The organism is Pseudomonas sp. S32 (genome assembly GCF_016648095.1).
Classification (GTDB): Bacteria; Pseudomonadota; Gammaproteobacteria; order Pseudomonadales; family Pseudomonadaceae; genus Aquipseudomonas; species Aquipseudomonas parafulva.
Genome location: NZ_JACVVF010000018.1, coordinates 1 through 55,565 on the forward strand (window position 1 = coordinate 1; position 55,565 = coordinate 55,565).

At 63.1% G+C, this 55,565-nt stretch carries 54 protein-coding genes (1 of these 54 running past the window's edge); 31 read left to right on the forward strand and 23 right to left on the reverse strand.

Annotated features, from left to right (window positions below; genetic code table 11):
* Window positions 1–265 precede the first annotated feature (265 nt).
* Window positions 266–1,162 carry a formate/nitrite transporter family protein gene (locus IAE38_RS12080; RefSeq protein ID WP_201217726.1) on the forward strand — a complete coding sequence of 299 codons (897 nt, stop codon included), beginning with the start codon at window positions 266–268 and terminating at the stop codon, window positions 1,160–1,162.
* Window positions 1,163–1,401: 239 nt separating this feature from the next.
* Window positions 1,402–2,499 carry a diguanylate cyclase gene (locus tag IAE38_RS12085; RefSeq protein ID WP_201217728.1) on the forward strand — a complete coding sequence of 366 codons (1,098 nt, stop codon included), beginning with the start codon at window positions 1,402–1,404 and terminating at the stop codon, window positions 2,497–2,499.
* On the opposite strand, the gene IAE38_RS12090 is transcribed toward IAE38_RS12085, so the two are convergent.
* The 5 genes from IAE38_RS12090 to IAE38_RS12105 form a co-directional block, all read right to left on the reverse strand.
* Window positions 2,480–2,830, reverse strand: a complete 351-nt coding sequence (locus IAE38_RS12090; protein WP_028633196.1) for a DUF2025 family protein — start codon at window positions 2,828–2,830, stop codon at window positions 2,480–2,482. The two genes, IAE38_RS12085 and IAE38_RS12090, sit on opposite strands and share 20 nt — an antisense overlap.
* A gap of 143 nt (window positions 2,831–2,973) precedes the next feature.
* On the reverse strand, window positions 2,974–3,090 hold the full coding sequence (gene ccoM, locus IAE38_RS24160; RefSeq protein WP_028633197.1) for a cytochrome c oxidase subunit CcoM: 117 nt from the start codon (window positions 3,088–3,090) through the stop codon (window positions 2,974–2,976).
* A 143-nt stretch (window positions 3,091–3,233) separates the two neighbouring features.
* Complete coding sequence (locus IAE38_RS12095) at window positions 3,234–3,392, reverse strand: hypothetical protein (RefSeq protein ID WP_169338811.1); 159 nt, start codon at window positions 3,390–3,392, stop codon at window positions 3,234–3,236.
* 66 nt (window positions 3,393–3,458) lie between these two features.
* A complete protein-coding gene (locus IAE38_RS12100; RefSeq protein WP_028633198.1) occupies window positions 3,459–3,788 on the reverse strand; it encodes a hypothetical protein in 330 nt (109 codons plus the stop codon).
* Between the two features lie 62 nt (window positions 3,789–3,850).
* The gene (locus tag IAE38_RS12105) at window positions 3,851–4,543 is read right to left on the reverse strand and encodes a M949_RS01915 family surface polysaccharide biosynthesis protein (protein ID WP_201217794.1); all 693 of its coding nucleotides are present in this window, start codon (window positions 4,541–4,543) and stop codon (window positions 3,851–3,853) included.
* 161 nt (window positions 4,544–4,704) lie between these two features.
* Here IAE38_RS12105 and rapA point away from each other — a divergent pair, with 161 nt between their 5' ends.
* Window positions 4,705–7,551 (forward strand): RNA polymerase-associated protein RapA, encoded by a 2,847-nt coding sequence (gene rapA / locus IAE38_RS12110; protein ID WP_201164407.1) that lies wholly within the window; start codon window positions 4,705–4,707, stop codon window positions 7,549–7,551.
* Window positions 7,552–7,753: 202 nt separating this feature from the next.
* A complete protein-coding gene (locus tag IAE38_RS12115) occupies window positions 7,754–10,018 on the forward strand; it encodes a putative bifunctional diguanylate cyclase/phosphodiesterase (RefSeq protein ID WP_201217729.1) in 2,265 nt (754 codons plus the stop codon).
* Here IAE38_RS12115 and IAE38_RS12120 read toward each other — a convergent pair.
* Together IAE38_RS12120 and IAE38_RS12125 are read right to left on the reverse strand one after the other, a co-directional pair.
* Window positions 9,918–10,805: an NAD(P)-dependent oxidoreductase gene (locus tag IAE38_RS12120; protein WP_201217731.1), complete on the reverse strand. Its 888-nt coding sequence runs from the start codon at window positions 10,803–10,805 to the stop codon at window positions 9,918–9,920. The genes IAE38_RS12115 and IAE38_RS12120 overlap by 101 nt on opposite strands.
* Window positions 10,806–10,993: 188 nt before the next feature.
* Window positions 10,994–11,305, reverse strand: coding sequence for a DUF2288 domain-containing protein (locus IAE38_RS12125; protein WP_201217733.1), 312 nt, complete (start codon window positions 11,303–11,305; stop codon window positions 10,994–10,996).
* Between the two features lie 357 nt (window positions 11,306–11,662).
* Here IAE38_RS12125 and IAE38_RS12130 point away from each other — a divergent pair, with 357 nt between their 5' ends.
* The 7 genes from IAE38_RS12130 to IAE38_RS12160 all read left to right on the forward strand — a co-directional run bounded on the left by IAE38_RS12130 (window position 11,663) and on the right by IAE38_RS12160 (window position 19,116).
* Entirely contained in the window at window positions 11,663–12,778 is a 1,116-nt protein-coding gene (locus IAE38_RS12130) for a branched-chain amino acid ABC transporter substrate-binding protein (protein ID WP_028633203.1), read from the forward strand.
* A 186-nt stretch (window positions 12,779–12,964) separates the two neighbouring features.
* Entirely contained in the window at window positions 12,965–13,888 is a 924-nt protein-coding gene (gene livH / locus IAE38_RS12135) for a high-affinity branched-chain amino acid ABC transporter permease LivH (RefSeq protein WP_028633204.1), read from the forward strand.
* Window positions 13,885–15,141: a high-affinity branched-chain amino acid ABC transporter permease LivM gene (locus IAE38_RS12140; RefSeq protein WP_201217737.1), complete on the forward strand. Its 1,257-nt coding sequence runs from the start codon at window positions 13,885–13,887 to the stop codon at window positions 15,139–15,141. Before livH ends, IAE38_RS12140 begins: the two co-directional genes overlap by 4 nt.
* Entirely contained in the window at window positions 15,138–15,905 is a 768-nt protein-coding gene (gene livG / locus IAE38_RS12145; protein ID WP_201217739.1) for a high-affinity branched-chain amino acid ABC transporter ATP-binding protein LivG, read from the forward strand. The genes IAE38_RS12140 and livG overlap by 4 nt, the downstream gene beginning before the upstream one ends.
* Window positions 15,906–16,607 (forward strand): ABC transporter ATP-binding protein, encoded by a 702-nt coding sequence (locus IAE38_RS12150; protein ID WP_028633207.1) that lies wholly within the window; start codon window positions 15,906–15,908, stop codon window positions 16,605–16,607. It begins immediately after the preceding gene.
* A gap of 122 nt (window positions 16,608–16,729) precedes the next feature.
* Window positions 16,730–17,404, forward strand: coding sequence for a COG3650 family protein (locus IAE38_RS12155; RefSeq protein WP_201217741.1), 675 nt, complete (start codon window positions 16,730–16,732; stop codon window positions 17,402–17,404).
* 104 nt (window positions 17,405–17,508) lie between these two features.
* Entirely contained in the window at window positions 17,509–19,116 is a 1,608-nt protein-coding gene (locus IAE38_RS12160) for an NAD(P)/FAD-dependent oxidoreductase (protein ID WP_028633209.1), read from the forward strand.
* Window positions 19,117–19,206: 90 nt separating this feature from the next.
* Here the strand turns inward: IAE38_RS12160 and IAE38_RS12165 are convergent, their stop codons facing one another.
* A complete protein-coding gene (locus IAE38_RS12165) occupies window positions 19,207–19,671 on the reverse strand; it encodes a glycine zipper 2TM domain-containing protein (RefSeq protein WP_028633210.1) in 465 nt (154 codons plus the stop codon).
* Window positions 19,672–19,815: 144 nt separating this feature from the next.
* Here IAE38_RS12165 and IAE38_RS12170 point away from each other — a divergent pair, with 144 nt between their 5' ends.
* Window positions 19,816–20,049, forward strand: a complete 234-nt coding sequence (locus IAE38_RS12170) for a hypothetical protein (protein WP_028633211.1) — start codon at window positions 19,816–19,818, stop codon at window positions 20,047–20,049.
* Between the two features lie 32 nt (window positions 20,050–20,081).
* Here IAE38_RS12170 and pdxH read toward each other — a convergent pair whose 3' ends face one another.
* The 5 genes from pdxH to dinG form a co-directional block, all read right to left on the reverse strand.
* Window positions 20,082–20,729: a pyridoxamine 5'-phosphate oxidase gene (pdxH, locus tag IAE38_RS12175; protein WP_201217742.1), complete on the reverse strand. Its 648-nt coding sequence runs from the start codon at window positions 20,727–20,729 to the stop codon at window positions 20,082–20,084.
* A gap of 18 nt (window positions 20,730–20,747) precedes the next feature.
* The gene (locus IAE38_RS12180; RefSeq protein ID WP_201217743.1) at window positions 20,748–21,737 is read right to left on the reverse strand and encodes an OmpA family protein; all 990 of its coding nucleotides are present in this window, start codon (window positions 21,735–21,737) and stop codon (window positions 20,748–20,750) included.
* Window positions 21,738–21,836: 99 nt separating this feature from the next.
* Window positions 21,837–22,982 (reverse strand): serine hydrolase domain-containing protein, encoded by a 1,146-nt coding sequence (locus tag IAE38_RS12185; protein WP_201217745.1) that lies wholly within the window; start codon window positions 22,980–22,982, stop codon window positions 21,837–21,839.
* A gap of 72 nt (window positions 22,983–23,054) precedes the next feature.
* Window positions 23,055–25,292 carry a beta-galactosidase gene (locus tag IAE38_RS12190; RefSeq protein WP_201217747.1) on the reverse strand — a complete coding sequence of 746 codons (2,238 nt, stop codon included), beginning with the start codon at window positions 25,290–25,292 and terminating at the stop codon, window positions 23,055–23,057.
* Window positions 25,293–25,372: 80 nt separating this feature from the next.
* On the reverse strand, window positions 25,373–27,517 hold the full coding sequence (gene dinG, locus IAE38_RS12195) for an ATP-dependent DNA helicase DinG (RefSeq protein ID WP_201164417.1): 2,145 nt from the start codon (window positions 27,515–27,517) through the stop codon (window positions 25,373–25,375).
* A 98-nt stretch (window positions 27,518–27,615) separates the two neighbouring features.
* Here dinG and IAE38_RS12200 point away from each other — a divergent pair, with 98 nt between their 5' ends.
* On the forward strand, window positions 27,616–28,080 hold the full coding sequence (locus IAE38_RS12200; RefSeq protein ID WP_201217749.1) for a CopD family protein: 465 nt from the start codon (window positions 27,616–27,618) through the stop codon (window positions 28,078–28,080).
* Between the two features lie 12 nt (window positions 28,081–28,092).
* Here the strand turns inward: IAE38_RS12200 and IAE38_RS12205 are convergent, their stop codons facing one another.
* The 3 genes from IAE38_RS12205 to IAE38_RS12215 all read right to left on the reverse strand — a co-directional run bounded on the left by IAE38_RS12205 (window position 28,093) and on the right by IAE38_RS12215 (window position 29,968).
* A complete protein-coding gene (locus IAE38_RS12205; protein ID WP_201164419.1) occupies window positions 28,093–28,851 on the reverse strand; it encodes a collagen-like protein in 759 nt (252 codons plus the stop codon).
* Window positions 28,844–29,119 (reverse strand): DUF1145 domain-containing protein, encoded by a 276-nt coding sequence (locus tag IAE38_RS12210; RefSeq protein WP_028633219.1) that lies wholly within the window; start codon window positions 29,117–29,119, stop codon window positions 28,844–28,846. Before IAE38_RS12210 ends, IAE38_RS12205 begins: the two co-directional genes overlap by 8 nt.
* A 144-nt stretch (window positions 29,120–29,263) precedes the next feature.
* Window positions 29,264–29,968: an OmpA family protein gene (locus IAE38_RS12215; RefSeq protein ID WP_028633220.1), complete on the reverse strand. Its 705-nt coding sequence runs from the start codon at window positions 29,966–29,968 to the stop codon at window positions 29,264–29,266.
* A 160-nt stretch (window positions 29,969–30,128) separates the two neighbouring features.
* On the opposite strand from IAE38_RS12215, the gene IAE38_RS12220 reads away from it, so the two are divergent.
* From IAE38_RS12220 to IAE38_RS12235, 4 genes are read left to right on the forward strand one after another with little or no spacing between them, the layout of a single operon-like run.
* Entirely contained in the window at window positions 30,129–30,623 is a 495-nt protein-coding gene (locus IAE38_RS12220) for a DUF6231 family protein (RefSeq protein WP_201217750.1), read from the forward strand.
* Window positions 30,624–30,625: 2 nt separating this feature from the next.
* Window positions 30,626–31,102, forward strand: coding sequence for a YchJ family protein (locus tag IAE38_RS12225; RefSeq protein WP_028633222.1), 477 nt, complete (start codon window positions 30,626–30,628; stop codon window positions 31,100–31,102).
* 2 nt (window positions 31,103–31,104) lie between these two features.
* On the forward strand, window positions 31,105–31,581 hold the full coding sequence (locus tag IAE38_RS12230; RefSeq protein WP_028633223.1) for an LEA type 2 family protein: 477 nt from the start codon (window positions 31,105–31,107) through the stop codon (window positions 31,579–31,581).
* A gap of 7 nt (window positions 31,582–31,588) precedes the next feature.
* Window positions 31,589–31,786 (forward strand): SEC-C metal-binding domain-containing protein, encoded by a 198-nt coding sequence (locus IAE38_RS12235; protein WP_009684590.1) that lies wholly within the window; start codon window positions 31,589–31,591, stop codon window positions 31,784–31,786.
* Window positions 31,787–31,810: 24 nt separating this feature from the next.
* Here the strand turns inward: IAE38_RS12235 and IAE38_RS12240 are convergent, their stop codons facing one another.
* A complete protein-coding gene (locus IAE38_RS12240; protein ID WP_201217752.1) occupies window positions 31,811–33,004 on the reverse strand; it encodes an MFS transporter in 1,194 nt (397 codons plus the stop codon).
* A gap of 129 nt (window positions 33,005–33,133) precedes the next feature.
* Here IAE38_RS12240 and IAE38_RS12245 point away from each other — a divergent pair, with 129 nt between their 5' ends.
* The 7 genes from IAE38_RS12245 (at window position 33,134) to pdeM (ending at window position 44,277) form a co-directional block, all read left to right on the forward strand.
* Complete coding sequence (locus tag IAE38_RS12245; protein ID WP_201217754.1) at window positions 33,134–34,474, forward strand: aminotransferase-like domain-containing protein; 1,341 nt, start codon at window positions 33,134–33,136, stop codon at window positions 34,472–34,474.
* Between the two features lie 104 nt (window positions 34,475–34,578).
* Window positions 34,579–37,020, forward strand: a complete 2,442-nt coding sequence (locus IAE38_RS12250; protein WP_201217756.1) for a penicillin acylase family protein — start codon at window positions 34,579–34,581, stop codon at window positions 37,018–37,020.
* Between the two features lie 109 nt (window positions 37,021–37,129).
* On the forward strand, window positions 37,130–38,146 hold the full coding sequence (locus IAE38_RS12255) for a ligase-associated DNA damage response exonuclease (RefSeq protein WP_028633227.1): 1,017 nt from the start codon (window positions 37,130–37,132) through the stop codon (window positions 38,144–38,146).
* Window positions 38,143–39,801, forward strand: a complete 1,659-nt coding sequence (locus IAE38_RS12260) for an ATP-dependent DNA ligase (RefSeq protein WP_201217757.1) — start codon at window positions 38,143–38,145, stop codon at window positions 39,799–39,801. Before IAE38_RS12255 ends, IAE38_RS12260 begins: the two co-directional genes overlap by 4 nt.
* Before the next feature lie 118 nt (window positions 39,802–39,919).
* Window positions 39,920–41,035, forward strand: a complete 1,116-nt coding sequence (locus IAE38_RS12265; RefSeq protein WP_201217759.1) for a succinylglutamate desuccinylase/aspartoacylase family protein — start codon at window positions 39,920–39,922, stop codon at window positions 41,033–41,035.
* Window positions 41,036–41,102: 67 nt separating this feature from the next.
* Entirely contained in the window at window positions 41,103–43,547 is a 2,445-nt protein-coding gene (locus IAE38_RS12270; protein WP_201217760.1) for a ligase-associated DNA damage response DEXH box helicase, read from the forward strand.
* A 76-nt stretch (window positions 43,548–43,623) separates the two neighbouring features.
* A complete protein-coding gene (gene pdeM, locus IAE38_RS12275) occupies window positions 43,624–44,277 on the forward strand; it encodes a ligase-associated DNA damage response endonuclease PdeM (protein WP_201217762.1) in 654 nt (217 codons plus the stop codon).
* Between the two features lie 6 nt (window positions 44,278–44,283).
* Here pdeM and IAE38_RS12280 read toward each other — a convergent pair whose 3' ends face one another.
* Window positions 44,284–44,511 carry a hypothetical protein gene (locus IAE38_RS12280; RefSeq protein ID WP_028633232.1) on the reverse strand — a complete coding sequence of 76 codons (228 nt, stop codon included), beginning with the start codon at window positions 44,509–44,511 and terminating at the stop codon, window positions 44,284–44,286.
* 96 nt (window positions 44,512–44,607) lie between these two features.
* The gene (gene dcd / locus IAE38_RS12285; protein ID WP_028633233.1) at window positions 44,608–45,174 is read right to left on the reverse strand and encodes a dCTP deaminase; all 567 of its coding nucleotides are present in this window, start codon (window positions 45,172–45,174) and stop codon (window positions 44,608–44,610) included.
* Window positions 45,175–45,513: 339 nt separating this feature from the next.
* Here dcd and IAE38_RS12290 point away from each other — a divergent pair, with 339 nt between their 5' ends.
* Window positions 45,514–45,723 carry a cold-shock protein gene (locus IAE38_RS12290; protein ID WP_003254922.1) on the forward strand — a complete coding sequence of 70 codons (210 nt, stop codon included), beginning with the start codon at window positions 45,514–45,516 and terminating at the stop codon, window positions 45,721–45,723.
* 100 nt (window positions 45,724–45,823) lie between these two features.
* Here the strand turns inward: IAE38_RS12290 and apbC are convergent, their stop codons facing one another.
* Window positions 45,824–46,918 (reverse strand): iron-sulfur cluster carrier protein ApbC, encoded by a 1,095-nt coding sequence (apbC, locus tag IAE38_RS12295; RefSeq protein ID WP_201217764.1) that lies wholly within the window; start codon window positions 46,916–46,918, stop codon window positions 45,824–45,826.
* A gap of 158 nt (window positions 46,919–47,076) precedes the next feature.
* On the opposite strand from apbC, the gene metG reads away from it, so the two are divergent.
* From metG to IAE38_RS12310, 3 genes are all read left to right on the forward strand, one after another.
* Window positions 47,077–49,116 carry a methionine--tRNA ligase gene (gene metG / locus IAE38_RS12300; protein ID WP_201213498.1) on the forward strand — a complete coding sequence of 680 codons (2,040 nt, stop codon included), beginning with the start codon at window positions 47,077–47,079 and terminating at the stop codon, window positions 49,114–49,116.
* A gap of 137 nt (window positions 49,117–49,253) precedes the next feature.
* Window positions 49,254–49,892, forward strand: a complete 639-nt coding sequence (gene nth / locus IAE38_RS12305) for an endonuclease III (protein ID WP_201217765.1) — start codon at window positions 49,254–49,256, stop codon at window positions 49,890–49,892.
* Between the two features lie 104 nt (window positions 49,893–49,996).
* A complete protein-coding gene (locus tag IAE38_RS12310) occupies window positions 49,997–50,173 on the forward strand; it encodes a PA3496 family putative envelope integrity protein (protein ID WP_028633237.1) in 177 nt (58 codons plus the stop codon).
* A gap of 41 nt (window positions 50,174–50,214) precedes the next feature.
* Here IAE38_RS12310 and IAE38_RS12315 read toward each other — a convergent pair whose 3' ends face one another.
* Window positions 50,215–50,838, reverse strand: a complete 624-nt coding sequence (locus IAE38_RS12315) for a response regulator transcription factor (protein WP_060482769.1) — start codon at window positions 50,836–50,838, stop codon at window positions 50,215–50,217.
* 367 nt (window positions 50,839–51,205) lie between these two features.
* On the opposite strand from IAE38_RS12315, the gene IAE38_RS12320 reads away from it, so the two are divergent.
* The gene (locus tag IAE38_RS12320) at window positions 51,206–51,685 is read left to right on the forward strand and encodes a hypothetical protein (RefSeq protein ID WP_201217766.1); all 480 of its coding nucleotides are present in this window, start codon (window positions 51,206–51,208) and stop codon (window positions 51,683–51,685) included.
* A 63-nt stretch (window positions 51,686–51,748) separates the two neighbouring features.
* Here IAE38_RS12320 and IAE38_RS12325 read toward each other — a convergent pair whose 3' ends face one another.
* Together IAE38_RS12325 and IAE38_RS12330 are read right to left on the reverse strand one after the other, a co-directional pair.
* Window positions 51,749–52,966 carry an argininosuccinate synthase gene (locus IAE38_RS12325; RefSeq protein ID WP_028633240.1) on the reverse strand — a complete coding sequence of 406 codons (1,218 nt, stop codon included), beginning with the start codon at window positions 52,964–52,966 and terminating at the stop codon, window positions 51,749–51,751.
* A 129-nt stretch (window positions 52,967–53,095) separates the two neighbouring features.
* Window positions 53,096–54,064 carry a flagellar protein MotY gene (locus tag IAE38_RS12330; protein WP_201217767.1) on the reverse strand — a complete coding sequence of 323 codons (969 nt, stop codon included), beginning with the start codon at window positions 54,062–54,064 and terminating at the stop codon, window positions 53,096–53,098.
* Between the two features lie 130 nt (window positions 54,065–54,194).
* Between IAE38_RS12330 and pyrC the strand changes: the two genes are divergently transcribed.
* A complete protein-coding gene (gene pyrC, locus IAE38_RS12335; protein ID WP_201164435.1) occupies window positions 54,195–55,241 on the forward strand; it encodes a dihydroorotase in 1,047 nt (348 codons plus the stop codon).
* 59 nt (window positions 55,242–55,300) lie between these two features.
* A protein-coding gene (gene rnt, locus IAE38_RS12340) for a ribonuclease T (RefSeq protein WP_236403960.1) crosses the window boundary here: on the forward strand, window positions 55,301–55,565 show its beginning. The gene runs 341 nt beyond the window's last position; 265 of the gene's 606 nt are visible here — the first part of the coding sequence; its start codon is at window positions 55,301–55,303; its stop codon lies off the right edge, out of view.

Genomic DNA, 55,565 nt, shown 5'->3' on the forward strand with positions numbered 1-55,565 from the left:
CGAGGCGCGCATTCTACGCTTTCCTCATTTGCTGTCAAGCGTTTATTTTGAGGTTTTTCAAAGACTTCCAGAGAAGCTATCAAACTCAACAACACCTGACTCGCCCCGAAGCGTTGATCGCTGCGAGGTGGCGAATAATACGCGGTTTAAATTGGGAGTCAACACCTTGATCTGAAAAAACTTTTGCAGTGCCCGGGCACTTGCGCGGCAACTAAATAAGGGCCCGGTGGATCTGTAGAGAAACCCACCACGGAGCGTAGCGGCGATGAGCGACGCGCACAGCGAGAAAACCCCGGGCTTGTCTGCGGATGAACAGCAGGAAGTCAGCGTAAACCAGCCGCCCAGGGCGGCGGTGCTGCACGAAACCATACGCCTTCAGGGCGATCAGGAACTGGAACGGACCCTGGCTGCGCTTTGGTGGTCTGCCTTGGCAGCCGGGTTGTCCATGGGCTTGTCGCTGATGGCCATGGGGCTGCTGTATTCCCGCCTACCCGACGGCGAAAGCGCCCAGGTCATTGCAAGCATCGGTTACAGCGCCGGGTTCCTGGCAGTCATCCTGGCGCGGCAGCAGTTGTTCACCGAAAACACCCTCACCGCTGTACTGCCGGTAATGACCACGCCCACCCTGGCGAACTTCGGCCGCCTGCTGCGCCTGTGGGGGGTGGTGCTGGCAGGCAACCTCGCCGGCACGCTGCTGGTGGCATGGGTAATGCTGGAGCTGCCGATCTTCGATACCAAGACCGACCTTGCCTTCCTGGAGGTGGGCCACAAGGTGATGGAGAACGACATTGGCCAGATGTTCGCCAAGGGCATTGTATCGGGCTGGATGATCGCCACCATGGTATGGATGATCCCGTCCATGGAAAATGCCAAGATCTGGATCATCCTGCTTATTACCTACCTGATGGCACTCGGCGACTTCACCCACATCGTGGTGGGTTCGGTGGAGGTGTCCTACCTGGTGTGGGCCGGCGAAGAAACCTGGAGCAGCTTCTGGCTCCATTTTGCACTGCCTACCTTGGCAGGCAATATCATAGGTGGCAGTTTCATCTTCGCCCTCATCAGCCACGCGCAGGTACGCAGCGACAGCGGCAAGCCCCCGTCGAAACTGCTCGAGGACGAAAAAGCGTCAGAACAGGACCGCGCCACTCACCAACGCTGACCCTCGCCCACCTGGCCCTGCCCCACATCAGGACCAGGTGGCACCCCCTCCTCCCGATTCCCGCGCCCCAAACCCTTGCACTTAGCAGCCGTTGCCGACAGCCAGCCCTACCCCGCCCGGCCAGTGATCGCATCAACCTTGAATTGGCCTGTAAGGCCAGTGTTCGGAGGCGCGACACTGTTTCACAATATTCATGCGATTTATGCGATAAACGGTTACCTGACAGAGATTCCACAGCCATGAACACACCCTCCGGCAAGGGCCTTTCATTCGCCAAGCGCATCTACCTGCCGCGTGTTTTTGGCATGGGCATCGGTTTATTGTGTGTGATGGCAGGCACGGCGCCGCTCTCGCCCCCTCCATGGGTGTGGGCTTTCATGCTGTTCAATGGCCTGGTATGGCCCCACCTTGCCTACCAATGGGCTGCACGCTCCGAGGCGCCCTACCAGGCAGAACAGCGCAACCTTGTGCTCGACTCGCTAATGGGCGGGTTCTGGGCAGCAGCCATGCATTTCAACCCACTGCCGACAGTCACCGTGCTGTCGATGATGACCATGAACAACGTGTCGGCCGGCGGAAAACGCCTGGTGCGGCGCGGCGCACTGGCGCAATTGGGCGGTATGGCCGTTGCTGTACTGTTGCTCGGCCCCGGGCTGGAGCTTGAGGCCACCACGCTGCAAGTCTACGCCAGCCTGCCCATGCTCACCCTCTATCCAATGGCGCTGGGCTGGGTCTGCTATCAGTTGGCAATCAAGCTTGCCGAGCACAAGCGAAGGCTTGGCGCGCTGAGCCTTACCGACAGCCTGACCGGGCTGCTCAACCATGGCGCCTGGAAGGACCTGCTGATGCTGAACTTTCAGAAATGCAGGAAACACCGCAGCGACGCAGTCATTGCACTGATCGACATCGACCACTTCAAGGCAATCAACGATACCTTTGGCCACGTCATCGGCGACTGCGTGCTGCGTCAATTGAGCGCCGAGCTGCGCCGCACCCTGCGCGAGGGCGACCAGGCCGGGCGTTACGGGGGCGATGAGTTCTGCGTGATCCTGCCAGACACCAGCGAGGCGCAGGCCTGCCAGGCGATGGAACGCTTGCGCGAGCGGGTTGGCAGCTACCGCAACCCGCAGCTGCCCACCCTCCGCATCAGCCTCAGCATTGGCCTGTGCCCGTTCGGCGCCCACCTTGATACCTCCGACACCTGGCTGGAACAGGCAGACCGGGCGCTGTATACGGCCAAAGGCGCCGGCCGCGATCAAGTAATGGTCGCGCACCGGTTGCATGCTGGCACGCAAGGACTGCACGAAATGCCAGACCTCATGTCCCTTGCCCGCTGACCTGGGCAGCCGCCTGCAACTTGCGCTCAGCCACTATCTCGGGCAGGTCACTGCGGCGCAGGTAGGCCCGTAGAGGCTCAGTGATATTCAGGCGGTCATCCACATGCTGCGCCAACAGCAAGGCAAGCCGTTCACGGCAAAGCGCCATGCGCTGCCCCTGCTCGTGGCGCCAGACGAACTCGTTGCACGGCGTGATACTGGCGTCGGCGACATCCATGCCGAACGAATCCTCGGAAAAGCGCACAATGTGGCAGCCGCGCTTGCCATGGAACCCGACAAAACCCTTGAGCTGTTCGGCAGCGCTGCAGATGTCCTGCGATGTGATGGCCATCACCTAACCTCCCGATGAAGTTGAAAGACACGTACGCCAAGCGACGCTGAGCGCACTCGCACCCTTGAATACAAAGCCTCCAGGCAAAAAAATGGGCGACCGAAGTCGCCCTAAATGCCTTGCGTGCTCGTGTACCTGAAAGGTCAGCGCCCTTTGCGCTTGTTCGAGTCCTTCCAGATGAAAATGCCCAGACCGGCAAAGAAAGCCACCATCAACCCAACTGTTACCACGCCTGCGATAACCACGTTGTCGAAGAACATGCTGGCCTCCATTCGTGTGCCGTTGTCCGATGGGGCTAAGTTAACCAATCTGCGAGCGGGGAAAATTGACCGGTGTCAATGGGTATGGAGGGTGCCCGGGGGCGGGCACAGGAGGCAGGCGCAGGCTTGACCTGCGTCAAGTTTCAGCGCTTCTTGGGCTTGCGCTTGGGCTTCTTCTTGGAGGCATTCAATGGCAAGGCCTGCTCGAACGCGTTGCGCATCTCGTTCAGGCGCTTTTCCTTGAGGTCATGCACGCGCTTGGCGCGCTCGGCATCGAAATCGATGAGGTTGTCTTGGCTCATGCTCGGGCTCGACGATCTACGGAGATTGCATGATGACGCCAGGGGCAGGCGCTGACCAGCCCTGCCTCAGACTTCGATATCAACCAGCAGGCCCTGACGCACGGGCTCCCCCATCAACGGTGCCACCGGCACCGTGTTGTCGGCATTGACCTCGTCACCCGGCACGGCACTGAAACGCTGCTGATCGCCCTGACGCCGGCGCTGTTGCTGACGGCGCTGCTCTTCACGCAGCAGCAGCTCCTGCTCCTGGGGGTCGCGCTGCTGCTTGAGATCGATGGCGCTTTCGCCGGAAGCCGGCTGCGCAGGCACCACCGGTTTGATATCCGGGGTAGGTTTTACCGGGTCCTGTTGCGAGGTCACCGGTACGGCACTGAGCGGGATGATCGGTGGCAGCATGGACGTTCTCCTATGCTCCTGTATCGGCAGGCGCGAATTGACCTTGATGTCATGGACAACAATTATTCGGCTTCGTCATCCGGGTCGTCGTCGGCTGGCGGGCTGACTTCGCTCCAGGGCCGCTTGTACACCTGCTGCCACACCGCATCCATATGGGCTCGAACCTGCGCCGATGCGGCCTTGAGCGAAGCGCTGTCCACGCGTTCGCCGCCTATCGGCTCCTCGCCGGCCGGGGTAATCAGCGACTGCCCGGTGATGGTGTAGACGGCCTGCCCCTCGCGCATCTCGATGGCGATGTCGTGGGGGTCGATCCCCCCGCCGCAGTATGCATGGCTGGCGACGGTCACTTCCGCAACGCCATCGCCATTGAGGTCGCTGACATCGCTGACGTCGGCGTAGAAGTCCACATCCAGGTCGAGGCCTGGGCAGGTGGTTTCCTGTTCGATCTGCCAGCGGGGCTTGAATGCCTCGCGCTCTGCACTGCGCCCGTACAGGGTGGCTTTCAGCACCACCTTGTCCACTTCCTGTTCGCTGTCCGGGTCGCTGGCCTGGCCATCGCTGCGGCTCAGCACCAGCAAGCCTTCGCCATCACGGTCGCGAAAGTGCACGCTCTTGATCGGCGCCTGCACCCCCAACACCTCCAACTGCTCGACGGGGATGGCAGGCAGTGTCTCGAAGTTCTTCTGCTGGCACGCGGCCAACAACAGGCAGCCAGCCACCAGGCCAGTGCTTGTCCAGTGATGCTTGGCAGACATGTTGATGAACGACCCTCGAGCAGCACGGCATGAGGCGATGAAACGGCTAGAATGACGCATTTGCCATCACCGTTCGGCGCCAGAAGGTGCACTCGGCACTTTGGTCTGGCCGGCCGATCCGTTAACATAATCGGCTTTTTCATCGCGGGAGTTCAGGCAGTATGGCGCAGCAGTATCAACCGGGGCAACGCTGGATCAGCGACAGCGAAGCAGAGCTCGGCCTGGGTACCATCCTGGCGCAGGATGGCCGCCTCTTGACCGTGCTCTACCCGGCCACTGGCGATACCCGTCAGTACTCCCTGCGCAACGCGCCGCTGACCCGCGTGCGCTTTTCCCCGGGCGACCAGATCACCCATTTCGAAGGCTGGAAGCTGACCGTACGGGAAGTCGAGGACATCGACGGCCTGATGGTCTACCACGGCCTGGACGGCCAGAACCAGCCGCGCACACTGCCAGAAACCCAGCTGTCCAACTTCATCCAGTTCCGCCTGGCCAGCGACCGCCTGTTCGCCGGGCAGATCGACCCGCTGCCCTGGTTCAGCCTGCGCTACAACACGCTGCACCACACCAGCAAGCAGATGCAGTCAGCGCTGTGGGGCCTGGGCGGTTGCCGCGCGCAACCTATTGCGCACCAATTGCACATTGCCCGCGAGGTCGCCGACCGCAGCGCCCCTCGGGTACTGCTGGCCGACGAAGTGGGCCTGGGTAAAACCATCGAGGCCGGCCTGGTGATTCATCGCCAGTTGCTGTCTGGCCGTGCCAGCCGCGTGCTCATCCTGGTGCCGGAAAACCTCCAGCACCAGTGGCTGGTGGAAATGCGCCGCCGCTTCAACCTGCAGGTCGCCCTGTTCGATGCCGAGCGCTTCATTGAAAGCGATGCCAGCAACCCCTTCGAGGACGCGCAGCTGGCACTGGTTGCCTTGGAATGGCTGGTGGAGGATGAAAAGGCCCAGGATGCGATGTTCGCTGCCGGCTGGGACCTGATGGTAGTCGACGAGGCTCACCACCTGGTCTGGCACGAAGAACAGGCCAGTGCCGAATATGCCTTGGTCGAACAACTGTCCCAGGTGATCCCGGGTGTGTTGCTGCTCACCGCCACGCCGGAGCAGCTGGGCCAAGACAGCCACTTTGCCCGCCTGCGCCTGCTGGACCCTAACCGCTTCCATGACCTGGCCGCCTTCCGCGCCGAAAGCGAGCACTATCGGCCCGTGGCCGAGGCCGTGCAGGAATTGCTGGACGACGGCCGCCTGTCGCCCAAGGCCCATGCCACCATCCAGGGCTTTCTCGGGGCCGAAGGCGAAGCGTTGCTGGCTGCCGTCAGCGATGGCGACACCCAGGCCAGCGCCCGCCTGATCCGCGAACTGCTGGACCGCCACGGCACCGGTCGTGTCCTGTTCCGCAACACCCGTGCGGCAATCCAGGGCTTCCCGGAGCGGCAGTTGCATGCCTACCCGCTGCCCGCCCCAGAACAGTACGGCAACCTGCCGGTCGGCGAGCATGCCGAGCTGTACCCCGAAGTGGCCTTCCAGGCCCAGGGAGAGGTGGCAGACGATGAGCGCTGGTGGCGCTTCGACCCGCGGGTCGACTGGCTGATCGACACCCTGAAAATGCTCAAGCGCACCAAGGTGCTGGTGATCTGCGCCCACGCCGAAACCGCGATGGACCTGGAAGACGCCCTGCGCGTGCGCTCTGGCATACCGGCATCGGTGTTCCACGAAGGCATGAGTATCCTTGAGCGTGACCGCGCCGCTGCGTACTTCGCCGACGAAGAGTTCGGCGCCCAGGTGCTGGTATGTTCGGAAATCGGCAGCGAGGGGCGCAACTTCCAGTTTGCCCATCATCTGGTGATGTTCGACCTGCCAGCGCACCCCGACTTGCTGGAGCAGCGCATCGGGCGCCTGGACCGGATCGGCCAGAAACACACCATTGAGCTGCATATTCCCTACCTGCTGGGCACGCCGCAGGAGCGCCTGTTCCAGTGGTACCACGAAGGCCTGAATGCCTTCCTCAACACCTGCCCCACTGGCAACGCACTGCAACACCAGTTTGGCCCGCGGTTGTTGCCGTTGCTGCAAGGCCAGGACAACAAGCCCTGGGATGCCCTGGTGGCAGAAGCGAGCACAGAGCGCCAGCGCCTGGAAGCCGAACTGCACACCGGGCGTGACCGGTTGCTGGAACTCAACTCCGGGGGCGCCGGCGAAGGTGAAGCACTGGTCGAAGCAATTCTGGAACAGGACGACCAGTTCGCCCTGCCTATCTACATGGAAACCTTGTTCGATGCGTTCGGCATCGACAGCGAAGACCACTCCGAGAACGCACTGATCCTCAAGCCGAGCGAAAAAATGCTCGACGCCAGCTTCCCGCTGGGGGACGACGAGGGTGTCACCATCACCTACGACCGCGCCCAGGCCCTGTCGCGCGAAGACATGCAGTTCCTTACCTGGGAACACCCGATGGTACAGGGCGGCATGGACCTGGTGCTGTCCGGCTCGATGGGCAACACCGCCGTGGCGCTGATCAAGAACAAGGCCCTCAAGCCCGGCACGGTGCTGCTCGAACTGCTGTTCGTCAGCGAAGTGGTGGCCCCGCGCAGCCTGCAGTTGGGGCGCTACCTGCCACCCGCCGCCCTGCGCTGCCTGCTGGACGCCAATGGTAACGACCTGGCCACCCGCGTGGCCTTCGAAACCCTGAACGATCAGCTCGAGAGCGTGCCGCGCGCCAGCGCCAACAAGTTCGTGCAAGCGCAACGTGACGTACTGGCCAAACGCATCAGCAGCGGTGAAGAGAAAGTGGTGCCTACCCACGTTGAGCGCGTGGCCGAGGCCCAACGCCGTCTGGCGGCTGAGGCAGATGAGGAACTGGCGCGCCTGGTAGCACTGCAGGCGGTCAACCCGAGCGTGCGTGAAAGCGAAGTCGAAGCCCTTCGCAAGCAACGTGAACAAGGCCTGGCCATGCTGGAAAAGGCGGCCTTGCGTCTTGAAGCAATTCGCGTACTGGTAGCCGGCTAGCCTAAGTTGAAACAGGAGCGGCCCTTGGCTGGCCGCTCCTGAACCTTCCCCACCCCGCATATTCCCGCCTGCTATACCTCCGATATCCAAATCGTTGAAGTCAATGTGCCATTACCCGATGATGGCCTGAGCCCCATTCCCTATACTCCCTCGGATGGTCTGCACCGATCGTGCGTGCGGATACACGATAACGGGGCGTTCCATGGAGTGGATTGAGCTACGACTGTTCGCTGACCTTCCAGCCACTGGCCATGTGGTGATGGACTGCCGACACGAACCCGTTCTGGTGCTACTGGCATACCTGGTGGCCTGGGCCGGCTGCTTTGCCACCCTGGACATGGCCGAACGCCAGTGCAGCAGCGAAAACACCGCAGCCTATCGACGTTGGGCGTTACTGGGCGCCTGTTGCCTGGCAGGCGGTATCTGGGCCATGCACTTCATCAGCATGCTCGCCTTCCAGGTGCCGCTGGAAGTTCATTACGACGTGACCCTCACCGCGCTTTCGTTGCTGATTGCGCTGATAGTTGCCTGCTGGGCGATGTACAGCTTTGGCCGGCACCAAATGCACACCCGGCACTACCTGCAAAGCGCAGCGCTGATCGGCCTGGGCATCGTGATCATGCATTTTGTAGGCATGGCGGCCATGCAAACCGGCGCAGTTCAGTATTACCGCACCGACCTGCTGCTGGTATGCGCTGTGATCGCGTTGTTCACAAGCCTGTCGGCCTTGTGGCTGGCCCGCTACTTCCGCAAAGGCAGCGGCAGGCTGCACCAGTCAATGAAATATGCTGCCAGCCTGGTGATGGCGGGGGGCATCGTTGCCACCCATTTCACCGCCATGTCGGCCATGACACTGGTGATCCCAACGGACATGGCAATCCGCCTGCCGTCTGCTGACAACAGCCTGCAACTGGGGCTGGGCGTGGGCTTCATTACCCTGCTGATCAGCGGCGCCAGCATCAGTGCGGCGCTGGCTGACAAAAAGCTGCAGAGCAAGGAGCATGACCTGCGCCGGGTCAGTGTGCTGCTTGGCCAACTGGACCAGGCCCGTGCCTCCCTGCAACAGGCTGCGCACTACGACGCACTGACCAGCCTGGTCAACCGACGAGGCTTCAACCAGGTCTTTGCCGAGCGCCTTGCCGAGCATCAGGCTTGCGAAGGCCGCATGGCAGTCATGTGCCTGGATATCGACCATTTCAAACGTATCAATGACAGCCTCGGCCACCCGGCCGGCGACCGCTTGCTGACCGTGATCGCCAGCCACATCAAGGCCGCCACCCGTAGCCAGGACCTGGTCGCGCGCCTGGGGGGCGACGAGTTCTGCGTAGTCACCAGCCTGAGCGGGCGCGAGGAGGCACAACACCTGGCACAGCGTATCCTGCAGCGCATGAAGGACCCCATTGACCTCGGTGGCCGGCGCATGGTGATGACCACCAGCATTGGCATCAGCCTGTTTCCAGACGATGGCACCAGCGCCGAAGAACTGATGAAAAATGCCGACCTGGCCCTTTACCAGTGCAAGGCCAATGGCCGCAACGGCTGGCATTTTTTCGACGACAGCCTCAAGACCCAGGCCACCCTCGCCCTGCAGTTGGAAGAGGAACTGCGCCTGGCGTTGCTCGAAGAGCACGGGCTGACTCTGCACTACCAACCCATTTTTGATGCCCGTACTGGCCTGGTGGCCAAACTTGAAGCCCTGGTTCGCTGGCAACACCCGCAACACGGGTGGCTGGGGCCTGACCGTTTCATCGGCATTGCCGAAACCAACGGCCTGATCATCGACCTGGACCTGTGGGTGCTGCGCCGCGCCTGCACCGACCTTGCCCTGCTGCAGCGCCAGGGGGTTGGTGGCTTCAAGGTCACGGTCAACTGCTCGGCCGTGACCCTCAGCCACGATGCCCTGCCCAATGAGGTGGAGCGGGTGCTGGCCGAAACGGGCCTTGCTGCCACACTGCTTGAGCTGGAAGTCACCGAAAACGCCCTGATGGGCGACATGCAGCGCACCGTCAACGTGCTCAAGTGCATACGCGCACTGGGCGTGACGCTTTCCATTGACGACTTCGGCACCGGTTACTCGTCATTGGCTTACCTCAAGCGCCTGCCACTGGATGTGCTGAAGATCGACCGTACGTTCCTGCAAGACGTACCGCACAGCCTCAAAGATTGTCAGATCGTCCAGGCGATTATCGCGATGGCCCACACCCTGCACCTGCAGGTGGTAAGCGAGGGTGTGGAAAAGGCCGAACAGCAGGCGTTTCTACAGGATCACGGCTGTGACTGCCTACAGGGTTACCTGCTCGGCCGGCCGGCTGCACTGGCCGAGCTGCGCCCGCTGTTGCTACGCCTGCGCCCACCGGCGGTGACCCTTACGGCTTGCTCCGGTACTGCTCCACCAAGGTCGACGGATCCTGGTCCAGAAAACCCTGGCTTGCGTGCAGGCGCATCAACTGCGCGGCGAGGCCACTGATCGGGGTTGCAGCGCCCTGCTCGCGGGACAGCTTCACCGCGTTGTCCAGGTCCTTGAGCAATGTGCGAACGTGCCATTTGATCGGTTGGTAGGTGCTCGCTGCCATCTGCGGGGCGAGTATCTGCAGCGGCTTGGAGTCGGCGAAACCACCCGCCAGTGCTTCAGCCAATAACCGGGTATCAACACCTGAACGTTCAGCCAGAGCAATCACCTCGGCAATCACCAGGGCGTTGCAGGCCACGATCATCTGGTTGCAGGCCTTGGTGACCTGCCCAGCCCCCACTGCGCCCATATGCGTGACCCGCTGCCCCAATACCTGCAGCACCGGTTGGGCGCGGTGCAGGTCGTGCACGTCACCGCCCACCATGATCGCCAACGTACCGGCTTCGGCACCAGGGGTGCCGCCGGATACGGGGGCATCCAGCCAGGCCATGCCGCACAGCGCTGCCAGCTCGGCAGCCATCTCACGCGTGGCACCGGGTTCCAGGCTGGACAGGTCGATCAGCAACTGGCCACTGCGCCCGCCTAGCGCAATACCGGCCTCGCCAAACACCACCTCGCGTACCACCGCGGTGTCCGCCAGGCACAGCAGTACCATATCGGCATCACGGCTCAGTTCGGCAGGGCTGGTGGCACGCCGTGCCCCGGCTGCGACCAGCGCGTCGCACTTGTCGGGGCTGCGGTTCCACACCGTCAACGGGTACCCGGCAGCCAGCAGGCGCCGGCACATGGGCAACCCCATCAAACCGATACCGGCAAAGGCCAACGAGGGAAGATCAGTGCTCATCATGACTCCTGGCAGTGGCTAACATCTCGGCAGCCTATCTCGAATGCCCAATGCCGGGCCAGCCACCGCCGCTTTACGCATGCCGTAAACTGTTACCGCCACGCCGAATTGTTACTTACCTCTACCCACCTTGAGCATAAACGAGCACTGCAACGGTGCGACTGCGAATTTGCGCGCACCAAAAACGATCACACCCGCGCTGCGCCTTTGACCTGTATCACGATGAACGGCGACACCACCACCGCCCAGATCTCTGGGTCGCGGGTTTGCAGGTCAAGCGCCTGATCGGCAGAGACTGGCCCCACAGTGCCATCACTGCGCCATTTGGCGAACAGATCGCTGCGGTTTTCAGCCATCGCTTCGGCCACAGTGATCAGGTCCAGAGCAGGGTCGACCCAAATCAGGTCACCCTTGGCCCAGAAGCGCTCCAGCGCTTTCCACTCAATGATTGCCGTCTCACCCAGCAATTTGGCATAGAGGGTGCTTGTTTCATCCGTCATGGGTGGTATCCGCAAAAATAGCCAATAACAAAGGCCGGCATTTTTGCAGAAAAACCCGGTTTCAAATATGCAATTTGGTCGATTGGCCCCGCATTGGTGGGGCCTGGCTGCAGAATCAGGCTTTGTAATGGCGCCTTTCTGTACTTTTGTGTCAACCAAGCGACAACCCGCGAAATAGGCACTTTTCGACCGCTTTTCAAGCGCTCGGGCAGCGCTCTACACTGTACCGGTACAGTTCCGGGACATGTTCCGGGGAAGGTGGGCTTGCGCGTAGGCATGACCGCGCCGCAAATCCCGCCCGGTCTGTAGCCCTGGCCGCCAGGACTATAAGAATTACAACAGAATGAGTGGAGCACTATGATCAAGATTTCCAAGCTGTTCGCCGCAATGGTTCTGGCCGGGGTAGCCAGCCATTCGTTTGCCGCCGATACCATCAAGATCGGGATCGCCGGGCCCAAGACCGGCCCTGTGACCCAGTACGGCGACATGCAGTTCATCGGCGCCAAGCAGGCCATCAAGGACATCAACGCTGCAGGCGGTGTCGACGGCAAGATGCTCGAAGCCAAGGAATACGACGATGCGTGCGACCCTAAACAGGCCGTAGCGGTCGCCAACCGCGTGGTAAACGATGGTGTCAAGTTCGTCATCGGCCACCTGTGCTCCAGCTCTACCCAGCCAGCCTCCGACGTTTATGAAGACGAAGGCATCATCATGATCACCCCGGCCGCAACGTCGCCGGAAATTACCGCTCGCGGTTACAAGATGATCTTCCGCACCATCGGCCTGGACAGCGCTCAGGGCCCAGCGGCAGGCAACTACATCGCTGACCACGTCAAGCCCAAGGTCGTGGCCGTGCTGCACGACAAACAGCAATACGGTGAAGGCATCGCCACTGCGGTCAAGCAAACCCTGGAAGGCAAAGGCGTCAAAGTTGCCGTGTTCGAAGGCCTGAACGCCGGTGACAAGGACTTCTCGTCCATCATCCAGAAGCTCAAGCAGAACAACGTCGACTTCGTCTACTACGGCGGCTACCACCCAGAGCTGGGCCTGATTCTGCGCCAGGCGCAGGAAAAAGGCCTGAAAGCCAAGTTCATGGGCCCGGAAGGCGTGGGCAACGACTCCATCTCGCAGATCGCCCAGAATGCCTCCGAAGGCCTGCTGGTCACCCTGCCGAAGTCGTTCGATGCCGACCCGGAGAACAAGAAGATCGTCGACGCCATCAAGGCTGACGGCAAGGACCCAAGCGGCCCGTTCGTGTTCCCGTCCTACTCCGCCGTTGAGCTGATCGCCCAGGGCATCAAGAAAGCCGGTTCCGAAGATACCGACAAGGTGGCAGCCGCCATCCACGCCGGCACCTTCAAGACCCCGACTGGCGAGCTGTCCTACGACGCCAAAGGCGACCTCAAAGACTTCAAGTTCGTGGTCTACGAATGGCACTTCGGCAAGCCGAAGACCGAAGTCTCCCCTCAGTAACACGCGTGACTAATAGCTGACCGTAGAAGCCCACTGTGCGAGCAGTGGGCTTTGTTTTACGAGGTTCATGGGCCCGCCCCCGCGATCCGGGGGCGGGCTCACCTGAAAATCTTAAAACCGTCACCCGCGGTTTCCTGGCCATACCCCGGCCAGCGAAATGCAAATCAGGTTTTTAGGAGCGCTGTAATGCCTGAGATCTACCATTTCTTCCAACAACTGGTTAATGGATTGACCATCGGCAGCACCTACGCCTTGATCGCCATCGGCTACACGATGGTGTACGGCATCATTGGCATGATCAACTTCGCCCACGGCGAGGTTTACATGATTGGTTCCTACGTGGCCTTCATGGCCCTGGCGGGTCTGGCCATGATGGGTATCCATTCGCTGCCGATCCTGATGACCGTGGCCTTCGTCGCGACGATCTGCGTCACCAGTGCCTATGGCTACAGCATCGAACGGGTTGCCTACCGCCCATTGCGCAACAGCAACCGGCTGATCCCGCTGATTTCTGCCATCGGTATGTCGATTTTCCTGCAGAACACCGTGTTGCTTTCGCAAGACTCCAAGGACAAGTCCATCCCCAACCTGATCCCCGGCAGCTTCTCGTTCGGGCCAGGGGGCGCGGAAGAAGTCCTGGTGTCCTACATGCAAATCCTGGTGTTCGTGGTTACCCTCGTGGCCATGACCTGCCTGACCCTGTTCATCTCCCGTTCCCGCCTGGGCCGCGCCTGCCGCGCCTGTGCCGAGGACATCAAGATGGCCAACCTGCTGGGCATCAACACCAACAACATCATCGCCCTCACCTTCGTCATTGGCGCCGCCCTGGCTGCCGTGGCGGCCGTGCTGCTGAGCATGCAGTACGGGGTGATCAACCCCAACGCCGGTTTCCTGGTGGGCCTGAAGGCCTTCACGGCAGCGGTACTGGGCGGCATCGGCAGCATTCCGGGCGCCATGCTCGGTGGGCTGGTGCTGGGTGTGGCCGAAGCGTTCGGCGCCGACATCTTCGGCGACCAGTACAAGGACGTGGTTGCGTTCGGCCTGTTGGTTCTTGTCCTGTTGTTCCGGCCGACCGGCATTCTGGGCCGCCCGGAGGTTGAAAAAGTATGAGCAGAAATCTCAAACAGGCGTTCTTCAGCGCCTTGCTGGTGTGGGCCGTGGCCTTCCCGGTACTGGGCCTGAAACTGAGCATCGACGGCATCAGCCTGGCCGTGCACAGCCAGGGCTCATTCACCCTCAGCATCATTGCCGTGTGTTCGGTGCTGATGTTCCTGCGGGTGCTGTTCGACAAGCAGTGGAGCTCGGTGATGGGGCGCCGCTCGGATCGCAAGCTGATCCCGCCGGCCGTCAGCAACTACCTGACACTGCCCAAAACCCAACGCTGGGTGATCATGGGCCTGATCGTGGCTGCGCTGGTGTGGCCCTTCTTCGGCTCCCGCGGTGCGGTGGACATCGCCACGCTCATCCTCATCTACGTGTTGCTGGGCCTGGGCCTGAACATCGTGGTGGGCCTTGCCGGGCTGCTCGACCTGGGCTATGTCGGCTTTTACGCCGTAGGCGCCTACACCTATGCCATGCTGTCGCACTACATGGGCTGGGGCTTCTGGATATGCCTGCCGATCGCCGGCCTGATGGCCGCCACGTTCGGTTTCCTGCTCGGTTTCCCGGTGCTGCGCCTGCGCGGTGACTATCTGGCGATCGTGACCCTGGGCTTTGGCGAGATCATCCGCCTGTTCCTGCGTAACCTCACCGACTGGACAGGCGGCCCCAACGGCATCAGCAACATCCCCAAACCCGAATTCTTCGGTTTGACCTTCGAACGCCGCGCGGCTGAAGGCATGCAGACCTTCCATGAATTTTTCGGGTTGCAGTACAACTCCATCAACAAGGTGATCTTCCTGTACCTGGTGGCGCTGTTGCTTGCCTTGCTGGCACTGTTCGTCATCAACCGCCTGCTGCGCATGCCCATCGGCCGTGCGTGGGAAGCGCTGCGCGAAGACGAGATTGCCTGCCGCGCACTGGGGCTCAACCCAACCGTGATCAAGCTCTCGGCCTTCACCCTGGGTGCCTGCTTCGCCGGATTCGCCGGCAGCTTCTTCGCTGCGCGCCAAGGCCTGGTGACACCGGAGTCGTTCACCTTCATCGAGTCGGCGATCATCCTCGCCATCGTCGTGCTCGGCGGCATGGGCTCACAACTGGGCGTGATTCTCGCGGCCATCGTGATGATCCTGCTGCCGGAGCTGATGCGTGAGTTCAGCGAATACCGGATGCTGATGTTCGGTGCGCTGATGGTGTTGATGATGATCTGGCGTCCGCAAGGCCTGCTGCCTATGCAACGTCCCCATATGGAGCTGCATCGATGAGCCGTGAAATTCTGCAAGTCAGCGGCCTGAGCATGCGCTTCGGCGGCTTGTTGGCGGTCAACGGCGTGGCCCTGACCGTCAAGGAAAAACAAGTGGTTGCGCTGATCGGCCCGAACGGCGCCGGCAAGACCACGGTGTTCAACTGCCTGACCGGCTTCTACAAGCCCAGCGGCGGCACCATCCTGCTCGACGGCCAGCCGATCCAGGGCCTGGCCGGCCACCAGATCGCCCGCAAGGGCGTGGTGCGGACCTTCCAGAACGTGCGCCTGTTCAAGGAAATGACCGCGCTCGAAAACCTGCTGATCGCCCAGCACCGTCACCTGAACACCAACTTCTTCGCCGGCCTGTTCAAGACCCCGAGCTTCCGCCGCAGCGAGAAGGAGGCCATGGAGCGCGCCCAATACTGGCTGGAGAAGGTCAACCTGACCGAGTTCGCCAACCGTACCGCCGGCACCCTCGCCTATGGCCAGCAACGCCGCCTGGAAATCGCCCGCTGCATGATGACCCGCCCGCGCATCATCATGCTCGACGAACCGGCCGCAGGGCTCAACCCCAAGGAAACCGAAGACCTCAAAGCGCTGATCGCCTACCTGCGCGAGTCGCACAACGTGACCGTGCTGTTGATCGAGCACGACATGAAGCTGGTGATGAGCATTTCCGACCATATCGTGGTGATCAACCAGGGCACCCCCCTGGCCCACGGCACCCCCCAGGAAATCCGCGACAACCCTGAAGTGATCAAAGCCTACCTGGGGGAAGCGTAAATGCTGAAGTTTGAAAACGTCTCCACCTTCTACGGCAAGATCCAGGCCCTGCACAGCGTGAACGTAGAGATCAACCAGGGCGAAATCGTGACCTTGATCGGCGCCAACGGCGCCGGCAAGTCGACCCTGCTGATGACCCTCTGCGGCTCGCCCCAGGCGCACAGCGGCAGCATCAAGTACCTGGGAGAGGAACTGGTCGGCCAGCCCTCTTCGCAGATCATGCGCAAGAGCATTGCGGTGGTGCCGGAAGGCCGCCGCGTGTTCGCGCGCCTGACTGTCGAGGAAAACCTGGCGATGGGCGGCTTTTTCACCGACAAGGGCGATTACCAGGCGCAGCTGGACAAGGTGCTGCAGCTGTTCCCGCGCCTGAAAGAACGCTACACCCAGCGCGGTGGCACCATGTCCGGTGGCGAGCAGCAGATGCTGGCCATCGGCAGGGCCTTGATGAGCAAGCCCAAGCTGTTGTTGCTGGACGAACCCTCGCTGGGCCTGGCACCGATCATCATCCAGCAGATTTTCGACATCATCGAACAGTTGCGCCGCGATGGCGTCACCGTGTTCCTGGTGGAGCAGAACGCCAACCAGGCGCTGAAGATCGCTGACCGCGCCTATGTGCTGGAAAACGGCCGAGTGGTAATGCAGGGCACCGGCGAAGGCCTGTTGACCGACCCGAAAGTGCGCGATGCCTACCTGGGCGGTTGAGTGAACGCTGGGGGCTGCGCTGCGGCCCCCAACCCCCTGACACCCAACCATTAACTTGAGATCCACCACCAGCCTGAGTAACGTGACCGGCTCTTTGGCCACGATTCTCCGGAGCCCGCCCCATGCGCCTCACCCCCACCCTGCTCATCACGGCACTGCTGCCCCTGTTCGCCGGCTGCCAACTCATGGGTGAAGCCCCTGCCGACCCCAATGTAGGCACTACCCGCATGCAAGGTGAACTGCGCGCCGCCGGCGGCCACCTGCTGTTCAAACCGTGCAACGAAAGCCGTTCGTTCATCGTCAACGATGCCGCGGCTACCGGCATCCTGCAAGAAGCCGCCAACCTTGCCAAAAGCGCCAACGACACGCTGTTCGCCGACGTGCGGGGGCGCCTGACCGGCAGCAAGCAGGCCAATACCGATGGCCAACTGGATGTACGACGCCTGTACCGAGTGGAGTCCACTGCCGGCGCCTGTGCAGACCCGAATTTCAAGCAACTCACCTTGCGCGCCAGCGGGCACACACCTGACTGGGACCTCAAGGCCAGCGGCCGTGGCATGGTGCTGAACCGCGCCGGCCAGCCTCCCCTGCCCTTGCCCTTTCTGGAGGAACAGGTACCCGGCGGCGGCCTGACCCTGACCAGCGAGGCCAATGGGCAACAGGTAGAACTGTGGGTTGCGCCACAGCGCTGCGTAGACCCGGCCACCGGTACCGTCAACCATCTGCGGGCCGAACTGCGTATCGATGGCACCACCCTGCAAGGCTGCGGTTACTATGGCGGCGCGCGCGACGACTGATGACCGGGTGCTTTAAACCTGCCAGTCAGGGCGGCTAACAGCTTATACTTGGCGGTTTGTGTTAAGCCGCCGGCCGCCCAATGGCCGGGATACTGGACCCTGCCATGCTACGAATCACCGAACTGAAGCTGCCCCTGGACCACCCCGACGAAGCGCTGCGCGAGGCCATTGTCCAGCGCCTGGGCATTGCCGACGCGCAGTTGCTCAGCTTCAACCTGTTCAAGCGCAGCTACGATGCACGCAAGAAAAACAGCGAGTTGCTGTTCATCTACACCATCGACCTGCACGCCAGCAACGAAGACGAACTGCTGGCCAGGTTCGCTGACGATCGCAACATCACTGTGGCACCTGACGTCACCTACAAATACGTGGGCCAGGCGCCGGCCAACCTGCCGCAACGTCCAATCGTGGTCGGGTTTGGCCCCTGCGGCATTTTCGCGGGCCTGCTGCTGGCACAGATGGGCTTCAAGCCGATCATTCTCGAGCGTGGCAAGGAAGTGCGCCAGCGCACCAAGGACACCTGGGGCCTGTGGCGTAAAAGTGTGCTCAACCCGGAGTCCAACGTGCAATTCGGCGAAGGCGGCGCCGGCACCTTCTCCGACGGCAAGCTGTACAGCCAGATCAAAGACCCGCAGCACCACGGCCGCAAGGTGCTGGAAGAGTTCGTCAAAGCCGGTGCACCGGACGAGATCCTGTACATCAACAAGCCCCACATCGGCACGTTCCGGCTCACCGGCATGGTCGAGCAGATGCGTCAGGAAATGATCGCGCTGGGTGCCGAAGTACGCTTCGAACAGAAGGTCACCGACCTGCTTAGCGAAGGCGACCAGCTGACCGGCGTGGTACTGGAAAGCGGTGAGCAGCTGCACGCCCGCCATGTCGTTCTGGCGCTGGGCCATAGTGCGCGCGATACGTTCCGCATGCTGCACGCAAAGGGCGTGTTCATGGAGGCCAAGCCGTTCTCAGTAGGCTTTCGTATCGAGCACCCGCAAACCCTGATCGACAAGGCTCGGCTAGGCAAGTATGCCGGCCACCCGAAGCTGGGCGCAGCCGACTACAAGCTGGTGTACCACGCCAAGAATGGCCGTTCTGTCTACAGCTTCTGCATGTGCCCGGGGGGCACCGTGGTAGCGGCCACCAGCGAACCGGGCCGTGTGGTCACCAACGGCATGAGCCAGTACTCGCGTAACGAGCGCAATGCCAACTCGGGTATCGTCGTGGGCATCGACCCCGAGCGCGATTACCCGGGCGGCCCCCTGGCCGGTATCGAACTGCAGGAGCGCCTGGAAGCCCACGCTTACGTGATGGGCGGCAGCAACTACCAGGCCCCGGCGCAGTTGGTGGGGGACTTTGTCGCAGGCCGCCCGTCGACCGCGCTGGGCAGCGTAGAGCCGTCCTATAAGCCGGGTGTCACATTGGGCGACCTTGCCCCCAGCCTGCCAGCGTTCGCCATCGAAGCTATCCGCGAGGCGTTGCCGGCGTTCGACCGGCAGATCAAAGGCTACAACCTGCACGACGCCGTGCTCACCGGCATCGAGACGCGGACCTCGTCACCGCTGCGCATCACCCGTGACGAACGCTTCCAGAGCCTGAACATGAAGGGGCTGTTCCCAGCAGGTGAAGGCGCAGGTTACGCAGGCGGCATTCTGTCGGCAGGCGTCGACGGGATTCGTATTGCCGAGGCAGTTGCCCGGGATATGCTTGGCCTCTAACAAGGTTTCGCGCGCGGCTGCCCTTTAGCAGGCAGAAAAAAAACCCCGGCTGGCCCATGCCAGCTCGGGGTTTTTACTGCGTGCCGCTCGTCAGTGGGATACGCGGCTGGTGCCATCGACGGTCATGATGCGTACCCGGTCACCCACACGGAAGATTTCGTTTTCCTGCACGGCCTGTACATAGGCACGCATGCTGCCGTCGTCTTCACGCACGGTGATTTCTACACCCTGGGTGCGCGTAATGCCTTCTTCGGCGGCAGAGCCAGCAAGGCCACCCGCCACAGCACCGATAACGGCCGCTACGATACTGCCGCGCCCACCGCCCACGGCGCTACCGGCCAGGCCACCGACAACGGCGCCAGCGCCGCCGCCGATTGGGGTCTTGGTGCCTTCGATCTTGACGGGGCGCAGCGATTCGATGGTGCCCATACGCACGGTTTGAACACGGCGGGCTTCGTCGCGCGAATAGCTGTCACCGCTCAGGCTTGAGGCACAGCCACCCAGCAGCAACGACATGGTGGTAAAGGTCGCCAACAGCAAAGCGGATTTACGCATGGGTACAATCTCCAGAGGTCAGGTGTTCATTAGACGCTGCACGTTGACGGCTGTCACGACGCAAACGTCATAAAATTGTTTTCATTCAGCTGGCGTACAGACGCACCGCTGCATGCAGCCATTCAATTCAGACCAAGGATAGCCATGGATTACTTCATCGTCGTGGTCGCCACCGTTGCGGGGCTGTATTTCCATGGGTGGTTGTACGTGCGCATGCGCCGCTGGATGGACCGCGACCTGGCGCTGTCGCTGGCCGGCACGGACCCGCAAAAGCAGGCGTACATGCTGCAAAGGTTGCAGCAGGCACGCGTGGAGAAGGTGAAGCGCAAGCAGCTGGCCGGGTGGCTGCAACGTGAGGCGGCCGCCTACCCCGGCTGAGCTGACGAGGGGCCGCCATGCAGCCCTGGGCATCAGGGCGCCAGGCGCTCCCGCAGCCATTGCCCATCGACACTGCGGTAGTTCAAGCGGTCGTGCAACCGGCTTGCACGCCCTTGCCAGAACTCGATTCGCTCCGGCAGAAGGCGGTACCCGCCCCAGTGTTCCGGGCAATGGGGCTGGGTGTCGGAAAAGCGCGCTTCGGTGGCCATGACCAGGGCCTCCAGAGCCTCACGGCCAGCAATGACCTGGCTCTGAGGCGAGGCCCAGGCGCCCAGGCGACTGCCCATGGGGCGCACCTGGTAATAGTCGTCGGACTCCTTGGCCGTTACCTTCTCCACCCGGCCTTCAATACGCACCTGGCGCTCCAGCGCCGGCCAGAAGAAGGTCATCGCGGCAAACGGGTTTTGCCGCAGTTGCTGCCCCTTGGCACTGTCGTAGTTGGTGAAGAAGGTGAAACCGCGCTCGTCCAGCCCTTTCAACAGCAACACCCGGCAATGCGGGCGCCCCTCACCGTCCACCGTGGCCAGGGTCATGGCATTGGCCTCGACAGGCGCCTGTTCGGTTTTTACCGCGTCGCCGAACCATTGGTGAAACAAGGCAAAAGGCTCCGCCGGGGCCTGGGCCTCGGCCAGGCCATCACGGGTGTAGTCGCGGCGCATATCGGCCAGGGTTTGGGTCATTGCTGCGTTCCTTGACGATCAGTTGGTCTTCGCAGGGCTGTTGGCAGCTACTTTCTTGTCGGTGGTAGCCTTTTTGGCCACCGGCTTGGCCGGGGCGGCTTTTTTCTTGGCGGGTGCTTTGGCAGACGCCTTGGCCTTGGCTGCTGGCTTCTTGGCCGCGGCCTTGGTTGCGCTCTTGGCCGCAGGCTTGCTCTCGGCCGCCTTGCTAATCGGGGCCTTGGCATCCTGCGCCGCGACCATGGACGCCGGCGCCGGTGCCGGGGTTGCCTGCTGATATTTGGTCAGCAGTGCGACCATGGTGTTTTGCGGGGTAAGCAGCATTTCCACACGGCGGTTGAGGGCGCGGCCTTCTGCACTGTCGTTGGCGGCACGCGGCATCACCGAACCCATGCCCTTGAGTATCAACCGATCACGCTGCAAACCGCTAAGGCGGAAGATGGCAGACACGGAAGCAGCGCGTTCCAGGCTGAGCTTCTGGTTGGCTACTGGCACACCGCTGGTATCGGCGTGGCCCAGGACCAGCACGGCTGTCTTGGGGTCACCTTCCACCGTCTTGGCCACGCGGGTGATCGGCCCCAGGGTCATGGGCAGCAGCATGTTCGGGCGGTCCGGGTTGTAGGAACCGTCCACCGGCAGCGTTACGACCAGCACGTTGTCGCGCCGCTCCAGCTCCAGCTTGCTGTCCTTGATCGCCTCGCGCAGTTTGGGCTCGTACTCGTCCAGCCAGGCTTGGGTGGCCTTCTGGTCGATCTTCGGCACCACCGGGCCCTCTGCCTGTTTTTCTTCGTTGCCAAACGGCCACCACCAACGGCTGCCGCTGCTGGACTTGGCGTCAGCCTTGGCCACATTCTCGGTGACCGCCTGCTTCACTTCCTGGTCGGCGACCTTGTCCGAACCGAACGGCCACCAGCTCGAACTGGCACTTTTGGCGGTGCCCTGGGATTGGCTGGCGCAGCCGGTAACAGCGGCCAGGCACAGGGCGAGTGCTAAGGTTTTATGTGAAGACATCAGCGATACACCATGAATTAGAAAGAAATTTTGCCCACACTCTTCAGGCATTGGCATTGAGGATAGTCAAAGAGCCTGGGCAATACTCGCATTACCCGATCAAAGGCATTGCGCAAGTACCTGCACCAGTTTCTGCGCCCGCGGGTCCATCAACACGTAGGGCCCCAGGGTGTTGACGACGAACCCGAAGGCTACATCATGTTCAGGGTCGGCAAACCCCACCGAGCCGCCGGCACCCGGGTGGCCGAAGGCGCGGGCACCCAGGCCGAAGGTGGCGTTGGCCACCTGGGGCTGATCGAGCATGCAGCCCAGGCCAAAGCGCGTCTGGGTCAGCAGGGTGCGGTCCTGGCCCAGGCTGTGCTGGCGGGTAAGCTCGTCAAGCAACTCGGACTCCAGCAGGCTGCCGTCCAGCAAGCCCGCATAGAACCCGGCAAGGCTTCGTGCGTTACCGTGGCCATTGGCGGCCGGCTGCTGCATGCGCCGCCATTCCGGCTTGTTGGTACTGGTAAGGATGGCCGGGGGGTTGGTGAAGGCGCGGGTCGACAACGCGTGTGGTTCGCGCAGGGTTACCTGCAGCAGCCGCTGCGCCGCTTCGTCGCCCGGGTTGCCCTTGCCTCGGGCGATGTGGGCCACCCGCGCGAACTCCTGGTCATCCAGGCCAACATGGAAATCCAGGCCCAGGGGGCGAGCCGTGCGCGCTACGATCGAATCACCCGGCGCGCGCCCGTCTGCGCGGCGGATCAGCTCACCGATCAGCCACCCGTAGGTGATGGCCGCATAGCCGTGCTCGGTACCCGGCACCCACCAGGGCTCCTCTCTGGCCAGCACATCGACCATGGCCTGCCAGTCGTACAGCGCCTCGGCAGGCAGCACCTCACGGATAGCAGGCAGCCCGGCCCGGTGGCTGAGCAATTGGCGCAGGGTAATCGCCTGCTTGCCAGCCTGGGCAAATTCAGGCCAGTAATTGGCGACCGGTGCATCCAGGTCGAGCTTGCCCTCGCCCACCAATTGCAAGGCCGTGACCGCGGTGAAGGTCTTGGTGCATGAAAACAGGTTGGCGATGGTGTCACTGTGCCAGGCCTGCTGCCCGTCCCGGTCGGCAGTGCCCGCCCACAGGTCCACGACCGTCTCGCCACCCACCTGGATGCACAGCGCGGCACCCCGCTCCTGGGGGTCGTCGAACAGGGCGGCGAACGCCTCGCGCACCGCTTCGAACTTCAGTTCATAGTGACCCTGGATCTGCACCCGCTGTTCTCCGTACGGCACATTGCGAAAATGGCGTGCATTGTTTCAGTAGTTGGGCGTTTTGCAAACCGGTCACTGCGCCTTGGGTTGCTCCAGGTGCACACGCAACTGGGCCAAGGCCTCCAGGTTACTCCTGCGCGCCGCCTCGACAAAGCCCGGGTAGGCCACGTCGGTAATGGCGACCAGCCCCAGATGACCGTTTTCGCCATCAAGCAGCCGCCCGCTGGCGGGCTGGTCCAGGTACTGGAACCAGTGTGCGCCCACGATCATCGGCTGGCTGAGGGCGGCCTTGAGGAAACGACCGTAGGCGGGGCCACGGTCCTCTTCGCGCACCACTTCCAGTGGGCCTGGCCAGAACGGGCCGCGATCACGCGAGCCGAACTGGAATTCCGAGACCAGTACCGGCTTGTCCAGCTCGGCCAGGTGGGCGAAGTCGTAACCATCCTGCGGCTGGAGCGTATAGAAATTGAAGCTGAGCACGTCGCAGAACTCGGCACAGGCTTTCACCGCCTCTGGTGTGCTTACCGCAAAACGGCCGCCCAGCAACAGGTGGTTGGGCGCGTGCCATTTCAACGAGTCGGAAATGGTCTTGAAGTAGGTTTCGGCAAATACCTGCTGGAAGTACTGGTAGTCACGCTCGATTTCCGGGTGCTCCGGGCTGGGCAATGGCCCCTCGAAACCCGGGTCTTCCATCAGTTCCCAGGCGCTCAACTCAATACCCCACGCCTTGGACAGGCCCTCCTGGTTGCGGTACTTGTCGCGCAACTGCTTGAGAAACGCACGCTTGGCCGGCACGTCGGTGGTCAGGCGCAAGGTGCCGTAGGCCAGCCCATAGCGTGCTTTGGGGTCGGCGCCGGGGGCTGCCCAGGCCAGCTCGTTGTCGGCGAAGTAGCCGACCAGCCAAGGGTCGTCGCGGTGATCCCGGGCAGCGATGGCGACCGCACGCTCGGTGGCCATGGCGAAACGGGGGTCGAACGGGTCCGGCATGCTGCCCCACCAGTCCATGCCGGTGCTGATGCTGGCGTAATCCCCAACGATCGACAGCGGCAGGGTGTAAGGCATGCGCTCGGCCTCGATCAACGCCGGGTCGCTCCAGTTGCCCAGGGTGTTGAAGCCCCATGCCTGGAGCCGGTCCAGTGCATGGCCCTGCCAGCGGGCAGCATCCCGTGCGGCGGGTGGGCAGTTGGCCGGTTGCTCAGCCCCGGTGGGCGGGCATGGCTTGCCGTAAGTGCGTTGCAGGTTGGCCGCGTAAAAGTCAAACCAGCGCCCTTTCTTGAAGTTGCGCCCCGCTGAAGAAGCATTGCCATCGTCGTTGTTGCCTTCGCCATAGAAGGCAGCAAGCAGGCTGCCGGCCTCAGGCAAGCCCTTGAACATGCCCTCACGGCCCTGCACATAGGTTCGCCCGCCGTCCGCAGCCACGGCGTTGACACCCAGCGAATAGAACGGGTGGCCTTGCGGCGTTACCAGGTACCAGCGCCCATCGCGTTTTTCAGTGCGGAAAAACCCTTTGGCCTCGAATGCCTGCCCCGCCATCAGCCCGCCGAAATCATCCAGTGGCTGCTTGCCACGCTCTGCCAGCCAGGCCTTCAACTGCTGCTGTTCACGGCCATCGGCTGCCTTGAGCTGGTCGTCGTTGGCGACCTTTTCTGGCCAGTTGGCGCGGGTAGACTGCCCATAGCTGTCGATCAGGTCACGGTAGGCGGCCTGATACGCCTGGTCGTCATCCTGAATGCCGACGCGCTCGATCAACAGGCTCTGGGCCACCTTGGGGCCGGGAATGCTCAGGCTGACCGACGCCACCTGCTTGAGGTCGAGTGCACCCGCACTGCTGGCCAGCAGCAGGCGCTGGCCGCCAAAGTTCCACGGCATGGGCGGGCCGGCGCGCATACCCTGGCTCGATGGCGAGCTGGCGGCCAGCGGCACCATCACGGTTTGCGCAGGCCCTGCGGGCACGTCAATCCTGCTCGTCAGCGTACGGCCATCGCTGCCTTGCACGGTCACATCCACAGTCAGCGCCCAATCCATGCCACTTTGCAGGCGCAACGTCAGCCAGCGCCCGGCGGACCAGTCCCACACGCCGCTCTGCGGGCTCAAGCGCAGGGTCGGCCGCTCGGCCGGGTTGAATACCACCCGCCGCAACACCTCACCGCCCGCCGTCTGCTCGGCGTTGTACTGTGGCAGGCCGGCATCCACCGTCGCAACATTCACCACCGAGGCCGGGCGCACGAAACTGAACAGCGTCTGCTGCCCCGCCAGTAAAGGCGAACTGAACAACAGGGCGAAAACAGCAGGCAGGGTGCGGCGGACCATAGGGATGGGTCTCTCCTTCAGGGCCCTCATGGCCCACGACTGAGTAAATGGACAACGTGCCGGCGCAAGTGCTCCAGCTGTCAGCAAATCTCCCGCCTGAACGGCGGCAGCGCATTGAGAATAGCCTTGCCATAGCGCTGGGTAACCAGGCGCCGGTCAAGCAAGGTGATGATGCCGCGGTCCTGTTCAGTGCGCAGCAACCGGCCGCAGGCCTGGATCAGGCGCAACGACGCATCGGGTACGGCGATTTCCATGAACGGGTTGCCACCACGGGCCTCGATCCACTCCGCCAAGGCGGCCTCTACCGGGTCATCCGGTACAGCAAACGGGATCTTGGCAATAACCACGTGCTCGCAATAGGCGCCCGGCAAGTCCACCCCTTCGGCAAAGCTGGCCAGCCCGAACAGCACACTGTGCTGACCGTCGTCGACCCGCGCCTTGTGCTTGTTGAGGGTTTCCTGCTTGGACAGGTTGCCCTGGATGAGTACCAGCTTGCGCCAGTCCCGGTCCAGGCCATCGAACACGTCCTGCATCTGTTTGCGGGAAGAGAACAGCACCAGCGCGCCGCGCGCGTCTTCGACGATGTTGGGCAGTTCACGGATGATGGCGGCGGTGTGGGCCGCGGCATCCCGGGGGTCGGCCTTGAGGTCCGGCACCCGCAGCAGGCCGGCATCGCCATGCACGAACGGGCTGGGCACCACGCAACTGACGGCATCGCGTGGCAACCCGGAACGCATGCGGAAGCGGTCGAACTTGCCCAGCGCAGTCAGCGTCGCCGAAGTGACCAGTGCGCCATGGGCGACGTTCCACAGGTTGCGGCGCAGCATCTCGGCCGCCAGGATGGGGCTGGCGTTGACCTCGATATCGAACAGCGCACCGGTTTCGGCCAGGGTCAGCCAGCGCGCCATCGGCGGGCTGTCCTCCGGGTCTTCGGCGGTGAACGCCGTCCACAGTTCCCAGTTGCCCTGGGCACGTGTTTGCAGGCTGCCGAACAGCGGGTACCACTCTTCGGCCTGGTGACTGGCAATGCCGATGCTCACCTCACCCCCCATGCCTTCCTTGAGCAGGTCAGTCAGGCGAGTGAACAGGTCGTTGAGGCGGCTGAAGCCCTTTTTCAGCTCCACTCCCACCTCACGGATCTGCTCCGGCACCACCCCACCCGGGAACCGATAACGCGGGCGCTCGCGCCCCTCGTTATCTTCGCCTGGGCGGAAGTCGGCAACCTGTTCGCACAGGGTGAACATGAACTGCTGCTGGGTGCGGATTTCCCGGGCAAGCTCGGGCACCTGCTCGATCAACTTGCCCAGGTCGCCCGGCAGCGGGTGCTGGGCCAGCAGCTTGGTCAGGTTCTTGGCCGTTTGTTCCAGCCAGTCGGCGGTGGAGCGCAGGCGCGAATAATGGGCAAAGTGGCCGATGGCCTTGTCGGGCAGGTGGTGGCCTTCGTCGAACACGTACATAGTGTCGCGCGGGGCAGGTAGCACCGCCCCGCCGCCCAGCGCGAGGTCGGCCAGGACCATGTCATGGTTGGTGACGATGACATCCACCTTGCCCATGCCCTCGCGCGCCTTGTAGAAGACGCACTGCTGGAAGTTGGGGCAGTGGCGGCCGGTGCACTGGCTGTGGTCGGTGGTAAGCCGCGCCCAGTCTTCGTCTTCCAGGGTTTCGGGCCAGCTGTCGCGGTCACCATCCCAGCGGTTGCCGGCCAGCTTCTCGATCATGCTGTTGAACAGCTTCAGGCTGCGCTCATCAACGTCGATACGAAAGCCTTCTTCTTCGAGCAACTGGGCCTGGGATGTCTGTGCGTGGCCCTCTTGCACCAGGATGTCCAGCTTGGACAGGCACAGGTAGCGGCCACGCCCCTTGGCCAGGGCGAAGCTGAAGTTCAGCCCGCTGTTGCGCATGAGGTCGGGCAGGTCCTTGAAGACGATCTGCTCCTGCAGCGCCACGGTGGCGGTAGCGATGACCAGGCGCTTACCGGCCGCCTTGGCTGCCGGAATGGCCGCGAGGCTATAGGCAACTGTTTTGCCGGTACCTGTACCCGCTTCCACGGCCACGACGGCAGGCTCGCCGGCACGGCGGCCTTCATCGTCGCAGGCGATGTCGCCGAGGACCTTGGCCACTTCGGCGATCATCAGGCGCTGACCGTAGCGTGGCTTGAGGCTCTTGGCTTCGAGAAAACGCGTATAGGCGCCCTGGATGGTGGCTTTGAGTTCGTTGCTGATCATGGTCTGCAGGCGCCCGGAGGGCTGGATATATTTTCAGTGTTGCGCATTGGGCGGCTATCATACCCCGCTCTTGCCCTTTATGCCGCATGGAGATCCGGATGGCCGCCTTTGCCCTGCCCTACACATTGCATGTTCTGGCTGCCCTGATATGGGTCGGCGGCATGTTCTTCGCCTGGCTGGTGCTGCGCCCTGCAACGGTTGCAGCCCTGGAAGGGCCTGCGCGGCTGCGCCTGTGGGTGGAAGTTTTCCGACGCTTCTTCGGCTGGGTCTGGGTGGCTGTGGCGGTTTTGGCGATAACAGGTGTTGGCATGTTGCACATGCGCTTCAACGGCTTCGAAACCGCCCCACGCTACATTCAGGTAATGATAGGCGGCGGCATCGTCATGTTCGCCCTGTTTCTGCGTATACAGGCCCTGCTGCTGCCGGAACTCAAAACCGCTGTGCAAGCCCAGGACTGGGCCACCGGTGCAGCGGTGCTGGGGCGGATCAGGCGGATGGTGGGCGTGAACCTGTTGCTGGGCCTCGCCGTTGTGGCAGTGGCCAGCGCCCGCCTGATGCCCTGAGCGCGGCGCCGGTTACAGCCGCTGCAGGATCAGCTCCCCGGCGGCGCCAGCCAGGCCCGGCTGGCCCGCTTGCCCAGCCCGCCCGCTGGCGCCCGCTGCGGTGCGGTAGACCAGGCAACCTTTGCTGGCACCGCCTTTGCCCGCCTTGCCCGCGTCGCCGGCCTTGCCCGGTGCACCGCCATCGAGCCGCACCACAATGCGCTCCTGGGGGAAGCTTTGCGGCACGCTCAGGCGCACACGCCCGCCAGGCGCCCCGTCATGCCCGTTACCGCCATCGTCGCCGTTGAAACCGCGGCTGGCCTGCCCCCACGTGCAACCACCCGCTTGCCCATTGGCACCATCGAGCCCCGCATAACCAGGCGCACCTGCGCCACCGCGGGCGTCGATGGCCAACTGCTCCGCTTCCACCTCCGCCAGTTTCAGGTCCAGGCCGCGGCCAGAACGTGCCGCACGCTGGTAGCTGCCCGCAGCCCCCGGCGCACTGAACTCGCTGCCGGCCTCAAGGCTTGCATTGGCAGCCTCGATCAGCAACGGGCTGTCTGACGGCGCAATGGCGATGCGTGCGTCACGCCCAAGCTCCAGCCTGTCCACTTTCAACTCGGCCAGGGTCGCGGGCAACATCAGGGTAGCGCCGTCGCCCACCCGTAGCTGGTCCAGGTGAACGCTGGCCGATTTGGTCGGCAGGCGCAGCATGGAATTGGCGCCCACCTCCAGGCTCTGGGCCTGCGCCAGGGGGGTAGCCAGCAGGGCAAGCAACATCAGATTACGCATTTCGTGGCGTCTCCTGCGCACGGGGGATGGACATGACATGGAATATACCGGTCAACAGGATTTGCAGGCGGTCGAACCAGCGGTGGCTGCGCCCGCGCAGGCTACCGTTGAAAAAGAGGACCTCAAGTACGTGCAGGCACAGCAGCAGGCCGCCCGCCGCGTTGATCAAGAGGTTCAGCGGCAAGGGCTGCGGTGCCATCTGATTGAACAGCACCACACCCCAGAAGGCGATTGTGAGGACCTTGCCCAGGCCCAGGAAGAACTTCATGCCTTGCCCCCATCGATGAGCGTCAGCCCCGGATGGCTGACTCGACCGCGCCAGGGCTCTACCTTAACTGCAACCCCCAATGCCGCGCCAGCAGGCGCAACACCGGGCACCCATGCCACGGAACGCGGCACGGGTGCCTACGGGCTAGCGCTCGATCTTGATTTCGGTACGGCGGTTCATGGCACGCCCTTCGGCAGTGGCGTTGTCCGCAACCGGCTGCGACTCACCGGCCCCCACGATCGACACAAAGCTGCTGCGCGGTATGCCGCTTTCAACTAGGTAGTCGGTCACCGAATGGGCCCGGCGCTCCGACAGTTTCTGGTTGTAGCTGTCCCTGCCCACGCTGTCGGTGTGGCCGCTGACGCTCAGGCGAGCGGAAGGCGCTTCCTGCTTCAGGCGGGTGGCGATGGTATTGAGGCGTTGCTTGTCGGCCGGCGTCAGGCGCGCAGAATCAAATTCGAAGTGCACGTCGCGGATGACGATGACCTCTTCCTTGGCCACCACCACCTCTTCCACCACCACCGCCTCAGGCTGCGGCGGCGGTGGGGGGCAGCCGTTGGCGTCCACCTGCACGCCACGCGGTGTGCCTGGGCACTTGTCGCGGCTGTCAGGCACACCATCACCGTCTTCGTCGCCGTCACCATGAGCCCAGCAATAGCCGGCTGCCAGGCCACCGCCCAGCAGTGCCCCCCAGCCGGCCCAGCTGGAGCTTTCGATGGCGCCCAGCGCTGCGCCGCCCACGCCTCCGACGGCCGCACACTTGGGCCAGTCGGTCTTCTGCAACCCTGCGCAACCCGTCAGCACGCTGGTGAGCAGGATCAAGGGTACCGCTGTGCGTACTATGCTCATCTCATCGCCTCTCCTTAGTGGGAACCGGCATAACGCCGACCTGTGGGAGTAAAGACGGTGCATGCCAACCCTGCCAGCAATCCGCCATCGCGCTTGCATGCAGCCCTTTGCCGACGCGCCCTGGCCCGCTAGTCTTGGCCAACATGAAAGAGGATTGGCAATGACCGACGGTTTCTCGCAACGTACGCCGCAACAGGCCCTGGCCGCACTGCTCGAGCGCTTTACCCCGCAACGCCTGCTGCTGGTGGGCACCCGGTTCCCTGCCCTGGACGCCTTCCTTCAGGCGCACCCGCAGGTCACCCTGGCCGCGGCCACGCCCGGCCAACTGCCTGCCGCACTGGCCGCCCAGCGTTTCGACCTGGCGCTGCTGGTGGATTGCCTGGAGCACCTGCCCAAGCGAACCGGGCTGGAACTGCTGGGCGGCATCCGCAATCTCAACGCCAGCCGTGTGGCGGTACTGGCAGACCTTGCCGCCTGCGGTTGGCAAGATACAGACTTCTTCGCCTTGGCCCTGTCGGCCAGCGAGAAATTCTGCCGCGAGCAACAGGTGCTGAGCCTGTTCACCTATGATCTACACGATTACAAGCAGGTACCGGACTGGCTCAATGCACGGTTCTGGGCCAACCCTGAAAATTTCGGCAAGTACTGGTGGTGATGATGAGTGTTTCGGTCTGCCCATGCGGCAGTGGCAACCTGCTTGATGCCTGCTGCGGTCATTACCATGCTGGCACGCCGGCACCGGATGCCCAGGCGCTGATGCGCTCGCGCTACAGCGCTTATGTGCTGGGCCTGGTCGAGTACCTGGTGGCCACCACCCTGCCCGCCCAGCAGGCCGGGCTGGACCGTGCGGCCATGGCAGCCTGGAGCGCACAAAGCACCTGGCTGGGGCTGGAAGTGGAAAGTGCCGAGGTGCTGGGTGGCCAACCCGAACACGCGTTCGTCACCTTCACCGCGCGCTGGCACGACCAGGCCGGCGACCACCAGCACCGTGAATGCTCCGCCTTCGTTCAGCACGACGGCCGCTGGTACTTCATCGACCCCACGGTGGGCCTGAAGGCCGGGCGCAACGACCCCTGCCCCTGCGCCAGCGGGCAGAAGTTCAAGAAGTGCTGCGCCAGTTACGTGGGTAGCTGAGCATGATGACGCGCATCCGCTTCATGCTGCTCTGCGGCCTGCTCTTGCTAGTGGGGGGCTGCGCCAGCTGGGGCGGGGCTGACTGGCGCGAACCACAGGTGCACTTGGTCAGGGTGGAAACGGTGAAAGCCCGCCTGCTGCAACAGGAATTCGTGTTGCATGTGCGGGTGGAAAACCCCAACGACAGCCGCCTGTTCATTCGCTCCGTCGAATACGCGCTGCGCCTGAACGATGTTGTGCTCGCCCAGGATGAAGCCAGCCTATGGCGTAGCGTGGGCCCGCATGAACGGCGTACGTTCAAGATCACTGCCCGGACCAACCTGTGGCAGCACCTCAAGCCCCTGGCGAAAATGCTGAAAAGCGGGCGCCCCCTGCACTACAGCCTGCAGGCAGAGCTGGCCACCGGCCTGCTCATCCATCGGGACCTGCACTTGTCGCGCAGTGGTGAGATAATGCCCGGCGATCATTACCCGGAGTAACCCAGCAATGTCCCAACAACCCCACGTTCATGGCCCCGACTGCAACCACGATCATGACCACCATCACGATCACGGCCATGTGCACGGCCCGCACTGCAACCACGGCCACCAGGAGCCGGTGCGCAACGCGCTGAAGGACGTCGGCCGCAACGACCCATGCCCCTGCGGCAGCGAGAAGAAATTCAAGAAGTGCCACGGCGCCTGATACAAGGCGCCGCGCAGGGCTTCGCTAGCGGTAGTGAAGCCCGGCCACCTTGCGCGGCAACAGCAGTGCAGTTGCCAGCAGCAACCCCAGGCACAGTGCCATGCACAGCACGTTCGTGCCCCCCCAACCCACCAAGTCCAGCAGCAACGATGGGCTGAAGGCACCTACGGTCGCGCACACCGCTATCGCCAAATCGTTCTTGCCCTGCATCTGCATGGCACCCGGGCTGTTCTGCAGCGTCTGCGCCAGCAGCGCCCCGCCCCCCACATAGGTCAGGTTCCAGCCAAGGCCCAGGGCAATCAGTGAAACCGTCATCACCGCATAGCTGCTTGAACCCATGTTCAGAGCAGTGCACGCGATCAGCAGCATCAACCCCCCACAGATCGTGGCCCTGATACCCAGCCGCTGGATGATCGCCCCGGTGAAAAACGACGGCGCGAACATGGCGACCACATGCCACTGGATGGCCAGGCGAACGTCGGAAAAGTCCTCGTGCATATGCTTCATGTGCAGGGATGCCTGGATCATCAGCAGGTTCATGATGCCGTACCCCAAGGCCGCAACCCCCATCGCCACTGCAATGCCCGGCGTGATGCCATGCCCGGAAGGGCTCAGCGGTGACCGGGGCGCGGTAGCGGGCGCAACCTGGCCATCACCTGGCAAGCAAATGGCGATCACCAGCGACACCAAGGCCAGGGCGGTGAAGGCGGCGTAGCACAATGAAAACAGCGGGAACCCACCGGCATCGCGCAGCCATTCGGTAAGGGCAGGCCCGACAACGGCGGCAATCACCCCACCCGCCACCACCAGTGAAAGCGCCTTGGGCTTGAGGTGCTGCGCAAGGTTGTCAGTGGCAGCAAAGCGGTTGAAGTTGGCAAAGGCGATGTACACGCCCAACGCCGAGTGGCTGGCCACCAACGCGCCAAACTGCTGATGCTCCACCGCCAGGAAGCCGCAGACGCCCGACACGGCCAGCGGCAATGCCCCCAGCATGAACGCGCGTTTGCGGCCAATACGCGCCATGAGCCGGGACACCGGGTAGGTCGCCAGCATCACGAACATAAACTGGAACCCGTACGGCACCGTGGACCATGCCGCTGCCGGGGCCAGCGCAGCCCCCACAATGGCAGCCATGGTCACCGACATCACGGCAGTGGTGAGGTTGACCGACTGGGCCAGAAAATACAGGTACGTGCGTGCGGGAAGGGTTGTGCTCATGGTGGCTCGCCGAGGGTAAAAGGGGTGACAGCAACAGCGTCGCACCGTTGACGACGTTTTCGGCAAACAGTCGACGTGCTTTACGGCTAACTGTTAGGGTGTTTTTTCTAACGCCCGCAGGAAAGCCCCGTGCCGCAACACGACCTATTCGAGCAGTTGAAGCAGCGCCTGACAGCCGGTGAATGGCTACCCGGGCAACGCATGCCGTCCATTCGCAAACTCACCGTGGCAACGGGTGGCACCTATCACGAGGTGGTTTCCAGCTATGCCCGCCTGGTCAGCGAAGGGCTGCTCACGGCGGTACCCGGGCGTGGCTACTTTGTGGCCACTGGCACCCGACCCGCCGAAACGGGCGAGCCCACTGGCGACATGGCGCAAGATCCGCTCTTCAAGCTGTTGCAAGGTGGGCAGCACTTCACCAAGCTGGGCAGCGGCTGGCTGCCCCCTGCCTGGCGTGATACCGAACTGCTGGCCAAGGCCATCCGCCGTACCGCCCGTCTGGAACAAAGCTCGCTGGCTGAATACGGGGATATCCAGGGTTACCTGCCGATGCGCAAGCAGCTGTGCATGCACCTCGGTCGGCTGACCCGCATCGAGGCACACCCTCACCAGCTGCTGACCACCCTGGGTGCCACCCAGGCGCTGGACCTGGTGGCACGCCTGCTGATCAGCCCCGGGGACCACGTGTTCGTGGACGAGCCGGGCAATGGCAACCTGATCAAGCTGATCCAGCTGGCCGGCGGCCACGTGGTAGGCATCCGCCGCACAGCCGACGGGCCAGACCTGGAAGACATGAAACAGCACCTGGCCAGGCACGAGGTGAAGGCATTCTTCTGCAACAGCACCTTCCACAACCCGACCGGCGGCACCATCAGCCCCCACAATGCGTTCGGCGTGCTGCGCCTGGCCGTGGAACACGATTTCTTCGTGGTCGAAGACGATGTGTACGGCGATTTCAGCCCGGGGGTGCGCCAAACCTTCGCCGAGCTGGACAACCTGCAGCGGGTCATCTACATCGGCAGTTTTTCCAAATGCCTTTCGGCTTCGCTGCGGGTGGGGTACATCGCCTGCCCGCCGCCCCTGGTAGCGCCGCTGATGCGCCTGAAGCTGTTGACGTGCGTCGCAGTGCCGGCGTTTTGCGAACGCTTCGTCAACACCATTCTCAGCGACGGCACCTACGCCCGACACATGAATGATGTGCAACAGCGCCTGATCCACCAGCAGGCGCACACCCAACGCGTGCTGCTCAAACACGGCTGGCATTTCGACATAAGCGCCCAAGGTGGCATGTTCCTCTGGGTATCGCACCCTGACCTTGCCGACCTGCAACCCTTCATGCGCCGGCTGGAACAGCAACGGGTACTGCTGATGCCAGGCACAGCATTTGCGGTGACACGTGACTACCAGCGTTATACGCGCATCAACTGCACGCACTTTTCAGACGGCGTTGCCGAGCTTTTCAGGGTGTAAGTGGACGCCGGCAAATAAACCGCCCGCTGACCTTGCACGACGCCTGCGCGCTCACTACCTTTAGCGCCTTTCCAAACCCGCAATGCCTTGCAGGAGCCCTTGCCATGGCCGCCCCCGCCTTCCCCCTTTTCCGCCTGCGCTTCGCAACGGCTTTGACGCTGCTCGGCACCCTGGGCCTGGCCGGTTGCCAGACCGGCGCCCAGCAAGGCAGCGTGCCATCGGCCACGGGCGTGCAACCGCTCAAGGGCCTGGCGCAGAACGTCTCGGTACGACGCAACCCCATGGGCGCGGCGCTGATTGAAAGCAGCAGCTTCCACGACGCCTTGTTCAGCCTGGGTTACGTGCATGCCGGTGACCGGATCGAGCAGATGGTTGCCATGCGCCTGTTGGCCCAGGGGCGGCTGGCTGAACTTGCCGGTGCCGATGCGCTGGACATCGACCGCCTGATGCGGGCGGCCAACCTCAAGCAGAGCGCGGCCCAGCAATACGCCGACGCTTCGCCGCGCCTGAAGCGGTTTTTCGAGGTGTATGCGCGGGGGGTAAACGCTTACCTGTTCCGCTATCGCGACAAGCTGCCCGCTGGCCTGGCCGACAGTGGCTACCGCCCGGAGTACTGGAAGCCTGAGGATTCGGCGCTGATTTTCAGCCTGTACGCATTCAGCCAGTCGGTGAACCTGCAAGAAGAGCTCAGCGCCCTGACGTTGGCGCAAAAAGTGGGCAGCGACAACGTGGCCTGGCTGCTGCCCGGCGCACCCGACGAGCCCCTGGCCACCGGGGAAGCCGACAAGCTCAAGGGCCTCAACCTGGCCAGCCAGTTGCCCGGCCTGCAAGCCCTGGCGGCGGCCAGCCAGAAACTGGCGGACCTGGACCTGCTCGGCAGCCCAGGTTCGGCCAACCTGGCCATCGGCCCGCAACACAGCCGCAGCGGCAAGAGCCTGCTGGCCAGTGACAGCCGTGCCATCTGGGCCCTGAGCCCAGTGCAGATCCACACCGGCAAGTACCAGGTGGCAGGCTTGTCGCTGCCCGGCCTGCCCATTGTGCTGTCGGGTTACAACGGCCAACTGGCCTGGAGCAGCAGCGCGGTGATGGCTGACAACCAGGACCTGTTCCTCGAGCAAGTGCGCCGCCAGGGCAACCAGCTCAGCTACCTGGCCGATGGCAAGTGGCTGCCCGCCCGCGCCCGCACCGAAACATTCCTGGTGCGCGGCCAGCGCCCTCAACGCGAAGTGATGTACGAAACCCGCCACGGCACCCTGCTGGCCCAACCGCCCGGCGCCGGCCTTGGCCTTGCCCTGAACCTGCCGCAATTCAAGGGTGATCGCAGCCTGGATGCGCTGTTCGACCTGACCCGTGCCAAGAATGTGGAGCGTGCCTTCGACAGTACACGCGAGGTCACGGCGGCTGCGCTGAACTTCGTGTTCGCCGAGCCCGGCCATATCGCCTGGCAAGTCAGCGGGCGTTACCCCAACCGCCGCGAAGGCCAGGGCCTGCTGCCCTCGCCGGGCTGGGACGGGCGCTACGACTGGGACGGCTACGCCGATACCATGCTACACCCCTACGACCAGGACCCGCCCGCCGGCTGGATCGGCCATGCCAACCAGCGCAGCCTGCCCAAAGGCTACGGCATGCAGCTGTCCAGCACCTGGTACTACCCGGAACGGGCCGAGCGCCTGGGCCAACTGGCGGGCAACGGCCGCCACGACAGCCGCAGCCTGATGGCCCTGCAGAACGATCAGGTGACCTTGTTGGCCGGCAAACTCAAGCAGATGTTCGAAGCCCCCGGCATGGCCCAGCCCCTGAAACAGGCCATCGACGCCCTGCCCGCCGCGCAGCGTGACAAGGCACGCGATGCGCTGGCCCGGCTCAAGGCCTTCGATGGGCGCATGAGCCCGGTGTCCGCCGATGCGGCGCTGTATGCACTGTTCCTGCAGGCATTTGCCCGGGAAACCTTCCTGGACGAACTGGGGCCAGAGTCCGGCGCTGCCTGGCAAGCCTTTGTCAGCAATGCCCGCCTGTCGTACTCGGCCCAGGCCGACCACTTGCTTGGCCGCGATGACAGCCCATTCTGGGACGACCGCACCACGCCTCAGAAAGAAGACAAGCCCGCCATCCTTGCCCGCAGCCTCGCAGCGGCGGTGGATGCAGGCACCGCGCAACTGGGCGCAGACCGCCGCGCCTGGCAGTGGGGCAAGCTGCACCAGTACCGCTGGCCTGCGCCTGCCTACCATGGCCTGGGGGATGCCATCAGCCGCCCACCACAAGCCGCCGGTGGCGACTTCAGCACCCTGGCGCTGACCCCGTACGCCTGGGGCAGCGGTTTCGACACCCACCTGCCCGCTTCAGCGCGCATGGTGGTCGACTTCGGCCAGGCCGAACCCCTCCAGGTACTGACCAGCAGCGGGCAGTCGGGCAACCCGGCCAGCGCTCATTACAGTGACGGCCTGGACGCCTGGTTCAAGGGGCGCTTCATGGTGTTGCCGCTGCAGCCGCAGAACTTCGCCCGGGCCTACGGCAACCAGCGCCTCACCCTGGTGCCGGGCAAATAAGCGGTACTGCGCGCGTGCGGGCTGTGCAGCGGGGGCGGTGATACCACCGGTCGAACTTCCCTTCGCTGCCATGGCTCCTAACTGGTAACTCCCAACCAGCGTACGTGCCATGGACCTTGTCATTGCCCGCCCAGAAGGCCTGTATTGCCCGCCCGGTGATTTCTATATCGACCCGTGGCGGCCGGTGGACAGGGCCGTCATTACCCATGGCCATGGCGACCATTCCCGCTCCGGCAACCTCCACTACCTTACCGCCGAACCTGGCGCCGGCATTCTGCGAAGCCGCCTGGGCAAGGACATCAACCTGCAGACCCTGCCCTACGGCGAACGCCTGCAACACCACGGCGTAACCCTGAGCCTGCACCCGGCAGGGCATGTGCTGGGGTCGGCGCAGGTACGCCTGGAGTACCAAGGCGAGGTGTGGGTAGCGTCCGGGGACTACAAGGTCGAGCCCGACGGCACCTGTACCCCGTTCGAGCCAGTGCGTTGCCATACCTTCATCACCGAGTCCACCTTTGGCCTGCCTATCTACCGCTGGCCCACCCAGGCCGATATCTTTGCCGGCATCAATACCTGGTGGCGGGCCAACAGCGAACAGGGCAAGGCGAGTGTGTTGTTCTGCTATGCCTTCGGCAAAGCCCAACGGATTCTCCATGGGCTAGACCCCAGCATCGGCCCTATCCTGGTGCACGGCGCCGTCGAGCCGCTCAACCGCGTGTACCGGGAAGCAGGCGTGTACCTGCCCGAAACCCGCTACGCCGGTGACATTGCGCGCAACGACCCGCTGCTGCGCAAGGCGCTGGTGCTGGCCCCCCCTTCAGCCGGGGGTAGCAGCTGGATGCGCCGTTTCGGCGACTACAGCGATGCCTTTGCCAGTGGCTGGATGCTGCTGCGGGGCACACGGCGCCGGCGCGGCGTCGACCGCGGCTTCGTGTTGTCTGACCACGCCGACTGGCCGGGGCTGCTGTGGGCCATCGGGCAGACAGGGGCCGAGCGGGTGATGGTGACCCACGGCTCGGTCAGCGTGCTGGTGCGCTACCTGATGGAACAGGGCCTGGACGCCCGCGCCTTCGTCACCGAGTACGGTGAAGAAGACGATGCAGCCACCACGGAGACCGGCACATGAAAGCCTTCGCCGAACTGTATCTGCGCCTGGACAGCACCACCTCCAGCAATGCCAAGCTCGAGGCCTTGCGGGGTTATTTCGCCAGCGCACCCGCCGAGGATGCCGCCTGGGCTGTGTACTTTCTGGCAGGCGGCCGCCCGCGCCAGCTGGTGCCCACCCGGGTGCTGCGCGAGCTGGCCGGGGCCTTGGCCGGGTTGCCTGACTGGCTGTTCGAAGAAAGCTACCAGGCAGTGGGCGACCTTGCCGAAACCATCTCCCTGCTGTTGCCAGAAAGCCACCAGCAAGACCAGGAAGGCCTGGCTCACTGGGTTGAAAACCACCTGCTGCCATTGCGCGGCCTGCCACCTGAAGACATCCAGCAGCGCCTGCCACCGCTGTGGGCACGCCTGGACCGCCCCAGCCTGATGCTGTGCCTGAAACTCATCACGGGCAGTTTTCGTGTAGGCGTCTCGAAGCTGCTGGTCACCCGCGCCCTGGCGCAACTGGCGGAGCTGGATGCCAAACGGGTGGCCCAGCGGCTGGTAGGTTACACCGACATCAGCCACCGCCCGACCGCTGCCAGCTACCAGCAGTTGATTGCCCCCGAGTCTGCCGACGAGCACAGCCAGCGCGGTGGCCAGCCGTATCCGTTCTTCCTCGCCCACCCGCTGCAAGCCCCTACCGAGCAGTTCGAGGCGCTGCTCGGGCCGCCAGGCGACTGGCAGATCGAGTGGAAGTGGGACGGTATCCGCGCCCAGGTGGTCAAGCGTGACGGCCAGCTGTGGGTATGGTCGCGGGGCGAGGAGCTGGTTACCGAGCGCTTCCCCGAACTGCAAAGCCTGGCACAGACCCTGCCCGACGGTGTGGTGCTCGATGGCGAGATTCTGGTGTGGAAGCCCGGCACAACGGACGCCGACCTGGCGGTGCAACCTTTCGCCCTGTTGCAACAACGCCTGGGCCGCAAGACGCTGGGCAAGAAGCTGCTGAGCGAGGCCCCGATAGTGCTACAGGCCTACGACCTGCTGGAATGGCAAGGCGAAGACTGGCGCAGCCGCCCTCAGCATGAACGGCGCAAGCAGCTGGAAAACGTGCTGCAAGCCTGCCCACTGGCCCCGGTGCTGCTTTCGCCACTGCTTGAGGGCCCTGACTGGGCCGACCTCGCCCGCCAACGCGAGCAGTCGCGCAGCCTGGGGGTCGAGGGGCTGATGCTCAAGCAGCGTGAAGCCCTGTATGGCGTGGGCCGCACCAAGGACATGGGCACCTGGTGGAAATGGAAGATCGACCCTTTCAGCGTGGATGCCGTGCTGATCTATGCCCAGCGCGGCCATGGCCGCCGGGCGAGCCTTTACAGCGACTACACCTTCGCCGTCTGGGATGCCCCGGCCGGCACACCCGGCCGCAGCCTGATCCCCTTCGCCAAGGCCTACTCGGGCCTTACCGACGAAGAAATGCGCAAGGTCGACGCGATCGTGCGCAAGACTACCCAGGAAACCTTCGGCCCGGTGCGCAGCGTCACCCCAACCCTGGTATTCGAGCTGGGTTTTGAGGGTATCGCCTTGTCCAAGCGCCATAAAAGCGGTATTGCCGTGCGCTTCCCGCGCATGCTGCGCTGGCGCCAGGACAAGCCCGTGGACGAAGCGGATGACCTGGCCACCCTGCAGGCCTTGCTGGTCTGAACCGCCGCATCTGCGCTAAGCGTCGCGTAAAACCGATAAGCACATGCCTTGAAACTGTGCTTCTATCTGTAAGCCGACCCGTGTCGCAGCACGTTCTCGCCATGCACTCAGGACCAACATGCACCACTCTACCCACGACTTGCTTTCGCCCGTTCCGGGTATCACTCGCCAAATCCACAGCTTCCATTTCGGCCCCCGCGGTGGCCGCAAAGTGTATATCCAGGCCTCGCTGCACGCCGATGAATTACCCGGCATGCTGGTAGCGTGGCACCTCAAGCAGCGCCTGGTGGAACTGGAACAGCAAGGCCGCCTGCAGTGCGAAATCATCCTTGTTCCGGTGGCCAACCCGGTAGGCCTCGAACAGGTGCTGCTGGACGCACCCTTGGGGCGCTTCGAGCTGCAGAGCGGGCAGAACTTCAACCGCAATTTCGTCGACCTGTCCGACAGCATCGGTGACCAGATCGAAGCGCACCTGAACCAGGACCCGGCGCACAACACTGCACTGATACGCGAGTACCTGCGCCGTGGCCTGGACGCTCACCCCGCGCGTACGCCTCTGCAGGCCCAGCGGCTTATCCTGCAGCGCCTGGCCTGCGATGCCGAGCTGGTCATAGACCTGCACTGCGATTTTGAAGCCGTCGAACACCTGTACACCACGCCGGATGCCTGGCCGCAGATTGAGCCGCTTGCCCGCTACCTGGGCACCCAGGCCAGCTTGCTGGCCACCGACTCGGGCGGGCAGTCGTTCGACGAGTGCTTCAGCCTGGTGTGGTGGCAACTGCAGCAACGCTTCGGCAAGCGCTTCCCAATCGCGCTGGGGTGTTGCGCAGTGACCGTAGAGCTGCGCGGCCAGGCCGACGTCAGCCACGACCTGGCGCGTCAGGACGCCCAGGCGATCCTCGACTACCTCACCCATGCAGCCGTGATCGAAGGAACCGCCCCCGCCCTGCCTGCCTTGCCCAGGCCTGCCACGCCGCTGGCAGCGGTAGAGCCGGTTACCGCTGCACTGGGCGGGTTGCTGGTGTACCACGCCAAACCTGGCGATTACCTGGCAGCTGGCCAGTTGATTGCCGAGGTGATAGACCCGCTCAGCGACCGGGTAACCGCGCTGCATAACACCCAGCCGGGGCTGATGTATGCGCGCAGCACTCGGCGCATGGCTACCGCCGGTATGGTCATCGCCCATGTGGCCGGTGAGCAGGTGTGCCGCAGCGGTTACCTGCTGGGCAACTGACCGGGTAAAACCAATGCACCTTGCGGGTGGTCTGTAGAAGCACAGCCTTCGAGGGGCCACCTGTACGATGCCCGCCACTACCGATCTTGCCAACGCCTGGTTTGCCCAACGCGGCTGGAAGCCGTTCGCATTCCAGCGGCGGGTCTGGGCCGCCGTCGAGCGGGGCGAATCGGGGCTGCTCCATGCCAACACGGGCGCGGGCAAGACGTACGCCGTGTGGCTGGCCGCACTGCGGGCGTTCAAAGCCCAGGGCCAGGGGCGCCATGCTGCACCGCTGCAGGTGATCTGGGTCACCCCCATGCGGGCCCTGGCGGCAGACACCGCCCGCGCCCTGCAGGCGCCCCTGGATGAAATGGGCCTGCCTTGGAGCGTAGGCGTGCGCAGCGGCGACACCGGCAGTGCCGAGCGCGCCCGACAAGCCCGGCGGATGCCCAGTGTGCTGGTGACCACACCCGAGAGCCTGACATTGCTGCTGACCCGCGCGCAGGCCAGTGCAGACTTCGCCACCCTGCGCATGGTGGTGGTGGACGAATGGCATGAGCTGCTGGGCAACAAGCGCGGTGTGCAGTTGCAACTGGCCTTGGCGCGCCTGCGTCACTGGCACCCTGGGCTGCCCACCTGGGGGCTGTCGGCCACCCTGGGCAACCTGCAGCACGCGCTGGATGTGCTACTGCCCCAGGGCGGCCAGCTGGTACGCGGGCGCCAGGACAAGGCCTTGCTGGTCGATACCCTGCTGCCCGCCTCGATCGAGCGCTTTCCGTGGGCCGGGCACATGGGCCTGAAGATGCTCGGCCAAGTGGCCGAGGAGATCGACACCAGCAGCAGTTGCCTGGTGTTCACCAATACCCGTGCACAGGCCGAAATCTGGTACCAGGCCCTGCTCGAATTGCGCCCCGACTGGGCTGGCTTGATCGCCCTGCACCACGCCAGCATGGCCCGTGAAACCCGCGACTGGGTAGAACGCAGCCTCAAGCAGGGTGGCCTGAAAGCGGTGATCTGCACGTCCAGCCTGGACCTAGGGGTTGATTTTCTGCCGGTCGAGCGGGTGCTGCAAATCGGCTCGGCCAAAGGCATTGCCCGCCTCATGCAACGGGCCGGGCGCTCGGGGCATGCGCCAGGGCGCCGTTCACGGATTACCCTGGTGCCCACCCATAGCCTGGAGCTGGTCGAAGCTGCCGCCGCTCGCCAGGCATTGGCCGAAGGCCATATCGAAGCCCGCCGTTCGCCGCGGTTGTGCATGGACGTGCTGGTGCAGCATTTGGTCAGCATGGCCCTGGGCAGTGGCTTCAATGCCCAGGTACTGTTGGCGGAAGTACGCAGTACCTGGGCGTTTGCCGAGCTGCGGGACAGCCAGTGGCAGTGGGCACTGGACTTCGTCTGCCATGGCGGCAGCTCGCTCACGGCCTACCCCGACTATCAGCGGGTCGAAGCACAGCCAGACGGTGTGTACAAGGTTGCCAGCGAACGGCTGGCGCGTCGCCACCGCATGAGTATCGGCACCATCGTCAGCGATGCCAGCCTGCACCTCAAATACTGGAGCAAAGGCGGCGGTGGCAAGGGGCTGGGCAGCGTCGAGGAAGCCTTCATCGCACGCTTGCGGCCAGGTGACACCTTCGTGTTCGCCGGGCGCGTGCTGGAACTGGTGCGCGTCGAGAACATGACAGCGTATGTAAGGCGCAGCACGGCGCGCAAGGCGGCAGTGGCACGCTGGAATGGCGGGCGCATGCCGCTTTCCAGCGAGCTGGCCGACGCACTGGTACAACAGCTGGATGCCGCCGCCCATGGCCGCTACGACGGCCCAGAGATGCGCGCAGTACGGCCATTGTTGGCGCTGCAAGCCCATTGGTCGTCATTGCCCACGTGCACAACGCTGCTGGCTGAGACGTTCAAATCCCGCCAGGGCTGGCACCTGTTCATGTACCCGTTCGCCGGTCGCATGGCCAACATGGGGCTGGCCAACCTGATCGCCTGGCGCGTGAGCCGTGAGCAGCCCTTGTCGGTGTCCATCGCCGTCAATGACTATGGCTTCGAGCTGCTCAGCCCCGGCCAAGTGGACTGGGCAACCTACCTGCCCCGCGCGCTCAGCCCGGAGCATCTGCTGGATGACGTACTGGCCAGCCTCAATGCCGGCGAAATGGCGCTGCGCCGCTTCCGCGAAATTGCCCAGATCTCTGGGCTGGTCTTCGGCGGGTACCCAGCAGCGCAGAAGAGCATGCGCCAGATACAGGCCTCCAGTGGGTTGTTTTACGAAGTATTTCGCAAGCATGACGCGGGCAACCTGCTGCTGGGGCAAGCGCGTGACGAGGTGCTCAATGAGGAACTGGAAATCGAGCGGCTGCACCGGCAGTTGTTGAAGATGGCAGGCCTGAAGCTGGACCTGCAGGTACTGGAACGCACCGGGCCGCTCGCCTTCGCGTTGCTGGTGGAAGGCATGCGCGAAACCCTTTCTACCGAAAAGCTGGCGGACCGCATCGCGCGGATGGTCGCCGAACTGGAGAGTGCAGCAGGTTGAGGCAATTGACGAATACCACGCGGTGTCAGGTTCTACGGTCTGTGACGTGCACGGGCCAGCGGCCAAGGGGGCGGCCATGACCACCCATTGCGCAATCGAGCTGTGCGGCCAGAAGCTCTGGTTGCTGCCGGACAAGGCAATTTACTGGCCCGCCCGCCGGGCGCTGTTGGTAGCCGACGTGCATATCGGCAAGGCCGCCAGTTATCGCGCACTGCACCAACCCGTGCCACGGGGCACCACCCAGGCCACCCTGGCCAGGCTCGATGCCTTGCTGGCTGAGCATGAATGCGAGTTGCTGATCGTGTTAGGGGACTTTCTGCACGCGCGCACGGCGCGCGCGCCTGCCACGCTGGCGCTGGTGCAGGCGTGGCGAGAACGCCATCCTCAGCTAGGCATCGTGCTGATCCGCGGCAACCACGACCGGCATGCAGGGGACCCGCCCGCTTCCCTGGGGATCGATGTGGTTGATGAGCCTTGGATAATGGCGCCTTTTGCCCTGCAACATGAGCCCGAGGCGCACCCCACACATACCGTGCTGGCAGGGCACGTGCACCCCGCATTCGTACTGCGTGGCAAAGCCCGCCAGCGCCTGCGCCTGCCCTGTTTCGTGATCGACAACAAGGTTTGCCTGCTGCCGGCCTTCGGCGAGTTCACCGGGGGCTGGGAAATAGAGCCTACCCAGGCCAGCCGCATTTACCTGGCTGGCGCAGGGCGCGTGTGGCCGCTGTAGCAGCCGTCAGGCTACGGGGGCGGGTGGCGCCTCATCCGGCAAGGTTGGCTCGCCGGGTTCCATGGGCGGCGTATCGCCAGGCTGCCCCGGCTGTGGTGTATCCGGGTCGGGCTGACCCGGCACGCCCCCCGCATGCATGGGCAAGGGCTGAGCCAGCAGCGACCACGACAGCAATCCGATGTGATTGGGCTGCAGGCCTGCCAGCTTTGCACTGATGGTGGGATGGAGTTTCATTGGCACCTCCTGACATCAGCCGATAAGCGTCATGCATACCGGCACGGTTACAGGTTGGAGTGCCAAAGGCGCGTGAAATTCCCCGCGCCGGTCAGGTCAGGTGCGCGGCAGGGTCACACCGCGCTGGCCCTGGTACTTGCCGCCGCGGTCTTTGTAGGACACTTCGCACTCTTCGTCCGACTGCAGGAACAGCATCTGGGCCACGCCTTCGTTGGCGTAGATCTTCGCCGGCAGCGTGGTGGTGTTGGAGAACTCCAGGGTCACGTGGCCTTCCCACTCGGGTTCGAGCGGCGTCACGTTGACGATGATGCCGCACCGGGCATAGGTGCTCTTGCCTAGGCAGATGGTCAGCACGTCGCGGGGGATGCGGAAGTACTCCACGGTGCGGGCCAGGGCGAACGAGTTGGGCGGGATGATGCACACGTCGCTCTTGATGTCGACGAAGCTGCCCTCATCGAAATTCTTCGGGTCGACGGTGGCCGAGTTGATGTTGGTGAACACCTTGAATTCGTCGGCGCAGCGAACGTCGTAGCCGTAGCTGGACACGCCGAACGAGATGACCCGGCTGTCTTGCTCGCCGCGGACCTGGCGTTCGACGAACGGCTCGATCATGCCGTGTTCCTGCGCCATGCGGCGAATCCACTTGTCCGATTTGATGCTCATGGCGGGCTGTCCTGAAAGAAGGTGCAAGGTAAAAATACAGACGCGCATCTTACCGGTCCTGGCCCGGTCTTCAAAGTTTCATCCGTATCAGGGCTGCAATCCACGCAGGCCGGGGCTTGCAGCTGCCACCGATCTGAATTTGGGTAAAGCCGCTTCTGACCATTGGCAGGTTGCAGAAAGTGGGGTAAGGTGGCGCCACTGTGCTGCACGTGACACCGAGAATCTCTAGTTTGATGCACGATCCTGATCGGCCCATCGCTGAATTTTCTGCTCTCTTTGCGCTCAGTCCCGGGCAGGGTTTTTCCTGACCGTAATTAAATTGTCCAAGGAGACAGAAAAATGTCCAACCGTCAATCCGGTGTTGTCAAGTGGTTCAACGATGAGAAAGGCTACGGCTTCATCACCCCTCAGTCGGGCGACGACCTGTTCGTGCACTTCAAAGCCATCCAAGCTGACGGCTTCAAAACCCTGAAAGAAGGCCAGGCTGTTACTTTCGTCGCTACCCGCGGCCAGAAAGGCATGCAGGCTGAAGAAGTTCAGATCGCCTAAGTCGATCTAGCTTTCCAGCTTTCAAAAAAACCCGCCTCATGGCGGGTTTTTTCATGCCTGGCATTTGAGGGTATGGCGCCGCTGGCGCGGCGCAGGTAGCTCAGTCGTCGCTAACGGTGATGCTCGGCATGGCAGGGGCTTTGGCTTCACGCAGCACGATGCGCGCACCCACCTGCCTGGCCAGTTCCTGGTAGATCATGGCGATCTGGCTGTCCGGCTCTGCAATCGCCGTCGGCTTGCCGTTGTCAGCCTGCTCGCGAATCAGCATCGACAAGGGCAACGAAGCCAGCAGGTCGACGCCGTACTGGGCTGCCAGTTTTTCACCGCCGCCCTCACCAAACAGGTGCTCGGCATGGCCACAGTTCGAGCAGATGTGCACAGCCATGTTCTCGACTACACCCAACACCGGGATGTTGACCTTGCGGAACATCTCCACACCTTTACGCGCATCCAGCAGTGCCAGGTCCTGCGGGGTAGTGACGATCACCGAACCTGCCACCGGCACCTTCTGCGCCAGCGTCAACTGAATGTCGCCCGTGCCCGGTGGCATGTCGATGACCAGGTAGTCCAGGTCGTCCCAGGCAGTCTGCGTGACCAGTTGCAACAGCGCGCCCGACACCATCGGGCCACGCCACACCATGGGCGTGTTGTCATCGGTCAGGAAGGCCATGGACATCACTTCGACGCCATGGGCCTTGATCGGCACGAACCACTTCTGCTCGCGGATCTGAGGGCGGGTACCTTCGGCGATGCCGAACATCACACCCTGGCTGGGGCCGTAGATATCGGCATCCAGAATACCCACGCGCGCGCCTTCCCGGGCCAGCGCCAAGGCAAGGTTGGCCGCTGTGGTGGACTTGCCAACCCCCCCCTTGCCCGACGCAACGGCAATGATGTTCTTGACGTTGGCCATCGCTGGCACCTGGGCCTGGCCCTTGTGCGGGGCGATCACGCAATCGATGGCAACCTGGGCGCCGGCAACCCCCTCAAGGTTGCCGATGGCGGTCTGCAGCACCTGAGCCCAGCCCTGCTTGAACAGCCCGGCGGCGTAGCCCAGTTGCAACTGCACGTTGACCTGCCCGCCGTCGATCTCGATGGCACGCACACAGCCGGCGCTGACCGGGTCCTGGTTGAGGTAGGGGTCGGTGTACTGGCGAAGCACGCCTTCGACGGCGGCGCGGGTGACGGCACTCATGGACACTCCCATTGGCAAACTGAATGTAAAACAGGCGCCTATCCTAACCCGTCAATCGTCAACAGATGCGTGCGCGGGGTGAAATATCTTCGCCAGCCCTTTATAGTGGCCGATCATCCTCATTTTCACCCCGTCGCCAGGAAAGTAGCCGAGCCACCATGTCCGAGCCACGTCAGATTCTCGTCACCAGCGCCTTGCCCTATGCCAATGGATCGATCCACCTTGGCCATATGCTCGAGTACATCCAGACAGACATGTGGGTTCGCTTCCAGAAAATGCGCGGCAACCAGTGCATCTACGTCTGCGCTGACGATGCCCACGGCTCGGCAATCATGCTGCGTGCCGAAAAGGAAGGCATCACCCCGGAGCAGTTGATCGCCAATGTGCAGGCCGAGCACAGCGCCGATTTTGCCGACTTCCTGGTGGATTTCGACAACTTCCACTCGACCCACAGCGAAGAGAATCGCGAGCTGTCGAGCATGATCTACACCCGCCTGCGCGAAGCCGGTCACATTGCCACCCGTTCGGTGACCCAGTACTTCGACCCAGAAAAAGGCATGTTCCTGGCCGACCGCTTCATCAAGGGCACCTGCCCCAAATGTGCGGCCGAGGACCAGTACGGCGACAACTGTGAAAAGTGCGGCGCTACCTATGCGCCTACCGAACTGAAAGACCCGAAATCTGCTATTTCCGGGGCCACCCCGGTGCTGCGCGATTCCCAGCATTTCTTCTTCAAGCTGCCTGATTTCCAGGCCATGCTGCAGCAGTGGACCCGCAGCGGCACACTGCAGGACGCCGTCGCCAACAAACTGGCCGAGTGGCTGGATGCAGGCTTGCAGGAGTGGGATATCTCCCGTGACGCGCCGTATTTCGGCTTCGAGATCCCAGGGGAGCCAGGCAAGTATTTCTACGTATGGCTGGACGCACCGATCGGTTACATGGCCAGCTTCAAGAACCTGTGCGCGCGCCGCCCGGAGCTGGATTTCGACGCGTTCTGGAGCCAAGGCTCCAAGGCCGAGCTGTACCACTTCATCGGCAAGGACATCGTCAACTTCCATGCCCTGTTCTGGCCCGCCATGCTTGAGGGTGCGGGCCTGCGCAAGCCCACGGCAGTGAACGTGCACGGCTACCTCACCGTCAACGGCGCCAAGATGTCCAAGTCGCGCGGTACCTTCATCAAGGCCCGTACCTACCTCGATCACCTGCAGCCCGAGTACCTGCGCTACTACTACGCAGCCAAGCTGGGCCGTGGCGTCGACGACCTGGACCTCAACCTCGAAGACTTCGTGCAGAAGGTGAACTCCGACCTGGTGGGCAAGGTGGTCAACATCGCCAGCCGCTGCGCCGGGTTCATTCACAAAGGCAACGGCGGTGTGATGGTGGCCGGTGATGCGGCGCCCGAGCTCACGCAGGCTTTCCTGGCGGCAGCCCCTTCCATCGCCGAAGCCTACGAGGGCCGCGACTTCGGCCGTGCCATGCGCGAAATCATGGCCCTGGCCGACCGTGCCAACGCCTGGATCGCCGACAAGGCCCCCTGGTCGCTGGCCAAGCAGGAAGGCAAGCAGGACGAAGTGCAGGCCATTTGCGCCCAGGGCGTGAACCTGTTCCGCCAGCTGGTGATTTTCCTGAAACCGGTACTGCCGGTGCTGGCGGCAGACGCCGAGGCCTTCCTCAACGTGCCACCTCTGGCCTGGGGCGACCATGCCACGCGCCTGGAGAACCACACGCTGAACCCGTTCAAGGCGCTGATGAGCCGCATCGAACCTGCCAAGGTCGAAGCCATGGTTGCAGCCAGCAAGGAAGACCTGCTGGCCGCCGAGGCCAAGGTGACGGTCGGTAATGGCGAGCTGGCCAAGGACCCGTTGGCCGACGAGATCGAATTCGATACCTTTGCCGCCGTCGACCTGCGCGTGGCGCTGATCGTCAAAGCCGAGGCGGTTGCCGGCGCTGACAAGCTGCTGCAACTGACCCTGGATATCGGCGACGAGCGCCGCAACGTGTTCTCGGGTATCAAGTCGGCCTACCCAGACCCGTCCAAGCTTGAAGGCCGCCTGACCATGATGGTGGCCAACCTCAAACCCCGCAAAATGCGCTTTGGGGTGTCTGAAGGCATGGTCATGGCTGCCGGCCCTGGCGGTGAAGAGATCTACCTGCTGAGCCCCGACAGCGGCGCCAAGCCAGGCCAGCGCATCAAGTAACTGTCGACCGGGGCCGCTGATGCGGCCCCACTCTCGAACAGCGGGCAGTGGCCAGGGGCGCCGGCCGCCACCACGCATTACGTGGCTGATGCCTGGCTCATCTGCCCATCCACGCCTTCCAGGAACACCTCGACACCATGAATGCCGCCAAACGCCTGGAAATCTTCCGCCGGCTGCACGAAGACAACCCCGACCCCAAGACCGAGCTCGCCTACACCACGCCGTTCGAGCTGCTGGTCGCGGTAACCCTGTCGGCCCAGTCCACCGACGTGGGGGTCAACAAGGCCACCGCGCGCCTGTTTCCAGTAGCCAACACCCCCGAGGCCATCCATGCCCTCGGCGTAGAAGGCCTTAGCCAGTACATCAAGACCATCGGCCTGTACAACAGCAAGGCCAAGAATGTGATCGAGGCGTGCCGCCTGTTGATCGAGCGTCATGGCGGCCAGGTGCCAGAAACCCGCGAAGCCCTGGAGGCCCTGCCCGGCGTCGGGCGCAAGACGGCCAACGTGGTACTCAACACGGCCTTCCGCCAGCCGACGATGGCCGTGGACACCCACATCTTCCGGGTCAGCAACCGCACCGGCATCGCACCGGGCAAGACCGTACTGGAAGTGGAAAAGAAACTGGTCAAGTTCGTGCCCAAGGACTACCTGCTCGACGCCCACCACTGGTTGATCCTGCACGGGCGTTACGTATGCCAGGCCCGCAAGCCGCGTTGTGGAAGTTGCCGTATCGAGGACTTGTGCGAATACAAGCACAAAACCGGCGACGATTGAGCCGATAGCTGAAAACAGCCCGTCTCGATTGAAAAAATCTTTTTTACCAGTGTGCGCTTTCTGGTTATAAGGTCGGCCATCGGCCCCTTGGCTTGGAGCGACGCATGAGTACCGACAAAGACGACCTGTCGATCGAAGATGATTTTGTTGCCACTGAGGAGGATGCAGAGCCTCAAGTGGAACCGGCAAAGACCAACCTGAGCAAACGTCGCACCATCGATAACCTGCTTGAGGAACGCCGCCTGCAGAAGCAGTTGGCTGATTTCGACTACGACTTCTAGCCTTGGTAAAGCCTCCCTGCAGGAGGCTTTACCCATGGGGGTCAGTTCAGCCCCTGCCGCTGCGCCAGTTCGATAAGGTCCACCAGGGAACGTGCATTGAGCTTGAGCAACAGGCGAGACTTGTAAGTGCTGACCGTTTTGTTGCTCAGGTACATGCTGTCGGCTATTTCCTTGTTGGACCGCCCCCTTGCCAGTTGCTGCAACACCGTCATCTCGCGCGCCGAGAGGCGGTTGACCATCTCTGTTTCGCTACCGCCGCCCCTGCCACGAGAGGCATGCAGTGCCTGGTTGGGGAAATAGCTGTAGCCCGACAGTACAGCCTTGATGGCGCTGAGCAACTCGGTGAGTTCCTGCTGCTTGCACACATAGCCCGCCGCCCCCGCCTGCATGCAGCGCATGGAGAAGTTACCCGGCGCCTGGGAGGTCAGCACCAGCACCTTGCTGCCCGGGCTGGAGCTGGCCATGCGCGCGATTACCTCAAGGCCATCGAGCTTGGGGATACCAATGTCCAGTACCACGATGTCCGGGAGATGCTGCCGGGTGAGCTGCAGGGCCGCCACCCCGTTGTCCGTCTCTGCGACGACGTCATACCCATGTCGCTCCATCAGCATGCGTACGGCCAGACGTATCACCGGATGATCGTCCACGATAAGCACTTTGTTCATGCGATATCCATTCATTGCTGTTGCGTTAGTGCGCCACGATAACCGACAGAAGTAAGGATGGCGCGGGGTTTTATCTTGGAAATAGATGAACAGAAGGGCCTTACAGCACTTACAGAAATTTCCTACAACTAATAATTATAGTTGTAACAAGACTATTATCTATACCTGCAAGTAAGCGTAACAGCGCCACCCACTCGATACGATTGGAATAAGTAACAATGGCTTGGGCCATAGTGGAAACTATAAAGCCGAAAATGAGGTTCATCGGGCAAATCAGGGGATATTTCCCAGCCGGGGAAACAGTGCAGGCTTCTACGTGAGCAGCCATGTGGGGTAATCATGGGTCCACTCCGCAGGAGACGGCCCCATGCCACAAGCACAACCAGTTGCCCCGCTGACCATCATCGCCATCTTCGCCGGCATTATCGAAGCCTCCGCGCTCGCCACACTGCCGTTCTTGAGCGAGGCCAGCCAAAAGCTCTACACGTGGTTCCTGGTCGGCTTCCCGTTTTTTCTAACGGCATTGTTCTTCTTGACGCTTAACTTCAATTACAAGTCGTTCTACAGCCCCGCCCTTACCCGGGCGGTCTCGGCTGATGGGGCACCACCACGCGATACGGATTCAAAAACGGCAGCGCTGAACAATGAACCGATAAACGCCGAGCAGGTAACCTTCATGTTTTCCGGGCCAGATGCCTGCCATTTACTGGAAAAGCAACTGCTGCTCACGTTGGCCGAGCCCGCGGAACCAGCACGCACCTGGCAATTCTGCAACCTGCAAAAACGCCAATGCATTCGCCTTTCCATCAGCCCGATGAACACGCCGAGCCCCACTGTGGCGAGCTGAACGCGCTTTCACGCATAAAAAACCCCCGCACAGGGCGAGGGCTCTTCAGGCAGCCGTTGACGCTTAGAGCATTGAGCGACCTTTGTTCGCCGCAATGCGCATGCGCAGCGCATTGAGCTTGATGAAGCCGGCAGCGTCCTCCTGGTTGTAGGCGCCCCCGTCTTCTTCGAACGTCGCGATGTTGGCATCGAACAGCGAGTCGTCCGATTTGCGGCCAACCACGGTCACGTTGCCCTTGTACAGCTTCAGGCGAACCACGCCATTCACGTTCACCTGCGAAGCATCGATCATTTTCTGCAGCATCAGGCGCTCTGGGCTCCACCAGTAGCCGGTGTAGATCAGGCTGGCGTACTTGGGCATCAGCTCATCTTTGAGGTGAGCCACTTCACGATCCAGGGTGATCGACTCGATGGCACGGTGTGCCTTGAGCATGATGGTGCCGCCAGGGGTCTCGTAGCAGCCGCGCGATTTCATGCCCACGTAACGGTTCTCGACGATATCCAGGCGGCCGATACCGTTGGCGCCGCCGATGCGGTTGAGGTCGGCCAGCACGGTCGCAGGGGTTTTTTCTACACCATCGATGGCAACGATGTCACCGTTGCGGTAGGTGAGTTCGATGTAGGTCGCCTGGTCCGGGGCACTTTCCGGGGACACGCTCCAGCGCCACATGTCTTCTTCGTGCTCGGTCCAGGTGTCTTCGAGCACACCGCCCTCATAGGAGATGTGCAGCAGGTTGGCGTCCATCGAGTAAGGCGACTTCTTCTTGCCATGGCGCTCGATCGGGATGCCGTGCTTTTCGGCGTAGTCCATCAGCTTCTCGCGGGACAGCAGGTCCCACTCACGCCATGGAGCAATCACCTTCACGCCTGGTTTGAGAGCATAGGCACCCAGTTCGAAGCGAACCTGGTCGTTGCCTTTGCCGGTAGCACCGTGGGAAATGGCATCGGCGCCGGTTTCGTTGGCGATCTCGATCAGGCGCTTGGCGATCAGCGGGCGGGCGATGGAAGTACCCAGCAGGTACTCACCCTCGTAGACGGTGTTGGCACGGAACATCGGGAACACGAAGTCGCGAACGAACTCTTCGCGCAGGTCGTCGATGTAGATCTCCTTGACGCCCATCGCCTGAGCTTTGGCGCGCGCCGGCTCGACCTCTTCGCCCTGCCCCAGGTCAGCGGTGAAGGTCACCACTTCGCAGTTGTAGGTATCTTGCAGCCACTTGAGAATCACCGAAGTATCAAGGCCGCCGGAATACGCCAGTACGACCTTTTTTACGTCCGCCATGCCATCACTCCACGGGGTTGTACGGAAAAGGCCCGATTCTAACGGCGTTGCGTGCGGATTTACAGTGGCGCGACAGCTTCTGACGACAAAGCGACAAGAAATTATGGCAGCGCGACGGGGTTTCAGGCCTCAGGGTGCCTTGGCAGCCGGTGCCTGGGCCGGTGCTGCAGCGCCAGCGCCCGTCGCAGCAGGTGCCACGGCAGGTGCCGCCTGCTGCGCGGGTTTATCAGCCGGCTTTTCAGCCACGGCAACGCGTTCCAGTTCAATACTGACGCGTCGATTGCGTGCTCGGTTCGCGGCAGTGGAGTTCTTCGCCAGCGGATAACGTTCGCCGTGGAAGCGCACCGTGATGTGTTCCTCAGGCACGCCGTGAGCAATCAGGTAATCCGCCACGGCCAAGGCACGACGGCGCGACAGGTCGCGGTTGGTCAGGCGGTTGCCGCTGTTGTCCGAGTGGCCATTGAGTTCCACCTGGTTGACCGTGGGGTCGGCCTTCATGTAGTCCAGGATCACGTCCAGGCGCGCCTTGGCGTTCTGGTCCAGGTCGATACCCCCGCCAGGGAAGCCGACCTGGGTCTGGCGCACCTGGTCGTAATTGACCGGCAGCAGCTTGGCCGCACACAGCTGGTAATCGCCGTAGGCCTTGGCGAAACTGACCGGCAGCACGCGCACCTCCATCGGCCTGCCGCCCTCGCCGGTAAAGTTGCGCACCACGGTGCTGCGCCCGTCCAGCAGGCCGTTTATCAAGCGGCTGGCCTGGCCTTGGGACGAGCTGAACAACAGCCCCGTGCGCGCCAGCCGCACATTGCCCAGGTTGATGTCTCCCCGCCCCGGCTGCCACGGCGCCGCCGCTGCCAGCAGGCTGGCGCCGCCGGCGCCCAATGCGTTGCTGTCCGAGCGCAACTGGAAGACCGGTTGTTCGCCGGCACGGCGCACGAACTCGCCACTGCCGAAACCCTCGATGGGCTGGATGAGCCGGCACTCGAACAGGTCACCTTCGACCTTCCAGGCGATATTCTCCATGCGCGTCTGGAATGTCAGCGCGCCGGCCGGCAGGCTGGCGCACAAGGTGAACAGGGCTAGGTAACGCTGGCGCACGGGTGGCTCCACAGAGTTCGACAACTTACTTTCAGGCTATCGGACAGCACGCGGAAAACTTGATACCCGTGCTCGCCCGGGGGTTTTCCGGTAGCATTGCGCCTTGAGTTCGACCCGCCTGGAATCCTCAATGTCCGATCGCCTGACCCTCCTGCGCCCCGACGACTGGCACATCCATCTGCGTGATGGTGCCGTCCTGCCCCACACCGTTGGTGATGTGGCGCGTACCTTCGCCCGCGCCATCATCATGCCCAACCTGGTACCACCGGTGCGCAATGCCGCTGAAGCCCAAGCCTACCGTGAACGCATCCTGGCGGCGCGGCCGGCCGGCAGCCGGTTCGAGCCCCTGATGGTGCTGTACCTCACCGACCGCACCAGCCCCGAGGACATCCGGGCCGCCAAGGCTAGCGGCTTCGTGCATGCGGCTAAGCTGTACCCGGCAGGCGCCACCACCAACTCCGATTCGGGCGTGACCAGCATCGACAACATCTTCCCGGCCATCGAGGCGCTGGCAGAAGTCGGCATGCCACTGCTCGTGCACGGTGAAGTCACCCGCAGCGAAATTGACGTGTTCGACCGCGAGAAGCGTTTCATCGACGAGCACATGCGCCGTCTGGTCGAGCGCTTCCCTACCTTGAAGGTCGTGTTCGAGCACATCACCACCGCGGATGCCGCCCAGTTCGTCACCGAGGCCTCGGCCAACGTCGGCGCCACCATCACCGCGCAGCATTTGCTGTACAACCGCAACCACATGCTGGTTGGCGGTATCCGCCCGCACTTCTACTGCCTGCCCATCCTCAAGCGCAACACCCACCAGGTGGCGTTGCTGGATGCTGCAACCAGCGGCAACCCAAAGTTCTTCCTCGGTACCGACTCGGCGCCCCACGCCCGCCACGCCAAGGAAGCCGCTTGCGGTTGTGCTGGCTGCTACACCGCTTATGCCGCCATCGAGCTGTATGCCGAGGCGTTCGAGCAGCGCAACGCGCTGGACAAGCTCGAAGGCTTTGCCAGCCTTCATGGCCCGGCGTTCTATGGCCTGCCGGCGAACACCGACACCATCACCCTGGTGCGTGACGAATGGACCGCCCCTGACAGCCTGCCGTTTGGCGAGCAGACCGTGATTCCGCTACGCGCTGGAGAAAAGCTGCGCTGGCGCCTGCTGGAGGAACGCGCGTGAGCGAAGACCTGTACGAAGACGACCTGGACACCCAGGGCAACACGGGCTCACGCCACCCCATGGCCGAGCGCTTCCGCGGTTACCTGCCCGTGGTGGTGGATGTGGAAACAGGCGGCTTCAACAGCGCCACCGACGCCCTGCTGGAAATTGCAGCCGTCACCATCGGCATGGATGAAAAAGGCTTCCTGTTCCCGGAGCACACCTACTTCCACCGCGTGGAACCGTTCGAGGGTGCCAACATCGAGGCAGCGGCCCTCGAGTTCACCGGTATCAAGCTGGACCACCCACTGCGCATGGCGGTCAGCGAAGAGGCGGCGCTCACCG

What these genes read in the sequence shown, in the direction of transcription:
- IAE38_RS12080 (WP_201217726.1), top strand. Translation starts at nt 266, where the DNA reads ATGAGCGACGCGCACAGCGAGAAAACCCCGGGCTTGTCTGCGGATGAA.
- IAE38_RS12085 (WP_201217728.1), top strand. Translation starts at nt 1,402, where the DNA reads ATGAACACACCCTCCGGCAAGGGCCTTTCATTCGCCAAGCGCATCTAC.
- IAE38_RS12090 (WP_028633196.1), bottom strand. Translation starts at nt 2,830, where the DNA reads ATGGCCATCACATCGCAGGACATCTGCAGCGCTGCCGAACAGCTCAAG.
- ccoM (WP_028633197.1), bottom strand. Translation starts at nt 3,090, where the DNA reads ATGTTCTTCGACAACGTGGTTATCGCAGGCGTGGTAACAGTTGGGTTG.
- IAE38_RS12095 (WP_169338811.1), bottom strand. Translation starts at nt 3,392, where the DNA reads ATGAGCCAAGACAACCTCATCGATTTCGATGCCGAGCGCGCCAAGCGC.
- IAE38_RS12100 (WP_028633198.1), bottom strand. Translation starts at nt 3,788, where the DNA reads ATGCTGCCACCGATCATCCCGCTCAGTGCCGTACCGGTGACCTCGCAA.
- IAE38_RS12105 (WP_201217794.1), bottom strand. Translation starts at nt 4,543, where the DNA reads ATGTCTGCCAAGCATCACTGGACAAGCACTGGCCTGGTGGCTGGCTGC.
- rapA (WP_201164407.1), top strand. Translation starts at nt 4,705, where the DNA reads ATGGCGCAGCAGTATCAACCGGGGCAACGCTGGATCAGCGACAGCGAA.
- IAE38_RS12115 (WP_201217729.1), top strand. Translation starts at nt 7,754, where the DNA reads ATGGAGTGGATTGAGCTACGACTGTTCGCTGACCTTCCAGCCACTGGC.
- IAE38_RS12120 (WP_201217731.1), bottom strand. Translation starts at nt 10,805, where the DNA reads ATGAGCACTGATCTTCCCTCGTTGGCCTTTGCCGGTATCGGTTTGATG.
- IAE38_RS12125 (WP_201217733.1), bottom strand. Translation starts at nt 11,305, where the DNA reads ATGACGGATGAAACAAGCACCCTCTATGCCAAATTGCTGGGTGAGACG.
- IAE38_RS12130 (WP_028633203.1), top strand. Translation starts at nt 11,663, where the DNA reads ATGATCAAGATTTCCAAGCTGTTCGCCGCAATGGTTCTGGCCGGGGTA.
- livH (WP_028633204.1), top strand. Translation starts at nt 12,965, where the DNA reads ATGCCTGAGATCTACCATTTCTTCCAACAACTGGTTAATGGATTGACC.
- IAE38_RS12140 (WP_201217737.1), top strand. Translation starts at nt 13,885, where the DNA reads ATGAGCAGAAATCTCAAACAGGCGTTCTTCAGCGCCTTGCTGGTGTGG.
- livG (WP_201217739.1), top strand. Translation starts at nt 15,138, where the DNA reads ATGAGCCGTGAAATTCTGCAAGTCAGCGGCCTGAGCATGCGCTTCGGC.
- IAE38_RS12150 (WP_028633207.1), top strand. Translation starts at nt 15,906, where the DNA reads ATGCTGAAGTTTGAAAACGTCTCCACCTTCTACGGCAAGATCCAGGCC.
- IAE38_RS12155 (WP_201217741.1), top strand. Translation starts at nt 16,730, where the DNA reads ATGCGCCTCACCCCCACCCTGCTCATCACGGCACTGCTGCCCCTGTTC.
- IAE38_RS12160 (WP_028633209.1), top strand. Translation starts at nt 17,509, where the DNA reads ATGCTACGAATCACCGAACTGAAGCTGCCCCTGGACCACCCCGACGAA.
- IAE38_RS12165 (WP_028633210.1), bottom strand. Translation starts at nt 19,671, where the DNA reads ATGCGTAAATCCGCTTTGCTGTTGGCGACCTTTACCACCATGTCGTTG.
- IAE38_RS12170 (WP_028633211.1), top strand. Translation starts at nt 19,816, where the DNA reads ATGGATTACTTCATCGTCGTGGTCGCCACCGTTGCGGGGCTGTATTTC.
- pdxH (WP_201217742.1), bottom strand. Translation starts at nt 20,729, where the DNA reads ATGACCCAAACCCTGGCCGATATGCGCCGCGACTACACCCGTGATGGC.
- IAE38_RS12180 (WP_201217743.1), bottom strand. Translation starts at nt 21,737, where the DNA reads ATGTCTTCACATAAAACCTTAGCACTCGCCCTGTGCCTGGCCGCTGTT.
- IAE38_RS12190 (WP_201217747.1), bottom strand. Translation starts at nt 25,292, where the DNA reads ATGGTCCGCCGCACCCTGCCTGCTGTTTTCGCCCTGTTGTTCAGTTCG.
- dinG (WP_201164417.1), bottom strand. Translation starts at nt 27,517, where the DNA reads ATGATCAGCAACGAACTCAAAGCCACCATCCAGGGCGCCTATACGCGT.
- IAE38_RS12200 (WP_201217749.1), top strand. Translation starts at nt 27,616, where the DNA reads ATGGCCGCCTTTGCCCTGCCCTACACATTGCATGTTCTGGCTGCCCTG.
- IAE38_RS12205 (WP_201164419.1), bottom strand. Translation starts at nt 28,851, where the DNA reads ATGCGTAATCTGATGTTGCTTGCCCTGCTGGCTACCCCCCTGGCGCAG.
- IAE38_RS12210 (WP_028633219.1), bottom strand. Translation starts at nt 29,119, where the DNA reads ATGAAGTTCTTCCTGGGCCTGGGCAAGGTCCTCACAATCGCCTTCTGG.
- IAE38_RS12215 (WP_028633220.1), bottom strand. Translation starts at nt 29,968, where the DNA reads ATGAGCATAGTACGCACAGCGGTACCCTTGATCCTGCTCACCAGCGTG.
- IAE38_RS12220 (WP_201217750.1), top strand. Translation starts at nt 30,129, where the DNA reads ATGACCGACGGTTTCTCGCAACGTACGCCGCAACAGGCCCTGGCCGCA.
- IAE38_RS12225 (WP_028633222.1), top strand. Translation starts at nt 30,626, where the DNA reads ATGAGTGTTTCGGTCTGCCCATGCGGCAGTGGCAACCTGCTTGATGCC.
- IAE38_RS12230 (WP_028633223.1), top strand. Translation starts at nt 31,105, where the DNA reads ATGATGACGCGCATCCGCTTCATGCTGCTCTGCGGCCTGCTCTTGCTA.
- IAE38_RS12235 (WP_009684590.1), top strand. Translation starts at nt 31,589, where the DNA reads ATGTCCCAACAACCCCACGTTCATGGCCCCGACTGCAACCACGATCAT.
- IAE38_RS12240 (WP_201217752.1), bottom strand. Translation starts at nt 33,004, where the DNA reads ATGAGCACAACCCTTCCCGCACGCACGTACCTGTATTTTCTGGCCCAG.
- IAE38_RS12250 (WP_201217756.1), top strand. Translation starts at nt 34,579, where the DNA reads ATGGCCGCCCCCGCCTTCCCCCTTTTCCGCCTGCGCTTCGCAACGGCT.
- IAE38_RS12255 (WP_028633227.1), top strand. Translation starts at nt 37,130, where the DNA reads ATGGACCTTGTCATTGCCCGCCCAGAAGGCCTGTATTGCCCGCCCGGT.
- IAE38_RS12260 (WP_201217757.1), top strand. Translation starts at nt 38,143, where the DNA reads ATGAAAGCCTTCGCCGAACTGTATCTGCGCCTGGACAGCACCACCTCC.
- IAE38_RS12265 (WP_201217759.1), top strand. Translation starts at nt 39,920, where the DNA reads ATGCACCACTCTACCCACGACTTGCTTTCGCCCGTTCCGGGTATCACT.
- IAE38_RS12270 (WP_201217760.1), top strand. Translation starts at nt 41,103, where the DNA reads ATGCCCGCCACTACCGATCTTGCCAACGCCTGGTTTGCCCAACGCGGC.
- pdeM (WP_201217762.1), top strand. Translation starts at nt 43,624, where the DNA reads ATGACCACCCATTGCGCAATCGAGCTGTGCGGCCAGAAGCTCTGGTTG.
- IAE38_RS12280 (WP_028633232.1), bottom strand. Translation starts at nt 44,511, where the DNA reads ATGAAACTCCATCCCACCATCAGTGCAAAGCTGGCAGGCCTGCAGCCC.
- dcd (WP_028633233.1), bottom strand. Translation starts at nt 45,174, where the DNA reads ATGAGCATCAAATCGGACAAGTGGATTCGCCGCATGGCGCAGGAACAC.
- IAE38_RS12290 (WP_003254922.1), top strand. Translation starts at nt 45,514, where the DNA reads ATGTCCAACCGTCAATCCGGTGTTGTCAAGTGGTTCAACGATGAGAAA.
- apbC (WP_201217764.1), bottom strand. Translation starts at nt 46,918, where the DNA reads ATGAGTGCCGTCACCCGCGCCGCCGTCGAAGGCGTGCTTCGCCAGTAC.
- metG (WP_201213498.1), top strand. Translation starts at nt 47,077, where the DNA reads ATGTCCGAGCCACGTCAGATTCTCGTCACCAGCGCCTTGCCCTATGCC.
- nth (WP_201217765.1), top strand. Translation starts at nt 49,254, where the DNA reads ATGAATGCCGCCAAACGCCTGGAAATCTTCCGCCGGCTGCACGAAGAC.
- IAE38_RS12310 (WP_028633237.1), top strand. Translation starts at nt 49,997, where the DNA reads ATGAGTACCGACAAAGACGACCTGTCGATCGAAGATGATTTTGTTGCC.
- IAE38_RS12315 (WP_060482769.1), bottom strand. Translation starts at nt 50,838, where the DNA reads ATGAACAAAGTGCTTATCGTGGACGATCATCCGGTGATACGTCTGGCC.
- IAE38_RS12320 (WP_201217766.1), top strand. Translation starts at nt 51,206, where the DNA reads ATGCCACAAGCACAACCAGTTGCCCCGCTGACCATCATCGCCATCTTC.
- IAE38_RS12325 (WP_028633240.1), bottom strand. Translation starts at nt 52,966, where the DNA reads ATGGCGGACGTAAAAAAGGTCGTACTGGCGTATTCCGGCGGCCTTGAT.
- pyrC (WP_201164435.1), top strand. Translation starts at nt 54,195, where the DNA reads ATGTCCGATCGCCTGACCCTCCTGCGCCCCGACGACTGGCACATCCAT.